A 54,245-nucleotide genomic window follows, 5' to 3' on the forward strand; every position below is an offset into this window, starting at 1 on the left:
GACGAGGTGTGCTCGGCGGTCGTCGAGTACGCGCAGGCGCTGGCGAACGTGGGGAAGTCGGACCTGGTCGTGGTGCCGTCGCTCTCGGACGGGGGGCTGATCGGGGACGGCGGGCGAGCCCGGTGGAGTCGGGCCCGCCGCCTCAGCCGGCCGAGCGGATCCCTCCGGTCGGACCCCAGGCGACTCCGGCGCCGCCCGCGTCGCCCTGGTAGTCGTCGGGCGAGAGGGCCATGCCGCTCGCGACGAAGTCCGCGGTCGCCGCGCAGTCCGTGACGACGACGTCGCCGTCGGAGCGCGCGAGCCCGTAGAGGCAGACGGACTCGTCGGCGAGCTCCGCGGCCGAGAAGGAGTCGAGGCTGAGGGTGGCGAAGTAGTCGACTCCGGCGATGCTGCCCAGGTAGCGCGTCGGCCCCCAGTGAAAGACGCGGAGGCTCGCGAGGGTCGACAGCGGGCGCGTGGCGACGTCGTCGGGGACGGCCCAGGGCTCGGTGAAGACCTCCAGCGACGGGCGAGGGGCCAGCGCGACGGAGGCGGCCGTGCCGAGGGCGGCGAGCCCGAGCACGGCGACGAGCGCGGCGATCACCCCGAGGCGGCGGCGCGGGCGGGGCGTGACGGAGGTGCGGGAGTCGGCGTCGTCGCCTCCGGTGGTCTCGCCGGTCTCGTCCCCACCGGTCCGGCCGCTCGCCGTCCCGCGGCCGATCCGGCCCTCGGCCGCTGCGGGCCCGACGGACGCGGCCAGTCCCGCGACCGCGGCGTCGAGCGCCTCCTCCCGCTCGCGGAGCTGCGCGCGCAGCAGTGCCAGCTCCTCGAGCGCCGCGGGGTCCGCCTCCGCGCTGAACGCCCGGCGCTCGAGCGCGGCCCGCTGCCTCCGCTCCTCCGGCGACGCCCCGTCGCGGCGCCGCTGCAAGGCGGCCCGGCCCCGACCGCGACCGCCCAGGGCCACGTCGAGCGCCGCCTCCGTCGCGGCATCGAGCTCGTCGAGCAGCCGCGCCGCGCGGGCCGGCGTGACCGCGGTGCCGACGGACGCCGGCACGTCAGCCCCGGTCGCGGACGGCGCGCGCCAGCGACTCGAGGCGCTCCCGGTACTCCGGCCACCACTCCTCCGGCACCGGCGGGAGGTTGTCGCCGGGCGTCCGGAGTCCGACCCGCCCGTCGATCAGCTCGCGGACGATGTCGGCGTGGCCGGCGTGCCGGTGCGTCTCCGTGGTGATGTGGACGAGGATCCGGTGCAGCGTCACGTCGCGGTTCGTCCACCAGGGGACCTGCCCGGGAGCGTCGAGCGGGAGGGCCGCGACCGTCGCGTCGGAGTGGGCCCACACGCGGCGGTACAGCGCGACGACGTCGGCCGGGGACTCGTCGGCCGTCGCCCACATGTCCGAGTTCGGCTCCGACTCGTCCTCCATCCACGGCATCGGCTCCGGGAACGGCCGCCCGAACACGGCGCCGAGGTAGCCCGCCTCGGTGCCCGCCACGTGCTTCACCAGGCCGAGCAGGTTCGTGCCCGTCGCGACCAGCGGCCGCCGCACGTCGTACTCGTCGAGCCCGTCGAGCTTCTGCAGCAGGGCGTCGCGCCCCTCCTGCAGGTAGCGGAGGAGGGTCTGCTTCGCGTCGTCGCTCATCCCCCCAGCCTGCCGCGCCCGTCCGAGCCGCGCCAGAGCGGTGCCGGAGCCGCGCCGTGCTCAGACCGCAGGAAGGATCGCCCCGCGGGCACCGGGATCCGCGGATCCACGGCCCGCCGGAGCGATCCTTCCAGCGTTGTGCACGGGTCAGGCCGGGACGCCCGCTCCCGCCCGCTGGACCCGCGTGCCGACGAGGCGCTGCGAGGAGGCGTCGACAGCGGCGGCCGGGCCGACCAGCTCGAGCGCCGTCTCCGTCTCGCGCGTCGCGCAGTCCGGGCCCACCCACAGCTCGACGCGGCCGGGCTCGACGATCCGCACGCCCTCGCGTCCGGTGAAGGCCAGGCGCGCGGCCGGGACCTCGAAGCGGACCTCCGCCTCCTCGCCGGGCTCGAGCGCGACCCGCGCGTAGCCGAGCAGCTGCGCCACCGGCCGGGTCACGCTCGCGAACACGTCGCGGGCGTACAGCTGCACCAGGTCGGTGCCCGCCCGCTCGCCCGTGTTGCGGACGCGCACGGTCGCCGTGAAGGAGCCGTCCGTCGGGGCGGACTCCTCGGCCGCCAGCTCCGTCCGGGCGAAGTGCGTGTACGAGAGCCCGTGGCCGAACGGCCGCACCGGCGTGCTGTCGGCGGAGGTCACGTCCGACGGCCCGCCGAGGATCGGGTGCAGGTACGAGAACGGCTGCGCCCCGGCCGAGCGCGGCAGCGAGACCGGCAGGTGGCCGGAGGGGTCGACCCGTCCCGAGACGACGCCCGCGATCGCGCCGGCGCCCTCCTCCCCCGGGAAGAACGCCTGCAGCACGGCGGCGGGAGCCGACGGCCCGTCGAGCGCCCAGCCCACGGCATAGGGGCGGCCGGTCAGCAGCACGAGCACGACCGGGGTCCCCGTCGCCACGACGGCCTCGACCAGCTCGCGCTGGCGGCCCGGGAGCTCGAGGCTCTCGACGTCGTTGCCCTCGCCGACCGTGCCGCGGCCGAACAGGCCCGCCCGGTCGCCGACGACCACGATCGCCACATCGGAGTCGGCGGCCGCCCGGACCGCCTCGGCGATCCCGGAGTCGTCGTCCCCCTCGACCGAGCAGCCCTCGGCGAGCAGCAGCTCGGCCGAGCCGAACTCGTCGGCCAGCGCGTCCGCGACCGTCGGGATCTCGAAGCCCAGCGGCACGCCCGGGTGGTGCGCCAGCACGTGGTTGGCGAAGGAGTAGCAGCCCATGAGCGCGGGCGCGCTGTCGGCGTTGGGGCCGATCAGCGCGAGGCGGTGCGGCGCAGCGAGCGGCAGGACGCCGTCGTTGGCGAGCAGCACCACCGACTCCTCGGCCAGGCGGCGGGCGATGTCGCGGTGGGCCGGCGAGTCGAGGTCGATCGACTCGGGGGCGTCGTCGAAGCGCGCGTCGAGCAGTCCGAGCCGCTCCTTCTGCGCGAGCACCCGCAGCACGGCCCGGTCGACGAGCGCCTCGTCGGCCTCCCCGGCCCGGATCCGCGCGGCCAGCGGCGCGAGGAACGCGTCGCCCGTGGGAAGCTCCACGTCGATCCCCGCGGCGAGCGCCAGCTCGGCCGCCTCGCCCAGATCGGCGGCGACCGCGTGCATGAGGTGGAGGAACGCGACCGAGAAGTAGTCGGCGACGACCACGCCGTCGAAGCCCCAGCGCTCGCGCAGCACGCCCGTGAGGTAGGTGGGCGTCGCTCCGACCGGGTCCCCGTCGATCTCGGCGTAGGAGTTCATCACCGAGCGGGCGCCCCCGTCGCGGATCGCCATCTCGAACGGCGGCAGCAGCACGTCCGCGATCTCGCGCGGTCCGGCGTGCACCGGCGCGTGGTTGCGGCCGCCGCGGGAGGCGGAGTAGCCGATGAAGTGCTTCAGCGTCGCGTCGACGCCGGTGGACTGCAGCCCCTGCACGTACGCGGTGCCGATCGTGCCGACCACGTACGGGTCCTCGGCGATGCACTCGTCGACCCGGCCCCAGCGGGGGTCGCGGATCACGTCGAGCACGGGCGCCAGGCCCTGGTGGATCCCGAGCTCGCGCATCGAGCCGCCGATCACGGCGCCGAGCTCGGCCACGAGCTCCGGGTCGAAGGAGGCGCCCCAGGCGAGCGGAGTCGGGAACGTCGCGGCCTGCCAGGCGGCGAGCCCGGTCAGGCACTCCTCGTGGACGATCGCCGGGATGCCCAGCCGCGTCTCCTCGACGAGCCGGCGCTGCTCCGCCCACAGCCACTGAGCGCGCTCGAGCGGATCGACGGGGCGCGTGCCGTAGACGCGGGTCAGCTGGCCGATCCCCTCGCGGGTCGCCTCGGCGTACCCGGTCGAGGTGGCCATCTCGCCGGCGAGCGGGGCGACGACCTCGCCGCCCTGGTCGACCCAGTAGCCGACCAGCTGGGAGAGCTTCTCCTCCAGCGTCATCCGGCCCAGCAGCTCGGTGGTGCGGGCGGACGGAGCCTGGGGGTCCTCTGGTGCGTGCGGTGCGGTCACGGTGCGACCCTCTCTGCGGGTGGGGCGACGGGTGCGGACGGGACGGGGGACGCGGCGGACGGGCGGAGCGATCCGCTCATCCCTTCACCGCCCCCGTCAGCCCGCCGACGATGCGGCGCTCGAAGACGCTGAAGAAGATCAGCGCCGGGATCATCGACAGCGACACGAAGGCCAGCACCTTCGCCGTGTCGACCGAGTACTGCGACGAGAACGCCTGCACTCCGAGCGGGAGCGTGAAGGTGGACTCGTTGTTGAGGATGAACAGGGGCAGCAGGTAGCTGTTCCAGCTCGCGATGAACGCGAGGATCCCCGTGGTGATCACGCCGGGCATCGCCAGGCGCACGACCATCCGGAAGAAGAAGCCGATCCGGCTGCAGCCGTCGATGAAGGCCGCCTCCTGGATCTCGTCCGGGATCGCGCGGAGGAACGGCACCAGGATGATGATCGTCGTCGGCAGGCCGAACGCGATCTGCGGCAGCACCACTCCGGCGAGCGAGTTCATCAGGCCGAGGCTCTTGATCACCAGGTAGAGAGGAGTGATCGCCACAGTCATCGGGAACATCAGGCCGGCGGCGAAGAGCGCGTAGAACACGCCGCGCCCGGTGAAGTCGTAGCGGGCCAGGACGTAGCTCGCCATCAGGCCGAGCACGACCACGCCGAGCGTCGTCGCGAGGCCGGCGATGGTGGAGTTGCCGACCTCCTGCCAGAAGACTCCGCCGGTGATCACGTCGAGGTAGTTCTGCACGTTCCACGGCGAGGGCAGGCCCGCCGGGTCGGTGGTGATCTGCGCGTTCGTGCGGAAGCCGCCGAGGATGATGTACGCCACCGGGGCGAGCATCAGCGCGATCACGACGATCGCCACGACGTAGGCGATCGTCGTGCCGCGGCCCAGGGGCTGACGACGCCGCTTCACCGCGAGAGGCCGAGGGGTCTCCGGAGTGATCGGCGGGGCCGTCATCGTCGTGCCGGTCATCGCTTGTCTCCCGTCAGTGCGCCCGCCGTGTCGCGCCGGAGCACGAAGCGCTGGTAGAGCAGCGCCACCACGAGCGAGATCAGGAACAGGACCACCGCGACGGCGTTCCCGTACCCATAGTTGCCGGCGTTGCGGCCGTTGGTGACCAGGTAGATCGCCATGGTCGAGGTGCCCGCGGTCGAGGACACGTACTGGCCCCAGATGATGTAGACGAGGTCGAACAGCTGCAGTGCGCCGATGATCGACAGGAACGCCCAGATCCGCAGGGTCGGCGCGAGCAGGGGCAGGGTGATCCGCCGCTGCACCTGCCAGTAGGAGGCGCCGTCGATGGCCGCGGCCTCGGACAGCTCCTCGGGGATGCCCTGCAGACCCGCGAGGAAGAGGATCACGGCGAAGCCGATGTACTTCCACGTGATGATCAGCATCAGCGTCCAGATCGCGATCGCCGGATCCGAGAGCCAGTCCTGCTTCAGCGCGCCGAGGCCGACCTTCTCGAGCAGGCCGTTGACCGCGCCGCTGGTCTGGAGCATCAGGCTCCAGCCGGTGCCGACGACGACCTCCGAGATCACGTACGGCACGAAGATCAGGACGCGGATGATCGACTGCCCGCGCAGCTTGCGGTTCAGCAGCAGCGCCAGGAGGATCGCGACCGGCCCCTGGAGCACGAGCGAGAGCACCACGATGATGCCGTTGTGCGCGAGGGCGTCGTGGAAGGTGGGGTCCTGCAGGATCGTCAGGTAGTTGCGGAAGCCGACGAAGTCCGTCGGCACTCCGTAGCCCTGCCAGCTGAAGAAGCCGTAGTAGGCCGCCATCACGACCGGGAAGATCACGAAGGCGAGGAAGACGATCAGCGCCGGGCCGACCAGGAGCGCGATCTCGAAGCGCCCCGCCCAGCCCACGCTGCGGCGGCGCCGGCGCACCGGAGGCGTCGAGGTGACGCCTCCGGTGCGCGCGGTCCCGCGGGGCTCATCCACTCCGAGGAGCGGGCTCTCGCGGAGTGCCATGGTGGCTAGGCCTTCGCCGCGGCGGCGTTGACGGCCTCGACCAGCTGCTCGGGGTCGCTCTTGCCTGCCAGCAGGTCGACGACTCCGACGTTCAGCGCGTTGCCGACGTTGAGGCCGTAGACGGTGTCGAGCCACTGCGAGACGTACGGGGCCGAGTTGTAGGCCTCGAGGATCTGCTGCAGGTACGGCTCGGTGACCGCCTCCTGCGCCACGGTGTTCACCGGGGGCGCGTTGAAGGCCGCGTAGTACTCCTTCTGCACGTCGGAGGTGGCCAGGTAGTTGAGGAAGTCGACGCACTCGTCGGGAGCGCCCGCGGAGCAGGAGTAGCCGTCGACACCGCCCATGATCGCGCCGGCCTCGCCGTCGCCGCCGTCGATCTCGGGGAAGGGGAACCAGCCCAGGTCGGGCAGCGGCTTCTCGTCGGGGGTGAGGGAGGCGATCACGCCCGGGTCCCACGCGCCCATGAGCTCCATCGACGCCTGGTGGTTGGCGAGGAGTCCGGCCGAGCTGCCCGCGCCCTGCTGGGCGGCGGTGGTGAGGAAGCCCTCGTTGAACGGCTCGGTCGCCGCGAAGTCCTGCAGGTCCTCGCCCGCGCGGACCCAGCAGTCGTCCGAGAAGTCCTTGGTGTCGGCCGCCTCGGCCATGGTGTCGGCGCTGCACTCGCGCAGCGCGAAGAAGTAGTACCAGTGCGCGGCGGGCCAGGCGTCCTTCGCGCCGAGCGCGACGGCCTGGGCTCCGCTGCCCTTGATCTTCGTGATCGCCGAGTCGAGCTCGTCGATGGTCTTCGGCGTCTCGGTGACTCCCGCCGCCGTGAAGACGTCCTGGCTGTAGAACAGGCCGCCCGGGAGGACGGCGACCGGCATCGCCCAGACCTTGTCGTCGAGCGTGTTCGCCGAGAACGAGCCCTCGGGGATCTCGCTGCGCGCCTGGTCCGAGATGCCGTCGGTGAGGTCCTTCAGCTGTCCGCCCGCGACCATGGCGGCGAGCTTGCCGCCTCCGCGCTGGAGGAAGACGTCGGGGGCGTCGCCCGAGTTGAGCGCCGTCTGGAGCTTGCCGTCGAGGTCCTCGTTCTGGATGGCCTGCGACTCGATGGTCACTCCGGGGTTCGCGGCCTCGAAGTCCGCGATCGTCTTGTCCCAGAACTCCTGGCCGGGGCCCGTGGTCGAGTTCTGCCAGAGGGTCATCGCGACGGTGCCGTCGCTCGATCCCGAGTCCTGAGCCGAGCAGCCGGTGAGGGCCGCGACCGTGCCGAGCAGGGCTGCTGTCGCCACTGCGATCTTCCTGAACTTCATCGTCCAACCGTTCTCTTCATCGAGGGCGCCGCCTGGTGCACCGGCGCCGTGGGGGTTCCCGCCTTCGCGGGTGGAGTCAGTGTCCGCAGTGCTTGCGAAAGTGGTCAAACGTTTTCGAAATGGTTTTCGAAGCACGGGTTACAGTCGGCCACATGACCACCCGACCGACCATCCACGACGTCGCCGCTGCCGCCGGCGTCTCGGTGGCGACGGTGTCCAAGGCCGTGAACGGCCGCTACGGCATCGCCCCCTCCACCGCCACCCGCGTGCTCGAGGTCGTGCGCGAGCTCGGCTACGAGTCGAGCCTCGTCGCGAGCAGCATGCGCTCCCGGCGCACGGGCGTGATCGGCGTGCTCGTCGCGGGGTTCGAGCCGTTCAGCGCCGAGATCCTGAAGGGCGTGGGGTCGGTGCTGGCGGAGTCGCGGTTCGACCTGCTCGCCTACTCCGGCTCCCACGAGGGCGAGCAGGAGGGCTGGGAGCGGCGCTCGCTCAGCCGGCTCAGCGGCACCCTCATCGACGGGGCGATCATGGTGACGCCGAGCGTGGTGAGCGCGCCCTCCGACATCCCGCTCGTCGCCGTGGACCCGCACACCGGCCGCGCCGACCTGCCGACCGTCGAGTCCGACAACTTCGGCGGCGCCCTGCTCGCCACCCGCCACCTCGTCGCCCTCGGGCACCGCCGCATCGGCTTCGTCGCGGGCCGCGGCGACCTGCGCTCGGCGCGGCTGCGGGAGGCCGGCTACCGGGCGGCGCTGGCGGAGGCCGGCATCGCCTTCGACGAGCGCCTGCTGCGGGTGGGCAACTACCACCGCGACACCGCCCGGCGGCCCGCCTCCTCGCTCCTGTCGCTGCCCGACCGCCCGACCGCGGTCTTCGCCGCCAACGACGTCTCGGCGCTGGCGATCATCGAGACCGCCGCGCACCTGGGCCTCGCCGTGCCGCATGACCTGTCGGTGATCGGCTTCGACGACGTGCCCGAGGCCGCCCGCTTCGATCCGCCGCTGACCACCGTCCGCCAGCCGATGCAGACGCTCGGAGCGACCGCCGCCGAGATGCTGATCGCCCTGATGGCCGGGCGCGAGCCGCGCTCGCTGCACGTGCAGCTGCCGACGCAGCTCGTCCGCCGCGCGACGACGGGACCGCCGGCATGAGCGGCGACGGGACCGCCGGCATGCGCGACGAGCTGGAGGACGACGGCCCGACCGCGGTGCACGCCGCCCTCTTCGATGCGCTGGAGCTGGTGGACCTGCCCGCGCTCGAGGCGCTGCTCGACGAGCGCTTCGTGATCGAGCACCCGACCGGCCTGGTGCAGTCGCGGGAGGAGTGGCTCGCCGACATCGACGAGGCGCGCAAGGAGTACCACGAGATCGACCACGTCGAGAGCGCCCTCTCGGGCGGCGCCGCGCACCCGGTGCTCACCTCCCGCACCATCACCGAGGCGACCATCGGCCGCCTGCACGCGACCTGGCGGCTCCAGCTGACGAGCCGCCTCGTCCGCCGCGACGAGGGGTGGGTGATCACGCGGACCGTGGTGACGAGCTGGTGAGGCGGGCGGACCGGCGCGTCCGCGGCCGGCTGCAGGCGCGGCGGGCAGGATCGACACCGTGCTCCTCCAGGTCGTGACCCGCTCCGCCCGCCCGGCCGCCGAGATGTTCGACCGGGCGCGCGACATCGACCTGCACATGCGCTCGCAGGCCGGCGCTCGCGAGCGCGCGGTGTCCGGGACGACCACCGGGCTGATCGGGCTCGGCGAGCACGTGACCTGGAGCGCCCGGCACTTCGGCGTCCCGCTCCGGCTGACCAGCACCGTCACCGCGTTCGACGCCCCGCACTCCTTCGTCGACGAGCAGACCCGCGGGCCCTTCGCGACCTTCCGGCACGAGCACCGCTTCGAGCCCGACGGCTCCGGCTCCGTGATGATCGACCGGCTGGAGTACTCCGCCCCGCTCGGCGTCCTCGGGCGGATCGCGGAGCGGCTGGTGCTCGACCGGCACCTGCGGCGGCTGCTGGAGGAGCGCGGCGCGTTCCTCGCCGGACGCGACCGGTGAGGCTCCTGATCCGGACCCTGCTGACGCTCGTCGCCGTCGCCGGCGTCCTCTCGCTCGCGACGACCTCGGTCCTGTTCGCCCTGTCCTCCCTCGACACCGGCCGGGACGCCGGCGAGCTGCTCCTCCCGCTGGCCCGAGCGCTTCTGGCGACCGCCGTGACGGCGGCCGTCGGCGGGCTCCCCTACTCCGCGGGACGGGGTCGCGCGCCCTGGCCGGTCCTCTGGACCGCTTCTACGGTCTGCATCCTCGCGATCGCCTGGATCGTGGTCTCGATCGCGGCGTGGACCGACGCGGGCGACGGGACGGACGCCGTCGTCACGCTGCTGACCGTGATGCCCGCCGCCTGCTGCTCGATCGCCGCGATGCCGGTGACCGAGCTCGTCCTCCGGGTGGGAACGCGCAGGATCGGCGCCCGCTAGCGGATCCGTCCCCGCCGCTTGACCTTGACGCTGCGTCAACCCGTACCGTCGCTTCCATCGCCGCCGAAGTCACCGGCGACGCGGAGACGGAGGGCGCTGTGGAGCAGGAGTGGACCGTGCACGAGGTGGCGCGGCTGGCCGGTACGACCAGCCGGACGCTGCGGCACTACGGGGCCGAGGGGCTGCTGCCGCCGAGCCGGGTGGGCGCGAACGGCTACCGCTACTACGACGCCGCCGCGCTCGTGACGCTGCAGCGGATCCTGCTGCTGCGCGACCTCGGTCTCGGGCTGCCCGAGATCGGGCGGATCCTGCGGCGCGACGCGGAGCCGGTGGCCGCTCTCGAGCGGCACCTCGACGTGCTCCAGGAGGAGCGCCGACGGCTCGACCGCCGCATCCGGGCGGTCACCGGGACGATCACCACGATGAGAGAAGGGAACGGGCCGATGGCCGAGGAGATGTTCGACGGGTTCGACCACGCGGAGCACCGCGAGGAAGTGGAGCGCCGCTGGGGTGCTCCGGCGTACGCCGGCGGCGACCGCTGGTGGCGCTCGATGAGCGCGGAGGAGCGCGAGCAGTGGCAGCGGCGGCAGGCGGACCTCGCCGACGCGTGGACCGCCGCGGCGGCGAGCGGGGCGGGTCCGACCGGGGAGGAGGCGCTCGCGCTGGCCGAGCGGCACCGCGCCTGGCTCGCCGAGGTGCCGGGCACGCCCCGCGACGCGACCGGCGGCCCGAGCGACGAGTACCTGCTCGGGCTCGGCGAGATGTACGTCGACGACGAGCGGTTCGCGGCGCACTACGGCGGAGTCGCCGGCGCCCGGTTCGTCCGCGATGCGCTGCGGGCGCTGGTCGAGCGGCGGGGATGACGGAGGTCTCGTCGGCCGCAACGCGACCCCGCTCCGGAACGGCATGATCGCCTGATGGGACGCATCCGATTCAGCAGTCCGGGCTGGGACGAGGACACCGATCGGGGGCCCGCGCCCGACCCCGACCGTGCCCGGTACTCCCGGGACGACGGGGCGAGGTTCACCGCGATCACGCTCACCTGCCTGTCGGTTCTCCCCGCGATCGTCCTCACGGCCGCGTTCCTCCTCGTGCGGCTCCCTCCGCTCGACCGCGACGACCAGCCCGACTGGACGGCGCCGCGCGCGGAGGTCCTGGCTCCGTGGCTGCTGCTGTTCCTGCTCCCGCCGCTGGTCACAGGGCTGCTCGCCCGTCTGGTCGGCGGGCGGGACTCCTCCCACGGGTTCGGTCGCTCCGCCGCGGTCTGCCTCGTGGTGATGGCGCCGTTCCTCGGGCTCTCGGCCCTGTCGCTCCTCGGCTAGGCGCTGCCACCGCTCACGCCTGCAGGACCACCGCGCCGTAGTGCGTGCCCGCGCCCGTGCCCACCAGCAGCACCGACTCCCCCGGCCGCACGCGCGAGCGGTGCAGGGCCAGCGGGATCGCGCTGCCGATCGTGTTGCCGACCTCGCCGAGCGTGATCGTCATCCGGTCGCGGCCCCAGAGGCGGGCCATGCCCTCGAGCCCGGCCGCGCTGGTCTGGTGCGGGACCACGCGGTCGATGCCGGGGAGCCCGGTCGAGAGGCCGGGCCGCACCTCCTCGAGGAACGCCGGGAAGTGCCGCAGCGCGTCGACGAGCAGCGCCTTGCCCTGCATGTCGAAGCGGAAGTCGGCGAGCCGGTCCTGCGCCTCCTCGATCCGGATCCGCGAGCCGAAGCCGCGCAGCTCCGCGTGGCGCACACCGCTCGGGCGGGTGCGGAAGTGCGTGGTGACCAGGCCCTGCCCCGGAGTCTCGGCGCGTCCGATCACGACGGCGGCGGCCGCGTCGCCGAAGAGCAGGGCGCTCTCGGGCTGGCCCGGGTCGATGCCGCGGCTGCCGCAGTCGGTCGAGACGATGAGCACGGTGTCGGCGCGACCCGTGGCGAGGAGGAATCCCGCCTCCTGCAGAGCGAAGAGGAACGACAGGCAGGTGGCGCCGACGCTGTACGCCGAGACGTCGTCGAGGCCGAGTCCCGCCGCGAGCAGCGCGCCTCCGTCCGGGATCGCCTGCAGCTGAGTGCCCGAGGCGTTGAGCACCACGTCGACCGTGTCGAGCCCGGCCGCCGCGAGCGCCCGACGGGCGGCGAGCAGGCCGAGCTCCAGCGGGTCCTCGTCGTCGGTGACCCAGTGGCGGGTGCGCACGCCGGAGCGGCGCTCGGCCTCGTCGGCGGGCAGGCCGCAGAGCGCGGCGACCTCGGCGGTCGTGACGATCCGCTCGGGCAGCGCTTCGCCCGTGCCGAGGACGCGGAGCGGGAGGAGGTCGGGCACGCGGGCCCCTTCCTGCCCCGGGACGTGCGGAGCGAATCCCTGTATAGCGCGCCTCTGCACCTCCGCGCGCACTGTTCGGCGCGGTTTGACGGCACGGGCCCCCGCCGACACCATGGTCCCGGAGCGGGGGACGGATGGACGCGCGCGGTTTCTGGGTGGTCGTGCCCTTCCTCGACGAGGAGAAGCTGCTCGGCGGCGCCCTCGACGCGCTCGCCCGCCAGACCGATCCGGACTTCACCCTCCTGCTCGTCGACAACGGCAGCACCGACGGCTCGCGCGCCGTGATCGAGGAGTTCCGCCGCCGGTGCCCGGAGCGGCAGGTCGCCGTGATCGACGAGGCGCAGAAGGGCACGGGAGCCGCCTCCGACACCGGCTTCCGCCACGCGATCGCCGAGGGCGCGACGGCCGTCGCCCGCACGGACGCCGACTGCCTGCCGAGCGCCGACTGGGTGGCGCGCCTCAAGGCCGACCTCCGCGGCGGCGCCCGCTTCGTCGGCGGCCGCCTGTCCCCGCGGCGGGACGAAGCCGTCTACCGCTGGTACGACGGCGTGCTCGGCACCGCGCTGATCCGCCTGATGGAGCACGCCCCGGGCGTCTTCTACCGCCGCCCCGGCCAGCGGTACCGGATGTTCATGGCCGCCGGCTGCAACCTCGCGATCGACGCCGCGCTGTACCTCCAGGTCGACGGTTTCCCGCGCTCGAGCATCGACGACACCGACGAGGACCTGGAGCTGCACCTGAAGGTCTGCCAGGTGATCGGGCGGAGCGAGGCGCTGCTCGACAAGGACGCGGTCGTGCTGATGTCGATCCGGAAGGGCAAGGCGCTCGGGTACCTGGGGATCCTGCTCTGGTACTGGGGCCGCAAGCGCGGGCTGGAGGTCGTCGATGTCCGCTGAGCGCCGGCGCCGCGTGCTGATCACCGGGGCGACGGGCTTCCTCGGCGGCTACGCGGTGCGCGAGTTCCTGGCCGCGGGCGACGACGTGCTCGCCACCGGTCGCGCCCCCGAGGCGCTGGCGCGGCTGGAGGAGGAGGGCGCCACGGTCCTCCGCGCCGACCTCGCCGAGCTGGGCGCGACGGACGTCGAGGCCGACGTGCTCGTGCACGCCGCCGCTCTGTCGAGCCCGTGGGGCACGTGGAGCGAGTTCGAGCGCGCGAACGTCGCGGGGACGGAGGCGATGATCGCGCTGGCCGAGCGCTGCGGGATCCGCCGCTTCGTCTTCGTCTCCTCGCCGAGCATCTACTCCGCCCGGCGCCACCAGTACCTGGTGCGGGAGGAGGAGGTCGACGCCGGCAGCCGGATGAGCCTCTACATCCGCAGCAAGATCGAGGCGGAGCGGCTGCTGCAGGAGGCGCACCGCGCCGGCCGGATCCCCGAGCTCGTGATCCTGCGCCCCCGCGGCCTGATCGGCGTCGGCGACCCCAGCCTCCTCCCCCGCTTCGTCGCCGCGAGCCGCCGCCGCGGCATCCCCCTCTTCGACGGCGGTCGGAACCCCGTCGACATCACCTGCGTCGAGAACGCCGCGCACGCGCTGGTGCTCGCCGCCGACGCTCCCGTGGCCGACGGCGGCGTCTACAACATCACCAACGGCGAGCCCGCTCCGCTCGGCGACCTCCTCGAGCGCTTCTTCGCCGCGATGGGCGAGGAGCCGCGCTTCATCCGGGTGGACCTGCGCGTGCTGACCGCGCTCGCCGAGATCCTGGAGCGGGTCTACCGGCTGCTGCCCGGCCGCGAGCCGCCGTTCACCCGCTACACCGTGGCGACCCTCGCCTACGCGCAGACCCTCGACATCTCGCGGGCGCGGACCGAGCTCGGCTACGAGCCGACCGTGCCGCTGGCCGAGGGCATCCGCCGGGTCGGCGAGCACCTGAGGACGACGCGTGGCTGAGTCGTCGCTGCAGGTGATGGCGTGCGGGAGCACCGTCTTCCCGCTGTCCCGGGTGTTCCGCGGGAAGGGGCTCCCCCGCCGCGTCTTCCCCTCGAACGTCTTCCTCTACACGCACGCGAGCGGCCGGCGGGTGCTCGTGGACACGGGCTACCCGCCGACGTTCCGCGGAACGGGCCTCGTCGGACGGCTGTACGAGCGCATCCTGCCCGCGACGGTGCCGGACGACGAGACCGTCGACCAGCGGCTGCTCGCCCTCGGCCTGACCCCGGCCGACGTCGAGTTCGTGGTGCTCACGCACCTGCACCCGGACCACGTGGGCGGCGTGCGCTGGTTCCCGGACGCGACGTTCGTGCTGTCGTCGGGCCAGGTCGCCTCCGTGCGGCGGAACCGCGTGCGCGAGGGGATCTTCCGCGCGCTGCTGCCGCCGTGGTTCGCGGCCGGGATCGTGGCGGACGAGCAGCCCGCGACGACGATCAAGGGGCTGACCGGATTCGACCTGTTCGGCGACGGGTCGCTGCTCGTGGTGCCGCTCCCGGGGCATGCGCGCGGGCACCTGGGGGCGCTCGTCGAGGGGCGCGTGCTGGTGGCCGGCGACGCGGCGTGGGGGCGGGAGTTCCTCGGCTGGTCCGGGCGCCTGCGCCGGCTGCCGCGGTTCATCAGCGACGACGCGCGGGCGCACGAGCGGACGTCCGAGTTGCTCGAGCGTGTGGAGGCGGAGGGCGTGCGGCTGTGCTTCTCGCACGACGCGTATCCGGAGGGGGACGTGCGGCTGGGTGGCGCGGCACCCGTCGGCAGGAAGTCGCCGACCTGACGGCGGGACGGCTCGCGTCGTACCCTCTCGTCCATGACGGACTACGCCCGACCGGCAGTCGCGGACCGCGTCTTCATCGGCGAGGACGGCCGACCCATCCCCTACGGCACTCGCTGGCAGGGTGATTCGCCTCCGGACGAGAGCTACTCCGTCACGAGAGATCTCGAGCGTTTCCAGCCGCTGCACACCGTCGCGGACGCCCTGCTCGAGCACCTCGAGCGCACCTACGACGTCACGGTCGAGGACGACCCGGCCCTGGCCTCACGAGACGAAGCGGAGATCTCCTGGGCCGCCCGCGCCGTCCGCGTGACGCCGCGGTCGGTCGACGCCGCACCTCTGACGATCGTCTGGACCGTCTTCCCCGGCGTCCTCCTCCACGCCGGAGCACTGCACCGCTTCAACTACCCCGTCTGCGGCTGCGACGCCTGCGACGACGAGTGGACCGCCCTCGCGGACGACCTCGAGCGCACCGTCTTCGACGTCGTCGCGGGCCGCTACGAGGAGAGCATCGCCGCCGGGAAGGACGGCATCATCGTCGGCTACCGCATCGGGAGCGGCAGTGAGCTCGGCTGGTCGAGCGGCTACAGCAACGACGTCGGGGGGCATCACAGGATCGGCCACGACGGGCAGCAGCTGACCGCGCCCTTCAGTCGAGTGTGGGAGGCCTGGCCGGAACGCTGACGCCGCGGCCGGCAGACTCTCGCGAGGTCATCGACCCTGTCCGAGGAGTGACGCGCCTGCCGCCTCGGGCCGCGAGATCTCGAGTTCCGATGCTCGACCAGCCTCTAGCGGTCGTCAGCGGGGCAGGTCCTCGTAGGGGACGCGGCGGCTCAGCCAGGCGAGCAGACCGGCGGCGAGCGCCGCGATCGCCGCAGGGATGAGCAGCAGCCAGAGGGCCGAGGTCACGGCGACGAGGACGAGCGCCGCCGCGGCGACGCCGGCGCCGATCGCGAAGTTCCAGCGCACGTCCGTCGCCACTCCGCCCTCCGGTCGCGCCCACAGCACGACGAGGGCCGTCGCGATCGGCCCGAGCAGCAGCCCCAGCACGAACCAGCGCCAGCGCGAGCGGCCCTTCTGCTCGGCCAGACCGGCGGTGACGATCGCGAGTCCGAACCAGATCCAACCGGAGTCCTGGGTGAGTGTCATGCGTGGAGCCTAGGGCGCGGGCAGGATCGCCCCGGAGAGGTCGCCGGTCGGGAGCGTGGGCCCGTCGCCCGCGTCTCCCGCCCAGCGGTCCACGGCTCGGCCGCCGACCTGCACCGCTACCCGGGCACCACCACGAAGGCGACCCCGACGACGAGGCCCAGCACGAGAGCCACCGAGCCGAACCCGATCAGGAGGGCGAACGTCAGCGGACGGGTCTCCTGGAAGCTCATCGTGCCGGGGATCAGCTCGTTGATCTCGGCGGGGCTGAGCGTATTCTCCAGGGCGGGCGGCGCCTCGATCTCCCGTTGGCGAGCGGCTCCGGTCAGGCGCGCCCACACGCTCCGGCCACCGGTGTGCACGCCACGCGCCGCCGGCGAGAGCGGTGTCGTCACGGCGGCGACGACGGCCCGCAGATCCTCGAGCTCCCAGTCCGCCCCGCGGAGCCGCAGCGACCGGCTTCCGTCCGACAAGAACAGGATGAGCGACGGTGGCAGATCGATCCCCTCACTGTTGGGGCCGGCGGGCACCCAGGCGAGCAGCGCCTTCACCGACGGGTCGGCCCGCTCGAAGGTCACGACCCTGCCTCGAGCGTCCGTGCACTCGATCGCCCGGTCCGAGATCCGGAGCGACGCGGTGGCGAGGAACCGCCGATTGCGGAGCGCCAGCACTCCGACGATCACCAGAGCCACCACGGTGGCGAAACCGAACAGCCCGAGGTAAACGGCCAGCGCCGCACCGCGGTCGTCGGCGACCACGACTCCCCAGACGCTCCCCGCCAGCAGGACCAGCGCGGGGAGGACGGCGACGGGCCTCAGCCGTCGCGACTCGTTCTTCTGCCGGGCCCTCGAGGGCCGGAACTCGCGAACCGGCTCCGAGCGGTCCGCCCGTCGCCGCCCCATCAGGCCGACGCGACGGACGGAGAGCCAGTGCGGACGCGGTTCCGAAGAGGGTCGTCGAGGATGCGGCGCATGGCGTCAGGGTAGCGGTGGCGTTTGGTCGTGCCGCGCGGGACGTCGGCTGACGACAGGTCGGCCCCTCCCGAGGTGCTGCCGCCGGGCACGATCATCCGAGCGAGGGCTCGTCCGGGTCGACAGACTGGGCTGGTGTCCTCACCGATGACGATCCGCGCCGTGCCGACCTCGGCCCAGCGTGAGGAGATGTACCTCAGGCTCCATCTCGCAGAGAGCAGGCGAGTGCTGCCTCTCGCGGCCGTCCCCGGCGATCGGCCTCCTCAGGACCTTCCGTACCGGACCGCGCACTCGACGCACGCGGGACGCCGGGCGCGGCGGCAGCCCGCCGGGGGCCGAGCGCCCTGACGCGACTCCCGCGCCGCCGGCCACACGACGCCCCCACCCGACGCCCACGCACCCACTCCAGACAGGACCCGCCATGACCTCCTCCCTCTCCCACCCGGCGAGCCGCTGGGCTCTCGACCACATGCCCCTCACCGCGCAGGCCGTCCGGGAGCTCGCTCCGGTGCTCTCCGGGAAGAAGCTGGCGATCTGCCTCCACGTCGAGCCCAAGACCGCCGCCCTCGTGTCGCTCCTCGTCGAGGCCGGAATGGACATCGCTCTGACGGGCTCGCCCGGAACAACGAAGGACGACGTCGCCGACGACCTCCGCGCCCTCGGCGTGCACGTGCACACGAAGCAGAGCGACGGCGAGGCGGAGCACCTCCGCAACATCGAGAAGGTGCTCGAGCACGATCCCGATCTCACCCTCGACAACGGCGCCGACCTGACTCTCCGGCTCATCAACTCGGGCGTCCCGGACCACTACCTCGGCGGCACCGAGGAGACCACCACCGGCGGCATCCGCCTGCGGGAGAACAGCGCGACCCTCCCGCGACCGGTCGTCGTCATCAACGACTCGCCCCTCAAGCTGATCGTCGAGAACGAGTACGGGGTCGGCCAGAGCGTCGTCCAGGGCTTCATGAACGCCACGAACCTCATGATCCCGGGCACCCGCGCCGCGGTCATCGGCTACGGCCCGTGCGGACGCGGAGTCGCCGACACCCTCGCGCAGCTCGGAGCGCGGGTCTCCGTCGCCGACGTCGACCCGATCCGCTCGCTGCAGGCGATCCTCCGCGGCCACCGCGTCGGACCCGTCGCCGACGTCCTCTCGGACGCGCAGTTCGTCTTCACCGCCACCGGAGCATCCGGCGTCATCGGCGCGGCGGAGATCGACGCCTTCGCCGACGGCGCTGTGATCGCGGGCGTCGGCCACTTCCCGTGGGAGATCGACGAGGAGGCCCTCGCGGCCGCCACCGAGTCGACCACCGAGTTCGCCGACGGACAGCGCCGGCAGGGCATCCGCCTGAAGAACGGCAAGCGGATCGTCCGCCTCGAGAACGGCCGGATGATCAACCTCACCGCGGCCGGCGGCAACCCGATCCAGGCGATGGACCTCGGCCTGACCCTGCAGGCACGGAGCCTCGCCGCTGTCGTCACCGCGGACCTCGACGCCGCCGTGCAGCCCGTCCCGGCCGACGTCGAGCACCGCATCGCGACCGACCTCGTCGCCCTCCTCAGCCGCTGAGGAGCGCCGGGCAGGAGGGCCTCGTCGGGCGCAGCGGGTCGGGATCACGACCCCGCTGCGCCGACGTCGGCGCGGTTGCCGGCAGCAGGAGCAGGCATCCGTGGCCGCTCCCGCGAGGCCGAATCAGCGGACCCGCCCGGCTCACGGGACCGTCACTCGCGGCCGAGCCAGTCCGTGATCGCGCTGACGACGCGGTCGAGGTGGGACTCGAGCAGGAAGTGCCCGCCGTCGACGAGCTCGATGCGCGCGTGAGGCGCGTCGCGGAGGAACGCCTGGGCGCCGGCGGGGGCGAAGATCTCGTCGTTCCGGCCCCAGACGGCGAGGACGGGGACTCCGGACTCGCGGATCCACGCCTGCACGGCCGGGTACAGGGCGCGGTTCGTGGCGTAGTCGCGGAAGAGCGCCAGCTGCACGTCATCCTGGCCGGGGCGGGCGAGGAGCGCGAGGTCGTGCTCCCAGGCGTCCGGATCGACGATGGTGGAGTCGGGGACACCGTGGGTGTACTGCCATTCGACGGCCTCCCGGCCGAGAGCCGGCCGGAGGGCGTCGCGCGTCTCGTCGGTCCGCTCGGCGGCGTCGGCCCAGATCGGGTCCCAGAAGCCGGGCACGAAGCCCTCCTCGTAGGCGTTGCCGTTCTGCGAGATCACGGCGACGACCGCGGACGGATCGGCGAGGGCGAGGCGCCAGCCGACGGGGGCGCCGTAGTCCTGGACGTAGATCGTGTACCGGGTCACCCCGATGGTCTCGAGGAAGCGGCCGGTCACCGCGGTCAGGGCGGCGAACGTGTAGTCGAAGTCCTCGACGGAGGGCGCGGACGAGCGCCCGAAGCCGATGTGGTCGGGGGCGATGACGCGGTAGTGCCCCGCGAGGGCGGGGAGGAGGTGGCGGAACATGTGCGAGCTGCTCGGGTACCCGTGCAGCAGCAGGAGGACAGGCGCGTCGACGGGCCCGGCCTCCCGCCAGAAGACGTCGAGTCCGTCGACGGACACGGTGCGGTGATGGACGACGACCATGGCTAACCCCTTAAAGTAGATTTACTGGTTAGCCGGACGCTAGCATGGATCGAACGGGCCGCACGGCGGGAGAACGGGGAACGATGGATCGGGACGAGGAGCTGCTCCTGGCGGTGCTGAACAGCGCGCCCGTGGTGGACGGACGGCCGACGGACGACCTCGGCGACGCGTCCGGTCGCGAGCTCGCCCGGCGGTGGGGCGGAGTCGGCACCGAGGACGAGCTCGAGCGGCTGCGCCGCGCCCGCGACGCACTCCAGGCCGTCGTGCGCTCGGACGCGCCCGCGGCCATCACGGAGCTCGCGGACCTGGTCGCGCACGCCGTGCGCACCCCGCGCGTCACCGGTGAGGGCGTCGTGTGGGAGCTGAGCGCTCCCGAGCCGGATCGCCTCGCGGTGCAGTCGGTCCTCGCCTGGTCCGCTGTGAACGCCCGGTTCCCCGGGCGGCTCCGCGCCTGCGCGAACGACGAGTGCAACCTCTTCCTCCTCGACCGCAGCCGCCCCGGCACCGCCAAGTGGTGCTCGATGGCGACGTGCGGCAACCGGATGAAGGCCCGCGCGCACGCGAGCCGGTCGCGGGACTGAGCGCGGCCGGGAGGCGCAGCGGCGAACGCTAGGCGCCGCGCAGCCGGGCCGTCGATGCGGACGCCTGCGCTCGAGCGCGCCGCAGGGCGTCCTCGCGTCCGGCCGCGTTGAGGCGGGCGGGACCGTAGGTGACCACCGGGGGCAGGACGTCGTACCCGACGAACTCGAGCATCCCGCGATGGATGTGGAAGAGGAACGACTGCAGGTCGCCGTAGCCGTCGGCGGCGCCGGGCGCGAAGGCCGCTTCGCCGCCGCCCGTCGTCAGCAGGAGCATCGCGCTCCTGCCACGCAGGCCGCCCTCGGCGAAGACGCCGTGCTCGCCTCCGAACGTCGCGCCCATCACGAAGACGCGGTCGATCCAGCCCTTCATGATCGCCGGCATCGAGAACCACCACAGGGGGAACGAGAGCACCAGGAGATCCGCCTGCATCAGCTCGTCGAGGTCGCTCGTGACGGGCTCCCCGAGCGTCTTCTCGAGGACCGCGGTCATCTGCTGCGCCTGCGGCTTGAAGTAGCCGGAGCCGGGCGCGAACTGGTCGCGGTGCAGCACCGGGTCCCGGCCCTCGGCGTACAGGTCGAGCCGGCGCACCTCCATGCCGTCGGCCCTCAGCTGCTCGAGGACCGCGTCCGCCTGCGCCGAGGAGAAGGACCGCTCCTCAGGATGGGCGTGGACGAGCAGAGCGCGGCGAGCGGGAGCGGCCTCGGAAGCATCGGTCATGCCGCCGATCATATCGACGATTCGCGATATGTCGCTAGATTGAGGCTCCGAGGCGCTTCAGGAGCCCGTCGACGTCGGCGTCGCTCCTCCGGTAGTGGGTGTACTTCCCGACGCGCGTCGAGCGGACGAGGCCCGCGCGCTCCAGGGATCCCATGTACGACGAGATGGTCGACTGCGCGAGACCGCTCTTCGCGGCGAGATGCGTGACGCAGACCCCGAACTCGGCGCGGTCGGCGATCGGCTCGAACTCGCTGAACGACGCCTCAGGAGAGCGGAGCCACTCCATGATCTGCAGTCGCGTGGGATTGCCCAGTGCCTTCAGCACCTCGACCAGTCCCGTGTCCACCGCGCCATTCTCCCCCGCTCGCCGCCCGGGCGCCTCCGCACCGGAATCACCCTCCGCCCGGACGCACCCCGCTCACGGCAGCAGGACCACCTTGCCGTCGAGCGTCCGGGACTCGGCGAGCTCCATCGCCTCGACGATCCCGGTGAGCGGGAAGCGGGCGGCGATGTTGGCCGTCAGCGAGCCGTCGGCGAGGAGTCCGAGCACGCGGCCGAGGTCCTCCTCGAGCCGCGCACGGAAGCGCGCGGGGCGCAGCGAGTGGCCCGCCCAGAGGTCGTAGAAGACCGCGCGCCGGCCGTTGGGGGCCAGCTGGTAGGCCTGGATCCGCGCGAGCTGGCGGAGGAACGGGGGCCAGATGCTCCCGGCGCTCGCGCTGACGATCGCGTAGGCGACGAGGGTGCCGCCGGGCGCGAGCAGCGACCACGCCAGCCGGGTCGTCGCTCCGCCGACGTTGTCGAAGACGGCCTGCACGCCGCCGGGAGCGAGCTCGCGCACGCGAGCGGCGAGGTCGGGATCGGCGTAGTCGACGGGCTCCACTCCGGCCGCTTGGAGGGCCTCGTGGTGGCGGGGCGAGGCGGCGCCGATCACGCGGATCCCCTCGAGGCGGGCGAGGCGGTGCACGAGGCCGCCGACTCCGCCGTTCGCGCCGAACAGGAGGATCGTGTCGCCGCGGGAGACCCGCGCCGAGCGGTGCAGCATCTGCCACGCCGTCACTCCGTTGACCACGACGGCCTCGGCGTCCTCCGACGCGACCGCGTCGGGGACGTGAACGCAGTCGCGGGCGGCGACACGGGCGTGCCCGGTCCAGCCGCCGGTCTTGGTGAGCGCGGCGACCCGGCGGCCCTCGAGCGACGCGTCGCCGCCGGGGCCGACCGCGAGGACCCGGCCGACGAGGTCGTAGCCGGGCGTGAAGGGGAACGGCGGCTGGGCGAAGTAGCGGCCGCGGCGCATCGACTGCTCGGCGAACGAGATGCCGGTGGCCTCGACGGCGACGAGCAGCTCGCCGGCCGCGGGCGGCTCGACCGGCGCCTGCTCGAGGAGCAGTCCGGACGGCTCGACGATCCCGGGGAGGACGACGCGGGTGGTGGTGCGGGGAAGGGTGGTGGACATGAGGGGTTCCTGGAATTTGTAGTGAGTGACTGGACAGTCACAACGGCGGGCATGAGGAAGAGGGTGGCGAAGAGGAGGAGGGGAGGAAGAAGAGGAGCAGACGGGAGGACCGCGGACTCAGTCGCGGTGCCGGATGCCGTCGGAGACGATGCGGGCCCACTCGGAGTCGACGCCGCCGAGGTCGGTCTGCACGATCAGGTGGCAGAGCTGCCCGTAGGCGACGAAGCGCTGCACGGCCGGACCGTCGGCTCCGGAGACGACGGTGACCGTTCGGACGACCGCGGAGATCCCGCGGCGCACCGCCTCGCGGATCTCGGGGACCTCGCACGCGCTCTGCGCCTGTGACTGCAGCATGATCAGGTCGCGGTCGGCGATCAGGTCGATGTAGGCGACGGTCATCGCCTCGAGCCGGTCGGCCGGGTCCGAGGAGGGCGAGGCCTCCCCCGCCGCCGCGAGCGTGGACGCCACCTGCTCGTAGCAACGGTCAACCGCGGCGACGAAGACGCCGAGCTTGCCCGGGAACAGGCGGAAGACGTAGGCGGGCGAGACACCGGCCTCGGCGGCGACCTCGGTGATCGGAGTCGCGGCGTAGCCGGTGCGCGCGAACACGTGGAGCGCCGCCGCGGTGATCCGCTCGCGCTGCGCCTCGGCGGTGGAGCGGGAGGAGGGGGAAGCCATGTGACTGATCGAACACTTACTTCGCTCGCCTGTCAAGAGCGCTGCCGGACGAGTCGACACGCGGGCCGGATCAGGAGCCCCGACGACTCCGTCAGCAGTACCGACGCAGGCCTGCCGGCCAGGAGGGGCGCGCGCCGCTCCGGAGCTCGAGCGCGCCTCCTCCGCCCTGCCGAAAATGGTTCGGCTACCGTCCGTGGCGGGCCGAGTTCCTCGGTCCGCCACCCGAGGAGGGATTGCCCATGCACGATTCGACCGAGGCTGCCGTCGTTAAGAGGGTCCTGGAGGACGAGATCCTCGAGAACTACGCCTCCGTGGTGGACGTGGTCCGGACCTGGATCGAGAGCCCGAACAGCGTCTGCATCGTCTACCGGCGCCGTCTCGACGGCGACCAGCTGATCGGTCGGCGCATCCGCTTCCCACCGCACGCCGCGGACGACGACCCCGTCTCGACGGGAGTCGACGCGGCTCTGAACACGGCCGAGCCCCTCGGCGCGCTCCTGGAGAGCGCGCGGCTCGCTGACGGGGTCCTCTGGGTCGCGATACCGCCGGCCGACGCACTGCCCTTGATCCCGGACAGGCGGTCAGCGCCGAGCCGGGACTGAGCGACGCCGGCGAGCCCGACCGAGCACCCCCTACCACGCGTCCCCACCGCACCCCTAGGTTGGGGGGACCCGCATCGCCGACCGCGCACCACTGAGTTCCGATGGAGGAACGCCATGGCCACGACACCCGTGCTCCGCAGGATCGCGATCGCGCTGGTCGCGGTCGTCTCGGTGGCGAGTGGTGGGTGCCGCCCAACAGGCGCTAACCCCGTGAAGAATAAGCGGGTTGAGTGGGCCCGGTAGCCGATGTAGAGCCCATGCGCAGGTGTGTGACGTTAGTCAGGTCGGCGCGCGTCTTCAGTATACCTGTTGCGAGCGCTTGTCCAAGAGGTGCGAGTGCAGGTCCTTCTTGGTCCAATCCGTGAACCATTGGGGACCAACCCTTTCTACAGCTGTGACGGCTGCTCTCGTCGATTTTGCGCCGTGTAGCTCCAAGATTCGACGCTTGAACGCTTCGTCGAAATAAGGTGAAGACATCACATCGAGCGCGAGCACCGCCCGCTCGGCATTGTCGTCTTCCTCTCGAAGAAGTTCTTCAAGTCGGACAAGAATCCATTTATCGACAAGCCCGCGAAGCCGCCGGTAATCAGGACCATCTTTGATATACCTGATTACTGTCATAGCCGCAGTGGCATGAAACCACTCGGGCACTTCCGCGAAGTTTGTATCAGGATGTGCAACGCCAAGAAATGACATTAAAGACGCTTCCGGCACCGCGTAACCCTCGCCAAGCTCGCCAAGCAAATCGAGAAGGTAAAGACCCTCGATCATTGCATTCTGCGCCATGGGGTATCGGACCATTTGCAACATCACCTCTGAATACAAGGTTTGCCGAAGATATTCCTGCCGATCTACAGACATCTCAATCGACCTTGCCGCCTTCAGTGTAAAAGCGGATATTCGCGCAACCTTCACCGCCGCACTAGCCAGGCCCGACCCGCTATAGATGAAAAACGCAAACTCGATCGCCGCCGAGAAGCGATCTAAGATAAAAGAATCCCGCTCGCTCCGGCCCTCCGGCGTCAATTTAGTTTCCTCCGACAAAATGAGCGGACTGGCAAAACGCTCGAGTGCCTCCTCGACTTGGACAAGCGCATAATTCGCCAGTTCACGTGGTCGAACCGCTGTCCTCGATAGGATCGACTTATAAGATGGGATAAGCTGCCGGAACGCTGTAGCCGAGCTAGGAATCAACCACCCCTGAGCGCCTTCCCCGCAACAAGCGACAGGTTGTGGATTCAGTTCTGAGCTGGACAGCAGACTTCGGACTTCGACTTTCGCAAGACTCAATGGAGTGAGATAAGGAGTCACGACGTTCTCTATCTTCGACTCTTGAATATGAAGCTTGTATCGTCTCAAGCAAGTCCGCACTGCTTCGTTGACAGAAGCCCCAGTAGACGAGTCGTTAAAAAAGAAGAAGAAATCATCGACATATCTATAACCAGAGTAGTCGCGACCCGCCAGGAGCCCTTCTGACTCGAGCTGCGCCTCAACGTCTCGATCGATGCGTTGGAGTATTAGCTCGGCAAAGATGCGTGACACTTCCGGTCCGATCAGAATGCCGTTTGTCTCGTCCTCATTCATTGCCCGCATGAGGGCATCGAAGCGGCTTGGAAAAGTCCCTTTAAAAGCGGTCCTATTGGACTTCACGTTGTCACGGCCGTAGACCGCCCACTCGAGGGAGTGAGTGTAAATAGAATCAAAACACTTCGAAACATCGAGGCGAAGGAGTTTTGAGTACTTCTTTTCCGATTCGACAAACTCAGGGGAATCATAGAAGCTGTGAATATTTGAGTACAGATCGTAGCGGAAAAATGACCGAAGCTTGCTATACTCATGTCTTTTCGACTCAACGCCAAATTTTTCCCGTTCGATCTTCTTCGCAAATAGATCGTCTCGCACTACCGTAACGCGAGCCTCTTCCACAGGTTTTCTGAGCGAATAGCTACTTAACTGACCGAAATGAGTGATCAAGCTTCTGTACTCGTCATAGAAGCGGACAAATGCAAGTTGTGTTCGCGGATGCGGAAGAGAAAGGTCGCGAAAATCTTGTTCACCGTGACGAATTCGGAACCGATAAGGAACGGTCTTCACATCTAGCATTTTGGGAGTAACTCTAAACCACTTTCCCCTTTGGTTTATTTCTGGCATCCAGCTAATTCGGGGGCCGAGAGCCAGGCGCAGCAGTTCCTCTACGCCAGGCTCATTGCGAATATACAAGTCCTTCCCGACAAACGTTGCATGGTGTTGCGTCAAGAAGGCGTAAAAACCCGCATTTGAGAAGCCAGCGGGAAGTTCGTAAGGAAGAAATTCCGAGAGCACGGCTCGCATTGGTTTATGACGGATCTTGTATCGGTTGCTATTCTTGGGCATAACGCCAAACCTTCCCCGCCTCGGCTAGTTGTCGTTGAGAAAATCTGTCGAATCGAACCGACGCAAAACCATCAGAGAACGTCAACTCCGAAAGGCGCGACTGAAGCCCTGCAGAAACGGTGGTTGATCTTGCTCTACTTAGAAGATGCTGATCTAGTAACGCCATCCTTGCACTGGGCTCGACTAGCGCTCTATTCGAAAAGGAGATGCCCATCATTGTATTTCCTGACGAACGCGAGACTCGTCGGTTACCAGTAAGCATACGAACACGAGTCACCAGTGCTGTAGCCGAACCGACGTTCTCGGGCGCCGTCCGCTCAAAACGGTCAAATGCAGCATTTATACGAGCAATATACCGTTCAAATTTGCGCTTCGAAATATCCAACTCGACCAGCCCCTCTCTAAGCCGGAGCCGGTACTCATAGCCGAGAAGATGCAGAATGCGATAGTCTGCACGATCATTCGAGGAATATGATCGAGTTTTTTTTGCGTTGAGGGAAAGCCCTCTTGTCCGAAGCAGCTTCGATAACACGGGCTTGACCGCCTCAACGGCAACAGATTGAGATTTATGTGACGAGATTACTACTATGTCGTCGACGTATCGTGAGTAGTAGATTACACCTTTTATCTTTCTGACCGTGTCGTCCACTTGTTGGAGGTAGATTTCTGAGAGAAATGAACTTAAGCCGACTCCCCTAGGCAGACCCATTTTGCGTCCAGTGAAATTTGCATAGTCAGTGAGTAGCTGACGAACGAATTGGTAGGAAGTTCTACTCACCAGGCGGTTCTGGTCTATAAGAAGCAATAGGCTATGATGAGTCACGTTATCGAAGAAGGCCGTCACGTCAGCCTTGAGAAGTGTTTTGGGGCTTCTATCAGAGAGCAGTTTAGCAACCTGAGTCACCATCAAGTGCCGATCGGTTGTTGTCAGCTTGAAAGCGTCAATGAGGTTCTGTTCAAGCTGTTTTGCGACGAAAAAGTCCGCATTTGATCGCCGCAACAACTTATACACCTCCTTACCCTTCCTTGTACCGACTTGACTTAGGTCAAGTGCATAGTTCCCGACGGCGATCCGCCGCGACGCTTCCACGCTGTACTTCTGCAAAGTGCTTGTGAGAAGTTCACGCCTTTTGACTGTGGCTTGAAGCCTCTTCTCCGCGAATTCCGTCTCATGCTCGATTCGAGATGACGAATCGGTCGGCAGAGCTGAAACCGCGATGTTTCGCATCCCCCGAAGCCGCCGCAACTCTTGACTATATGCTTCCAGCCCGGGAACGAGATCATTCATTTTTCGGCCACGTCGCGACTCGCGGTCCCAAATATCTTGAAAGTTTGAGGCCGAGAATGTCTGGTCCGACATCATCGAGCCTTGTGCTTAGCGAGTTCCATGACCTCATGGTATTGGTTCAGCTCGGTGCTGACTGAGGAAAAATTTGGCCTGAGGTTGGAAAGACCGTGGCCGCACGCATGTCATGAGAGTTCGCACGTAAGGGCCAAGTGTTTGCGAGCAGCATTTGCCCCCGGAAGAGCGATCGGTTCTTGAGCGCTGACGCCAGCAGATGCGACCGATGGCGAAGGGCCGCATTTCGCCTCCGATCAAGTGGAACTGATGCCGCGGAGCCCACGGCACACCCCCTACCCCGCACCCCCACCTCGCCCCTAGGTTGGGGGGACCCGCATCGCCGACCGCGCACCACAGAGTTCCGATGGAGGAACGCCATGGCCACGACACCCGTGCTCCGCAGGATCGCGATCGCGCTGGTCGCGGTCGTCGCAGTGGGAGTGGCGGGTGCCGCACCGGCGTCCGCTCTCGACAGGCCCGTCTCCGGATACCTGAAGGACAGCGGGCTCACGCCCGAGAAGATCCGCGACTTCCTCGGCGGACCGCTCATCTCGCCCTCGACGCAGGTGGGCTACGGCGGAGCGGTCTCGAGCGTCGACGCGAACGCGAGCCGCGTGGGCATGGAGGTGCTGAAGCGCGGCGGCAACGCAGCTGACGCCGCGGTCGCCACGGCCGCGGCCCTCGGCGTGAGCGAGCCGTACAGCGCCGGCATCGGCGGAGGCGGGTACTTCGTCTACTTCGACAAGGCCTCCGGCGAGGTCAGCACCATCGACGGACGCGAGACAGCGCCGGCCGGGATCACCTCGGACGCGTTCCTCGACCCCGCGACCGGAGCCCCGTACCCGTTCACCCCGGACCTCGTCTCCTCCGGCGTCGCGGTCGGCGTGCCCGGCACGGTGGCGACCTGGGACACCGCGGTCGACCGCTTCGGCACCCTGCCGCTCCCCGTCGTGCTGGCGCCCTCGATCGCGCTCGCGGCGAAGGGCTTCCGGGTGGACGAGACCTTCCGCAACCAGACGCTCGACAACCTCGAGCGGTTCCAGGCGTTCCCCGACACGGCCGAGCTGTTCCTCCCCGGAGGGGACGCGCCGAAGGTGGGCAGCACCTTCCGCAACCTCGACCTCGCGAAGACGCTGACCTCCATCGCCGTCCACGGGCCGGACGCGTTCTACGAGGGCGCGCTGGCCGCCGAGATCGCCGACACGGTCCAGAACCCGCGGATCGCCAAGGGGTCGGACCTCCCCGCCCCGGCCGGCACGATGACCGCCGCCGACCTCGCGGCGTACTCGGTCGCCGAGCAGGCGCCGACCCGCGTCTCCTACCGCGGACTCGACGTCTACGGGATGGCGCCCTCCTCCTCCGGCGGGATCGCGGTCGGCGAGGCCCTCAACATCCTCGAGAACCACGACCTCGCGTCCGAGGACACGGGCAGCGCCCTGCACCTCTACCTCGAGGCGTCCGCCCGCGCCTTCGCCGACCGCGGCGCCTACGTCGGCGGCCCGGCCTTCGTCGACGTGCCCACCGAGACGCTCCTCAGCCAGGAGTTCGCGGACTCGCGGGACTGCACGATCGACCCGGCGACCGCCTCCGTCCGCCCGGTCCCGCCCGGCGCGCTCGACGGCTCCGGATGCGCGACCGCCCCCGCCGCGGTGGAGTCGGACACCGAGAACATCTCCACCACCCACCTCTCGGTCGTCGACAAGTGGGGCAACGCCGCCTCCTACACGCTCACGATCGAGCAGACCGGCGGCTCGGCGATGACCGTCCCCGGCCGCGGCTTCCTCCTCAACAACGAGATGACCGACTTCTCCCCCACCTTCGTCGACGGGGACCCGAACCGGATCGAGCCGGGCAAGCGCCCGCGCTCGTCGATGTCGCCGACGATCGTGCTCGACGGCGGGGACGTGCGGTTCGTCGTCGGCTCGCCGGGCGGATCCACGATCATCACGACGGTCCTGCAGACCCTGGTCAACCGCATCGACCTCGGCATGACGCTCCCCGAGGCGGTGGCAGCGCCCCGCGCCTCCCAGCGCAACGGCGCGACGACCTCCGCCGAGCCCGAGTTCATCGAGGCGTACGCCGACGACCTCGCGCCCTTCGGCCAGCAGCTGGTCCCCTCGGGCGACACCTTCACCTCGGCCGCGCAGATCGGCGCGGTGGCCGCCATCGAGGTCGACCCCTCCGGCCGGATGACCGCGGTCGCCGAACCGGTGCGGCGCGGCGGCGGCGTCGGGCTGGTGGTCCGGCCCGAGAAGTGACGCCCCGGAGCCTCCGCGGCGCGCTGAGAGGAACCGTCGGCCGGCCGCCCCTCTCGCCCGAGAGCGGTCCTCCGCGGGAAGGAGGCGTCTGCGACACTGGGGAGATGTCGTCGTCGCGCCCGCTGCGCACCCTCCGGGGTGTCGTCGCGGCGACGGTGGCGACGCTCGTCGCGCTGTTCTCACACGTGGCCGGCGGCGGCCAGATCCCGGGTCCGCTCGGTGTCGCGATGCCGCTCGTCCTGTCGGTCCTGGTGTGCGTGGCGCTCGCCGGGCGCAGGCTCTCCCTGGTCCGCCTGGCGGTCTCGGTGGGAGTCAGCCAGTTCCTGTTCCACACGCTCTTCACGATCGGGACCTTCGCGGGGCCGGTCGATGCGCCAATGGTGCACGCGCACCACGGTGCCGTGATCGACGTCAGCGCGGCGATGACGCACAGCGGGATGACCGGCTCCTCGATGTGGGCGGCGCACCTCGTCGCCGCCGTCGCGACGACCGCGGCGCTCCACCGCGGCGAGTCCCTCCTCGTCCGAGTCGCCGCGACGACGAGCCACCTCGTCACCCGCCTGGTGCGGGTCGTGCCGGCTCCGGTGGCCGCTCCTCGACCCGCGCGACGCTCCTCCTTCGAGCTGCGCGACGTGCTCCCCCTCGCCTCGGGCGTCTTCCCCCAGGCGGCGCTGCGGCGCGGCCCCCCTCTGCAGCCCGCCTCCTGATCATCGACGCGAGCCGCGGCGAGGACCTCCCCGGAGGTCCCCGCGGCGTCTGACCGACCCGTCTCCTCCCCGGACCCTCGCGAACGGCGCGCCCCTCACCGGGACGGCGGAGGCCGACGAGCCCGACTTCGAGGCGACGACGGCAATCGGCTTCCCGGTGATCCCGGAGTTCTCGCACATGAGGCGCGCCCGCTCGGAGAACACCGCCGAGCGCTTCCACCGCCGCGCCTACAACTACGACGACACCCCGACGGGCGAGGAGATCTCGAACTCCGGGCTGATCTTCGCGGCGTACCAGGCCGACGTCACCGCGCAGTTCGTGCCGATCCAGAGGCGACTGGACGAGCTGGACCTGCTCAACGAGTGGACGACGCCGATCGGCTCCGCCGTCTTCGCGATCCCGCCGGGCTGCGTCGAGGGCGGCTACATCGGCGACACCCTCCTCTGACCCTCACCGGCACCCGCCACAGCACCGAAGGACCAGAAGCATGACCACCACCGCCACGAGACCCCGCGACTCCGCCGACACCCCGCCCCCGCCGCGCAGAAGCAGCGGAGGCTGGCTCGGACAGCTGCTGCTCCGCCTGCACTTCTCCGCCGCCCTGTTCGTCGGGCCGTTCATCCTCGTCGCCGCGACCAGCGGAGCGCTCTACGCACTCACCCCGCAGCTCGAGCAGGTCGTCTACGCGCAGGAGCTGCACGCCCCCGAAGCGGACACCTCCCTGCCCCTGGCCGACCAGATCGACGCCGCCGACGCGTACACCGGAGGCGGGCAGAGCATCGTCGCCGTCCGCCCCGCGCCGAACCCCGGCGACACCACCCGGGTGATGTACGCGGACCCGTCGCTCGGCGCCAGCGAGACCCGCGCGGTCTTCATCGACCCGGCCACCGCCGACGTCCGCGGCGACCTCACCGCCTACGGCACCAGCGGCGCCCTGCCGTTGCGGACCTGGGTCAGCGACCTGCACCGGACGCTGCACCTCGGGGACGTGGGCCGCTACTACAGCGAGCTCGCCGCCTCCTGGCTGGGGGTCGTCGCCCTCGCCGGCCTGGGCCTCTGGATCATCCGCCTCCGCCGCGCCCGCGTGAAGAGGGACCTGCTGCGCCCCGCGCCGAGGACCACCGGCTACAAGCGCCTGTTCTCCTGGCACGCCTCCACCGGCGTCTGGCTGCTCGTCGGCGCCCTGTTCCTCTCGACCACCGGCATCACCTGGTCGCTCTACGGAGGCGGGAACTTCGAGACCCTCCGCTCCGCTGTCGGCTGGACCACACCCTCGCTGGGGACGACGCTCGGCGACCGGACCGGCGAGGTGGCCGACGAGCACGCCGGACACGCCGGACACGGCGCGGCCACCGGCGACGCCGGCGAGTCGACGGCGGGCTACTCGCCGGCCGCCTACGACTCGGTGCTCTCGGTCGCCCGCGAGGTCAACGTGAACACGGGACTGGTCGAGATCCGGCCGCCCGCGGCGGAGGGCTCGGCCTGGGTCGTGCAGGAGATCCAGCGCAGCTTCCCGACCGAGGTCGACGGCGTCGCGATCGACGGGAGCACGATGCAGGTCGTCGACCGGGTCGACTTCGCCGACTTCGGCCTCGTCGCCAAGCTCTCCCGCTGGGGCATCGACACGCACATGGGCTCGATGTTCGGGCTGCCCAACCAGCTGCTGCTGTTCGTCACCGCGGCCGGCATCTCCACGATGGTCGTGCTCGGGTACCTGATGTGGTGGAAGCGCCGCCCCACCCGCGGCCCCCGACGGCTCGGCGGCACCCCGCCGGCCCGGGGAGCGCTCCGGCGCGCGCCGTGGTGGGGAGTCGCGTCCGTCCTGGTGGTCGCCGCCGCGGTCGGGCTGTTCCTCCCGCTCCTGGGGGCGAGCCTCGCGGCCTTCGTGATCATCGACACGCTGCTGGGGCTCCGACCCGCGAACCGCTGAGCGCGCGGGCGCCGACCCGGTGAGGTCCACCGGGCCGGCGTCACAGCCCCTTCGGGAAGCCGAGGGAGCGCAGCACGGGGTCGAGGCCCTCCCACTGCTGACGCCGCTCCGCGTCCCGGTCGGCGTCGCTCCCCCGGAGTCCGACCGCCTTCCTCACCGTTGTCTCCGTGGATTCGGGGCAGTTGTCGGCTCCGGAACGCGCCAGGGGTCCCGGGTACGGCTGACCGCCTTCAGCCGCCTGATGACATGCCGTGATGAGCCGCCCGGGACCCCGCAACGGCAGGACCGCTCATGGAGAGACGCGACCAGATCGCCCCGTGATGACATGCCGGCGAGGTCGTTCACGGCGCACCGCACCCGCTGAACGGAAGGACCCTGCGTGCCCCGACTCCGGGCCGGAATCGACGCCGGCAAGACCGACCACCACTGCCGGTGAGGATGCATCGATGATGCTCATCGCGCGCCTCCGAGCCAGAGTCCTGTTGCTGCGGCGATGACGCTGAGGAGGAGCGTGCCGAGGGCGTTGATGGCGGAGGCGAGTTGGCGTCCTTCGGCGAGGAGACGGACGGTTTCGAGGCTGGCGGTGGAGAAGGTGGTGTAGCCGCCGAGGAAGCCGGTGCCGAGGACGAGTCGCCACGGCTCGGGGGCGATGCCTGCGAGGGCGAGGCCGGTGATCAGGCCGAGGAGGAGTGATCCGGTGACGTTGATGACGGTGGTGCCCCAGGGGTAGGCGCCGCCGGTGCGGGCCTTGATGAGCCCATCGAGGAGGAGCCGTGTTGCGGCTCCGATTCCACCGGCGAGGGAGAGCGCGAGGAACAGTGCGGGTGTCATGCCGGCACCTTCCTCTGCGTGCGTCGCCGGTGGAGTGCTGCGGCGAGGGCGACTCCGGTCCAGGACGCGAGGGCACCGAGCAGGACGGTGCCGAGCGCGTAGAGAGCGGCGGGTGCGGGGTGTCCTGTGGTGAGCAGGTGGGCGGTGTCGGTGGCGAGGGTGCTGTAGGTGGTGAAGCCTCCGAGCGCTCCGGTACCGAGCAGCAGCCGTGCGGTGCGGCGTCGGCCCTCGTCGCTGCCGGCTCTGGCGAGGCTCTCCAGGAGTACGCCGAGCAGGAGCGCGCCGACGATGTTGATGGCGAAGACGACGGTGTCGAAGGCGGGATCGGCGGGGAACGCGAGGGTCAGGCCTTCCCGCGCCCCGGTCCCGACCGTGCCGCCGGCGGCGACGAGGAGGAGGTATCGCGGACGCAGGTGCACGGGTCGTGGCGTCCCGTCGGGGGCGTCGTCGACGTCGAGGTCGCTGTCGACCGGCAGCTCGGGGTCGGGGTCCGGGGGGCGGTGACGGTGGCGGTCATCAGTCACGGGGAGTGGGACCTTTCGGGAGGGGGCGGGTCAGTGGGTGAGACCGTAGTGCAGCGTGGGGTCGAGGTGTTCGATGTCGACGAGGCGGTTGTACTTCGCGACCCTCTCGCCGCGCGCGGGGGCGCCGGATTTGATCTGCCCGACTCCGGTTCCCACCGAGAGGTCGGCGATGAAGGTGTCGAGGGTCTCGCCGGAGCGGTGGGAGACCATGCAGCGCATGCCGGCGTCGTGCGCGGCCGCGATCGCGTCGAGGGTGCCGGTGATGGTGCCGATCTGATTGGGCTTGATGAGTGCGGCGTTGGAGTAGCCGTCGCGGGCTCCGTCGCGGATGCGGTCGGCGTCGGTGACGTAGAGGTCGTCTCCCACGAGCTGCACCCGGTCGCTGATGGCGTGGGCGAGGAGGGCCCAGCCCTCGTGGTCGTCCTCGGCGAAGCCGTCCTCGATGCTGCGGATCGGGTAGTCGGCGATCAGCTTCTCGTAGTAGCGGGCGAGTGCGTCGCGGTCGAGATCGGTGCCGGCGACGGTGTAGTGGCCGTCGCCGTGGAAGAAGCCGTTCGCGGCGGGATCCATCGCGATCGCGATGTCACCGGTGCCGGGCTGGTATCCGGCGTCGGTGATCGCTGCGACGAGGAGGTCCAGGGCGTCTTCGGGCCGGTCGATGGGGGGCGCGAAGCCGCCCTCGTCGCCGAGCCCGGAGGTGCCGTAGGCGGTGCGGACGCGGGCGGCGAGGGCGTGATAGATCTCGGCGCCGACCTGCACTGCCTCCTCCTCGGTGCCGGCGGAGACGGGGGCGATCATGAACTCTTGGAAGTCGAGGCCGTTCGCGGCGTGCGCGCCGCCGTTGATGACGTTGAAGTGCGGGACGGGCAGGGAGGCGGTCGCCCCGGTGTGATCGGCGATCCACCGGTGCAGGGGCAGGCCGGTGCGCGCGGCGAAGGCGCGGGCGGCCGCGATGGAGACGGCGACGACGGAGTTCGCTCCGAGGCGGGCGAGGTTCGCGGTTCCATCCAGCGCTCGCAGCGCTTCGTCGATCTCGCGAAGCGAAGTCCAGGAGTGATCGAGCAGGAGGGCGCGGATCTCGCCGTCGACGGCCGCGACAGCGGAGCGGACTCCGCGTCCGCCGAACGCGGGGCCGCCGTCGCGCAGCTCGACCGCTTCGAACGCGCCCGTCGAGGCGCCCGCGGGGGCGGAGGCGTCCAGGACGGTGTCGTCGTCCAGACGCAGGGTGACAGCGACGGTCGGGAAGCCGCGGGAGTCGAGGATCTGCCGTGCGGCGACGTCGGTGATGACCAGCGGGTGTCCGGCGGGGTGGGTGACGTACTCGCCCGTCCCGTGGATGCTGGTGCGGGTGTGGCTGATGTAGGCGTTCATCAGGTTCCTCCTTCGTGGGCGAGCGTGATCGCCGCCCGGTCGGCTCTTGCGGGGTCGAGGTAGCGTCCGCTCCTCGAGATCGGTGTCCCGGACGGCCCGGTGTCGTACAGGTACGGCTGACCCGTCGGGATGTTCAGATCGCGGACCGCGGCATCGCCGAGGTCCTCGAGAAGGGCGCGCAGCGCGCGCAGGGAGTTGCCGTGCCCGACGATGAGCACCGTCTCGCCCTCCTGGAGGGCGGGCAGGATTCGCTCCTCGAGGAGCGGCTGCAGTCGGTGGACGACGTCGCGCAACGACTCCGTCTCCGTCATCGCCTCGGCCGGCTGCCCACGGAACGCCGCGGACCTGTGCAGCTGCACGAAGGCGGCGGCGGACAGAGCAGGCGGGCGGACGTCCATCGACCGGCGCCACTCCAGGAAGGCGTCGGCCCCGTACCGGGCTCCGACGGCGCTTGTGGACAGGCCGGTGAGCGCTCCGTAGTTGCGCTCGTTCAGCCGCCACTGGGCCGCGACGATCCGCGGCCGCCCTGGAAGGGCGCCGGCGATGATCCGGGCCGATTCGGTGGAGCGTTGCAGGGTCGACGTGAGGATCAGATCGGGGTCGATCGATGCGTCCCTCAGTAGCGTCGCGGCCTGTCGCGCTTCGTCACGTCCGAGGTCGGTGAGGGGGACGTCGAGGACGCCGCAGAAGAGACCGTCGGCGTTGCCGGTGCTCTCACCGTGGCGCACGAGGACGAGCGGGGGATGCGCGGGCATGGGTCACCTACCTGGTCTCTGATCGAGAAGGTAGGAACCATCAGCCTCGGCGGCAGTTCGAGCTCACGCTCGGGCGGGATCCATCACCACTGCCGTCAGCCTACGCCCGCACCTCGGTCAGGACCAGGGCAGCGGCTCCGAATCATCGACCGGGGCGAGGGGGATCATGAGGGCCGGCCGGTGCTGACGGTGAGCGAGACGGGCGCCGACGGCACCGGAGAAGACCTCCTGCACGGTGCGACGCAGAGACGGCTCCTTCGTGCCGACAATGATCATGACCGCATCGACACGGTCCGCGAGCGTCGCCAGAGCGTGTGCAACGTCACCGGCCATCTGATGCGTCTGCCACGGGACACGGTCACCGACGATCCGGTCAAGCCGCTCGAGGATCGCAGGATCTGGAGCCAGTGGAGTGTCGCAGATGCACTGCGGGCGACACCGGTGCCTTCCTCCCGGGTCTGGTCCCCGCCAACTGCCCGCGCGTTCACGTGCGGACGCTGCGGCGTACCCGAATCGGCTGCTACTGACGAAGCGCGCCTCGGGAACGAACGGTGGGATCACGCTCGACCCGACGATCGGGGTGTCGTCGAGGACGGCACGCGGTCGAACCGATCACCACGGAGACCACCGCGCGCGAGGCGGTGAGAAGCAGCTCAGGCGCAAGGGGGTCGCGAATCGTCGTCGGCGCGGTTCACTCACTGCATGGATGGTCTGCCCTTCGTTGTTCTCGTCGTCATCTTTCTCGCCGCCGCCGCAGTGGTGTGGGTCGCCGGCATCCAGTTGTCGAAGGCCACGGACGTTCTGGATGCGCGTCTGCACCTGGGGAGTGCGCTGGGCGGTCTGATCGTTCTCGCCGTCGCGACGAACCTGCCGGAGATCGCGATCACCGTGTCCGCCGCGCTCTCCGGGAACCTGGACGTCGCGGTCGGCAACATCCTCGGCGGCATCGCACTGCAGACCGTGGTCCTCGTCGTCCTCGACCTGTTCGGCAAGCGCGGAAAGGGTGCGAAGCCGCTCACCTACCGTGCCGCGTCCCTCACACTCGTGCTCGAGGGGCTCGTGGTCGTCGCGGTGCTCGCCGTCGTCATCGCCGGCAGCCAGCTGCCCTCCGGACTTGAAGTGCTGCGCCTGACCCCGGACGTCGTCCTCATCGCCGGCCTCTGGGTCGTCGGGCTGCTGCTCGTGCAACGCTCCGGCAAGCACCTCCCCTGGCACGAGGACGGGCGGGCCCCCGACGCGACAGCATCCCCCTCGAAGAAGAAGACGCACCCGATGAGCACACGCAAGGCGACCATCGTGTTCACGATCTCCGCCGCGGCGACCCTCCTCGCCGGTGTCGTGCTCGAGCGCGCCGGTGACGCAGCATCCTCGCAGCTCGGTCTCTCCGGGGTGCTGTTCGGAGCCACCGTGCTCGCTCTCGCCACCTCCCTCCCCGAGATCTCGACCGGGCTGCAAGCCATCAAGCAGGGCGACGACAACCTCGCCATCAGCGACATCTTCGGCGGCAACGCCTTCCTCCCCGTCCTGTTCCTCGTCGCCACCGTCCTCTCCGGCACCGCAGTCCTCCCGCAGGCGAACTCGTCCGACATCTACCTCACCGCTCTCGCCGCCCTGCTCACCCTCGTCTACATCGTCGGACTGATCTTCCGACCCACCCGCCGCATCGCCGGCATGGGAATCGACTCGTTGATCGTGCTCGCGCTCTACACCGTCGGCATCGCCGGGCTCTTCGCCATCACCGCGACATGACGTCCGCGCCGCCGTGGGCAGATCGACCAGATCGCTGTAGCTCGAGCAGACACGGCCGCTGGCGTGATCGGCGTAGCGACGAGCCGTGCACCGGTCAGCGCAACTCGTGTGCGATCTCCAGGAACGCCGCCGCGGACGACCCGATTCGATCGGACCAGATGGCGCGGAGGGGTCGCACGAGTGCTGGTCCGCGGAGGGGCACTCGTATCAGTGAGCGCGCGGCGAGATCTGTTTCGACGGTGAGGATGCTCATGACGGCGGGCGCGATGCCGGCGCGGGCGTTCGCTCGGATGATCGCCGTCGTCTCCAGGATCGCGGCGGGAGTCGTGAGTGCGAGCCCGGCGTCGTGGAGCCATGCTTCGAGGGTCGTCCGGGTGCCGGAGCCTTCCTCTCGCGTCAGCAGTGCGGTCCCGGCCAACTCCTCGGCGCCGATACTCGCCGCGCGTGCCCAGGGGTGGTCCGGTGCCACGACGACAGCGAGTTCGTCCTCCGTGACCACGTCAGAGGAGAGCGTGGCAGTGGACGCCGGTGTCTCGACGAATCCGAGCTGCGCCGCACCGGATCGCACGAGCTCTGTGACCGTGGCTGAATTGCCGGCGATCAGCTGCACACTCACCTCGGGTGTGCGCTGTCGGAATTCGAGGAGCCAGCGTGGGAGCAGCAGTTCGGCGATGGTCTGCGACGCCGCGAGAACCAGTGAGCCGGTCGGCTGTCGCAGTGCCGCCGCGCCCGCCTCGAGGCGGCGGGACGCCTCGAGGACCGGGCCGGCCAACTCGAGCACGAGCCGGCCCGCGTCGGTCATCAGGGACCCGATCGGAGAGCGGCGCACGAGCGGCTGCCCGATGGCGCGCTCCGCTACCCGCAGACGCGCCGAGACGGCCTGCTGGGTGACACCGAGGGCTTCGGCAGCGCGGGAGAGCGAGCCCGCCTCGGCGATGCGTTCGAGCACCTCCAGCGTGTCGAGATCCAGGATCCGGTCCGTCAATCGCCGCGTCGCCACAAGCACTCATTGTGCCCCGCCAACACGATCGCTGTATCGGCTGGTGACGGCGATGCTCAGGCTGGAGTCATGACAACTTTCTCCCCCGCCCGCGCATCTTCCTCGATCGGGCATCCTCCGCGGTCGAGGCGCTTGTTCCGGGAGTTGGAGCATCCGGGACTGATCGTGTCGAACCTGACGCCGAACTGGTTCGCGTCGATCATGGGCACCGGCATCGTCGCGGTCGCCGCCGCGTCCCTGCCACTCCAGTTCCCCGGACTCCGTACCGGGGCCACCGTCATCTGGGCGATCGCCGCGCTGCTGCTCGTCGCGCTGACCGTCGCGACCGGGCTGCACTGGGTCCGCTACCGCGGTACAGCGGCGAGGCACCACCTGAATCCGGTCCTCTCGCACTTCTACGGCGCGCCGCCGATGGCGTTTCTCACCGTCGGCGCGGGAACCCTCCTCCTCGGCAAGGACTGGATCGGCCTGCCGGCCGCTGTCGCCATCGACTGGGTGCTCTGGGGTGCGGGGACTCTCGGCGGGCTGGCGACGGCGGTCCTGGTGCCCTACCTCGCGTTCACCCGGCATGAGAACAAGCCCGATTCGGCGTTCGGCGGCTGGCTGATGCCGATCGTTCCGCCGATGGTGTCCGCTTCCACCGGCGCAGTGCTGCTGCCGTACGCGCCCGCCGGGCAAGCGCGGGAGACGCTCCTGTGGTCCTGCTACGGCTTCTTCGGCCTCAGCCTGGTCGCGTCGCTGGTGGTGATCACCCTGATCTGGAACCGGCTCGCGCAGCACAAGGTAGGAGCGGCGGGGATGGTGCCGACGCTGTGGATCGTCCTCGGTCCGGTCGGACAGTCGATCACCGCTGTGAATCTGCTCGCCTCGAACGCGCCCACCGTCGTGGACGCCGGCATGGCGCGTGCGCTGCTGGTCGTGGCTCTGGTGTACGGCTTCGCGATGCTCGGCTTCGCGCTGCTCTGGACCGTCATCGCCCTCGCGATCACCCTCCGCACCGCGAAGGAGCACCTGCCGTTCAGTCTGACGTGGTGGTCGTTCACGTTCCCCGTCGGCACCTGCGTCACTGGACTGAACGGCCTCGCCCTGCACTCCGGTCTCACGGTCGTCGCCGGCCTCGCCGTGCTCTACTACGTCGGCCTGGTCGCCGCGTGGATCATCGTCGCCGCCCGCACGTTCCACGGTTCCGTGATCCGCGGCACCCTGCTCGCACCACCGCGGCCGGCCTGACCGGGATCGAGGAGCATCGTGGATGTCCGAACCCTGAACGCCCTCGCCGAGACCTGGCGGAGTACCGCGGACGCGACCGGACGCTTCGTTCCGGGCTTCGATCCCCGCTCCGGCGGCACCGCCAGTCGCGTCCTGGTGCTGATGCAGTCACCCGGCCCTCGGACGATCGCCGCGGGATCCGCTGCCGTCTGCAGCGAAGACAACCTCGGGCCCACCGCCGCCGCGTTCCGGGCGGCCCGCATCGAGTCCGGACTCTCCCGCGACCACTACGTCCGGTGGAACCTCATCCCGTGGGAGATCCCTGGCCGCGTCCGCCCCGCGGACATCGAGCAGGGCCGGCTCGCGCTCGGTGAGCTGCTGGAGCTGCTGCCCGCGCTCGAAGCCGTCGTCACCTACGGGACCGTGGCGCTCGACGGGGTCATGCGCTATCTGACCCTGCACGATGATCCCCGTGTCGTCCCCGTCCTCGCGGCACCGCACCCCTCACCGGCCAACGGGCGTCACCGCGCCGACCAGCACCTCCGCTCCGTGAACGCGCTCCGCCTCGCGAATCGTCTCGGATCCGGTCGGCGAGTCGCAGACTGACGGCACTGAAGGGAGACGTCCGCGTCTCGGTCGTCACCGGTCGCCGTGACCGATGGGGTGTTGATCTCAGACGGCCCCCGTCCTCGAACCGCTGACGGGAACGGCCTGGTCGTCCACGACGTCGACGGTGTACGCCGCGCCGTGCTCGAGCGTGTGGCCGACGGTGCACTGGCGGTCGACCGCCCGGTGGGTGCGCTCGGACAGTGAGGCGATCCGCTCGGGATCGAGCGCCGACAGGTCGGCGCGGATCACGGCGGCGATCGAGTCGTAGCGGTCCTCGCCCTCGGGCTTGGTCGCGGTGATGTCGGTGGTCGCTTCGAAGTCGGCTCCGAGCCGGCTGGCGAGGATGTGGTCCGAGGAGAGCATGCCGCAGGCGGCGAGGGCGAGGTGCAGCAGCTCGCCGGGCGAGAACACGCCGTCGGCGTCCGACCCGCCGATGCGGACCTCGGCTCCTCGCGCGTTGCGGCCGATGAAGCTTCTCGGGCCCTCGCGGGTGATGTGCAGCGGCGTGGTCTCGGTGCTCATGGTCTGCTCCTGTCCGGTGCCCGCGGCACCGCGGGCAGTGTCGGTGTCTCCTGCGGGTGGGCGGTGTCTCAGGTGTCGGTGCGGACGAGGGGGGAGTTCGTGCCGCGGACCCTGATGTCGACGCCGGTGATCTCCGACCGGGCGACGCCCGTGGACGCCGCCAGGTCGACGGCGCGCCGCCCGGCCGCCGTCCAGGTGGCGACGGTGATCGTGCTGCCGTCTGTGCGGGTGATCACGAGTTCGTACTCCGCGTCGGCGGGCGCATCACCACTGTAGGTGCAGCTCCACTCCAGCCGGGTGCCCCACGGCTTCCCCTCGACCTGGATGTCCGCAGCGAGAGCGGGATCGGCCGCGATCGGGTCCATCGGTTCGAGGGTCGCCTCGCTCGCCACGGGAGCGCCCGCGATGCCCGTGCCGAGAGCGACACCTCCGAAGACGGAGGCGGTGACGGCGGCCGCGACGGCGAGGGACGTCACCAGCCGGCGCCGACGTCGGCGCGTCCGGACACGGTGGGCGATGGCGGGCAGCGTCACCATCGACGGCGGCGCCTCCTCGCCGTCGTCCGATGCGCTGATGGCGAGAGCGTCCTCGACGGAGAGGCGGCCGACGATGCCGGGCAGTCCTGCCAGCTCTGCCACGGCCGCGCGGCAGGCCGCGCAGCCGCTGAGGTGCTGCTCGTACTCGAGTCGCTGATCCGCGGGGAGAGCGCCGAGGACGTAGGACGCGTCCCAGTCGCGGTACTCGTCCTCCGTCGCAGAGCTTCCGTGGTGGTCGTTCATCGGGTGACGCCCCTTTCCTGCAGAGCCAGTCGCAGTCCGCGCAGTCCGTAGTGCAATCGAGATTTCGCTGTTCCCTCGGGGATGGAGTGCCGGCGGGCGATCTCGGGGACGGTGTGTCCGAGGAAGTACGCGTCCACCACGATCTGACGATGCTCCACCGACAGCGATGCGAGAGCGTCGGCGACCAGGATGCTGTCCAGGACCGCGTCGGTGCGATCGGGGACGGCGCCGCCGCCGTCCTCGTCCTTCGCCGGCACCTCGCGTCGGCTCCGAGCGGATCGGGCGTCGTCGATGACGAGGTTGCGGGCGACGGTGAACAGCCACGCGCGAGCGGCGTCGGCGTCGCGTTCGAGGACCTGCGGGCGCTGCCAGGCTCGGACCATCGTCTCCTGCACGACGTCCTCCGTCAGCGCCGCGTTCCGAGTGAGGTTCTGCACGAAGCGCCGCAAGGCCGGGCCGTGACTCTCGTACAGCGCCGCCAGGAGCTCATCGACGGGGCGGGGCACAACGCTCACCGCCTCGAAGCGCCACGGTGCGCTCCCTCATCACGGTTGCTGCGATCACTACCGGTCATCCCTTCCGTCCATGCCTGTCGAGAACCGGCGACCCGGCCCGACGATGCGCTTCGCTGCGCGGGGACGGGTCGCCGTCGCATCAGGACGCCGGGGTGGCGGTGCTCATGGCCGCGGCTTCCTTGTTCATCGTGCCGTCAGGGAGGAGGACGTACCAGGCGTCCTTCACACCCTGCCCGTTGACCTGGCCCGGCGCGGTGTCCTTCGCGAACCGGTAGACCGGCCATCCGTCGACGGTCAGCTGGGTCGTCCCGTCGGTGCGCGTGATCGAGCCGACCCCTCCGGTGATCCCGTCCGCGGCGGTCGTGCTGGACGCCGACACGGCCGGCCAGGTCGTGGCGCACTCGTCGTAGCAGCTGCTGCTGCCCGAGTTCTGCGTGTCCTTGGCGAATGTGTAGACGGTGTAGCCAGCCTCGTCCGTGATGATCTCGCCCAGCGGCGAGGACGCCGTCGTGAGAGCCGCCGTCCCAGCGGAGGCGGTCGCGGTGGCGGAGGCCATCGCGGTGGCGGAGGGGCTGTCGGCCGGCGCTTCCGACGAGGCGGCCGAGCCGGCGGCCGTCGAGCATCCGGCGAGAAGGACGGCGGCGAACGCCGCAGTCGTCACAGTGGTCGCGATTCGCTTGAGCATGATGCCTCCTGTAGTGCGGGGGCCGAGGTGGTCCCACCGAGGACACGACACAGCAGTCGCGGACGTTCAACGACGCGAGAAGATCGCTGGGAGAGCATCCGCGCAGCGGGCGGATTCAGTGAGAGCGACGATCCGTTGCGCGCTCCTTCGCGTGAAGGCCCGAGGCTGCGCGCTGCTCTCCACGGCGGCGTGCGAGCAGTGATCGACCATGTGCGCGACGGCTGCGGCAGGCTCGCCCGCCTGCGTCGCGGCGCGGGCTGCGGCGTGCGCCGTGAAGGCCGCCGCGCGGCACTCGGTCATCGGAGCCTCGCCCCGCCCCCAGGCGAGGAGGACGTCGAGCGCGCGCCGGGGCCGGGCATTGTCCGGGTCCCGCTCCTCGAACGCGGGGAGGGCGCGCTCCGCGCACTCCGCCGCCCACCGCGCGAGCGCCCGGTGGACCTCCGGCTCCGGATCCGCCCAGGCCGGCTCCTCCGCTCCGCTCACGGGTCTTCCTCCGATTCCGGAGCTCAGCTGGCTCTTCCCAGATGAGGGTGTAGGTCGGCCGGGAGCGTCGGTCCGCAGATAGACGTCGAGGTCTCCCGACGACGGAGGTTCCTACGCCATCCGTCCGAAAGACCTCGACGTGACCGACGCTACCCCGCCGGCCGGCTTCGGCCGCCCTGACCTGACCGCCTTCGCGTCTCATCCCAGTCGACCCTGATCGAGTCTGCTGACCCCCTCGACGAGAACGCAGCGACATCACAGCCACCCAACCCCCGACCGTCCGGGAAGCCGGGACACGTCACATGACCTGTGCTGCGGGCGTGTCGAGTGGGTCGTCCAGGGGCGACGCAGGAGCGTCGACGCGACGTGCTGAGAGGTGGTTCCAGTCGAGCGCTAGGACACCGGCTACAGGCATGACGATAGGTCAGGAACGGCGTCGCTCCCTGCGCAGGAGGGAGCGCAGAGTCTCGGCATTCGCGTAGCCGACCCGTAGCGCGATCTCGGCGGAGGTGAAGTCCGTGGTTGCTGAGAGGTGCCGAGCTCGTTCGATGCGAAGCCGTTGGACGAAGCCGAGCGGAGTGAGGTTGAGCGCCGCACGGACTCGTCGTTCGAGGGTGCGCCGGCTGGTGCCGAGCGACTGCGCGACGAAGGCGACGTTGAACGGTTCGTCCAGGCGGGCGCGCACGAAGCGTTCGAACTCGACGACGATCGGGTCCTCGTGCCGGAGATGTTCGTAGGCGACGAAGGCCGCCTGAGACGGACGCTCGTCGATGATGAGGAGCTTGGCGACATGTTGGGCCAGGTCGGGGCTGATCGATCGCACGAGTGAGAGCGCGAGGTCGATGTGGGCGAACGCGGCGCCGGCGGTGACGAGGTTCCCGTCGACCACGACCATGGTGTCGAGATCGAGGGCGACGGTCGGATAGCGCTTCAGGAACTCCGGCCCCAGGAACCAGCTGGTCGTCGCCCTCCGATGATGCATCCGTCCGGTCTCGGCGACAGCGAACACGCCGGTGCACGCCGCGGCGATCCGGGTGGTCGCCTCGTCGAGGCGCCCGAGCGAGGCGATGACCGAACGAGCATCTCGGCTCTGGAGGACGTCGTTGGTAGCGGCGGCCGTAAGGGTTCCAAGCGCAGGGACGACGACCACGTCGAACTCTCCGGACTCCGACAGCGGGTGGTCCACCGACAGGGTCATCGATGCCGTCGTGGTCACTCGCCGTTTCGGTCCGAGGATGGCGAGTTCGATCGGGTCGATCCGCGGGTCGACATCGCCGCGGGCTCCGTCGGCCACCCGCACGATGTCGATGATCGACGCGATAGCCGAACCGAAGCAGCCGTCGATCGCGATCAGTCCGATACGCATGACGTAAACAATAGCAATACTGCCGTATACGCCACTCCCCACCGGCCCTCGCTCGTCATACGCTGAACTCGTCCCACGAAGAACCCCGACGTCAAGGAGAGTCCCTCATGTCCACACCCGCATCACTTCCGTATGCCTTCGTCGCCAAGATCGTCGCGGCCGATGGACAGCACGACGCGGTCGCCGATCTGCTCGCCGGCGCTGTCGCACTCGCCAACGAAGAAGTAGGAACGATTGTCTGGTTCGCGGTCAGGACCCACGCCGACACCTTCTGGATCTTCGATGCATTCCCCGACGAAGCCGCTCGCGACGCCCACGCCAACGGCGCCATCGTCGCAGCCCTGATGGCCAACCAGCACCTCCTCGGCGCAGCACCCGAGATCCTGGCGGCCGACGTCCTCGCGTCCAAGCTCCCGTAATCCGCCAACGCACGAGACGATCGCGCCCCGCCGAGCCGTCGCCAGGTCGCGACGCAACGCCACGCTGCGTTGCCGAGCGGTGCGAGGCCTATCGGCACACGGACAGGATGCCGGCCGCGAGCGCTCAGCCGGCGAGGGGTCCGTCGCAGAGGAGAGCGACGTCGGTGTCGGGCAGAGCCGTGAGGCCAGCGCATCGCGCGACCACCAGAACGGTTCGCCGGAGCCGCCTGTCGGAATCGAACGGACGACCTAATGACGTCGGCTTTGCGTCTATCGCTTGATGCGCCCACTGGGCGAACGAGCCGCTGACCTGCGCAAACGCCGAGCGTGGAGGACGCCGCCATCCGGTGGTGACCGACGACGACCGACCAGTACCGACCGTTTCACCGGAGCTTGCCGCGGCGTCGAAGCCGAGCAAGCTCCATTCTTTTAACTCACCGCGCCCTCCTCCTCGCCGGCCCCGTCGTCGGCGAAGACGTTTCAGGGGTCTTCTCAGATGAGGGTGTAGGTCGGCCGGGAGCGTCGGTCCGCAGATAGACGTCGAGGTCTCCCGACGACGGAGGTTCCTACGCCATCCGTCCGAAAGACCTCGACGTGACCGACGCTACCCCGCCGGCCGGCTTCGGCCGCCCTGACCTGACCGCCTTCGCTCGACTCGCCGGCCTCGGTCTGCACACCGGCGCGGACCTGCTCACCGACAAGCAGAGCGACAGGCTATGCGCGCTGTTCGTTGATGACGCTCACGTCGAGGTCGAGGCGACCTGGGGTGTCTACCAGCGCATGATCGCCGCCTATCGCCACGAGGACCGGCAACGTGGCCGCGAGCTCATGGAGAAGCTGATCACCGACCTCAGCGCCGGCGTCCCCAAGGTGCTCACCGAGCTCACCACCCTGGGCCGGACCCTGAAGAAGCGAGCCGCTGACGTGCTCGCCTACTTCGAACGACCCGGCACCAGCAACGGGCCGACCGAGGCGCTCAACGGACGGCTCGAACACCTGCGCGGCTCCGCACTCGGGTTCCGCAACCTGACCAACTGCATCGCCCGAAGCCTGCTCGAGACCGGCGGCTTCAGACCCCAACTCCTACACCCCCGATTGGGATGAGCCGCTCAGCTCCGGCGCGGCCGCCCCGTGAAGTGCTTCACCCCGTAGACCAGGAGGAGCAGGATGCCGCTCAGCTGCAGGGCGAGCGAGAAGCCGGAGGCGAATTGACCGGCCGGCCACACCAGCCTCAGCACCAGCGCGACGAACATCGCTGTGACCCCGACGACGAACAGGACTCGATTCCGCATCCGTCGAGTCGACCATCCGCACGCGGGCCCTGGCCAACCGCCAGTGCTCAGCTCAGGCGCTCGGTCAGGTGGACGGTGACGACGTCGCCGAGGTCCTTGCCGATCGTCTTCCGCAGTTTCGCGCTGATCGACAGCATGTGACCGCCGGTGCCGTTCGGCAGCAGGCCCGCGGTCACCGGCTCGCCGTCGACGGTGGCGACCACCTTCACCGACCTCCCTGTGCCGAGCAGCTCGACGGAGCCGGGCACCTCGACGCACGACCAGAGGTCGCCCTTCACGGCGACACCGATCGGGGCGGTGAAGGCGAGGTCCAGGGGGCCGGCGCTCATGCGCTCTCCTCCGCGGACGCCGCGCTCTCGCCGGAGGAGTCCTGCCCGCTGTACCGGTCGAGGATCTCGTCGTACATCGCGGCGTCGAGCAGACCATCGGACAGTGCCCGGCGGACCTCCTCGAACTCCCCCGGGTCGAGGGTCGTCCAGTCGAAGCCGTCGCTCGGCGATCCGGGCCGGTAGCGCCGGCGGCCGAGCTCGTCGACGGCCTGCTCCCGCGTCAGCTCCCCCGCGGCGAAGCGCTGCGCGATCCCGTACGGTGTCGCGCCGGAGAAGCCGGAGCGCACGTGCGGCAGCGCGGCGGCGGCCTCGATCCCGTCGGACACCTCGTCGATCGACATGCGGACCCCTCCCGTCCGAGGGTCCACCGACCCTCCCGTCGACCCTACGACGAGACGTCGCATCCCGGTCGGGCCGGGCGACGAGCACTGCCCTCGACTTGCGGCTACCGTTCCTCCATGACCGGACGCGCCGCTACGTCCCGGCACGAGTTCCGCGTCGACTCGCGCACGCTCGTCGCCCACGACTTCCTCGGCACTCGAGCCCCCCGCGCTGTCGTCGTCTGGTGCGGAGGGACACCGCACACCGGCGCACTCCTCGCTCCCCACGTCGACGCCGCTGCGGCGCGCGGCATCCGGCTCGTCTCCGTCGCCCGTCCCGGCTTCGGCGGCTCGATGCGCGCTCCCGGACGGAGCATCGCGGATGCGGCCGCCGATGTGCTCCGCGTCGCCGACCTGCTCGGGATCGAGCGCTTCGTGGTGACGGGCTACTCCGGCGGCGGCCCGCACGCACTGGCCGCCGGGGCTCTCGGAGGTGATCGCGTCCTGGGCGTCGCGACGTTCGGCAGCCCGGCGCCCTTCAGTGACGACGGAGCGTGGTTCGACGGCATGCAGGATCCGGGCGCTCTCCGCAGCGCGCGCGACGGCCGGGCTGCGCGCGAGGAGTGGGAGGAGACGGCCCGCTTCGATCCGGAGCAGTTCACCGGTGACGACTACTCGGCCCTCGACGGCCCGCTGACGGCGCTCGGCGCAGAGGCCGGACGCGCCTCGGAGCTCGAACAGGGCGGGAGCGTCGACGACGACCTCGCTCTCGACATGCCCTGGGGAGTCGACCTCTCGCGCCTGGCGGCGCCGGTCCTCCTCCTCCACGGCGCCGCGGACAGGGTGGTCCCGGTCGCGCACGCGGAGCGGATCCGCCGCCTCCACCCGGCCGCGGAGCTCACGATCCGGCCCGGTCGAGGCCACATCGGCGTCCTGCTCGACTGGCCGGACGTCCTCGACCGCCTCCTCGCGGACGGGTTCCCCGGGGACCGCTCCGGCAGCGGAGGCTGAGCGTCTCATCGCGGCCGGCAGCGGATCCGACGCGGAAGGTGGGCCTGGAAGGGCCACGCTTCGGGAGGGCTCCCTCCGCGAGGATCACGGCATGGCCCCCCACACGGATCCCCGCCGATGACTCTGCAGGACCTCGCCGACGAGCTCGCCCAGGCTCTCGACCGCCCGGTGACGATCGAGGACGCCTCGAGCCGGGTGCTGGCCGCGACGCGCGCGCGCGAGGAGGCGCCTCACGACGGCGTGTTCCCCGTCCAGGATCCGCGGGGCCGGCTCGCGACCCTCCTCCTCCCCCGGGAGCGGCCCGCGCCGCTCACTCCGGCCGAGTACTCGCTCATCGACGCGGCCGTCGGAGCGATCGGCCGCCTCCTCGGCCCCTCGACGCGGGCGGGCGGCAGCTCCCGGCGCGCGGACGTCCTCGCGGCGCTCCTGTCGGGCGACGGCGGCACCCGGCGCGCCTCCTTCGCCGAGGCGGTCGAGCGCCGCTGGCTGCGCCGGGACGCCCAGACCGTGGTCCGCGCGGTGCGGCTGACCGGCCCGACCGGCTCCCTGCAGCGGACGGCGCTGGCGCGGCGGATCGACGCGAGCGCCGCCTCCGGCCTGACGTTCCTCGGCGACCAGGAGGGTGTGCTGTTCTTCGTGAGCGTGGAGGCGCCCGAGGCCGCCGCGGAGGCGGACGACGTCCTGCGGGCGGAGGCGCGCGGCCGCTGCACGGCCGTCGACGCGATCGGCTCGGCGCGCTTCGACGTCCGCGACGACGACCTCCTGCCGACTGCCGAGCGGGCCGCCCTCGCGGCGACCATCGTCGGCTCCCTGCCCGACGGCCGTAGCCGGGCCGACATCGCCGAGCTCGGGGCCTGGGTGCTCCTCGCCTCGATCGGGGCGGACAGCTCGCAGCTCGCCATGCTCTCGCCGGCCGCGGCGACGCTGCTCGAGCGGGGCGACGAGGTGCAGCGGCGGACCGTGGAGGCCTACCTCGACGTGCGCGGCAGCGTGCGGGAGGCGTGCGGGCTCCTCCACATCCACCGCACCACGCTCTACTACCGCCTCGACAACCTGCCCGAGGCGGTCCGGGAGGCGCTCGACGACGGCCTCGCCCGCAGCACGCTGCACCTCTGCCTCAAGCTGATGAAGTTCCGCGACGGGCTCGAGCGGCGGCGGGCCTCGTGACCGTGGCCGGAGACCTCCCGCAGGTCCGCCTCTACGGGCGGCGCGAGAGCCGCGACGCGTGGGAGATCCGCGACCTCCTCTCGCGCAGCGTCGTCTCGTTCTCGTGGACGCCGATCGACACGGACGAGCAGTGCCTCGCCGTCGCCGGGCACCCGCTCGCCACCGCGTCACTCCCCCTCGTGGTGTTCCCGGACGGCAGCCGCGCCTCCGATCCGACGCTCGCCGAGGTCGCGGCCCGGCTCGGCTGGGTCGGCTCGCCGCGGCTCGCGGAGTACGACCTCTCCATCTACGGAGCCGGTCCGGCCGGGCTCTCGGCCGCCGTGTACGCCGCCTCGGAGGGGCTGAAGGTCGTGGTCCTCGAGCGCTCGGCCATCGGCGGGCAGGCCGGCTCGAGCAGCCTGATCGAGAACTACCTCGGCTTCCCGCACGGGATAGCGGGAGCCGATCTGGCCGAGCGCGCGCGGCAGCAGGCCGTCTCGTTCGGCGCCGAGCTGCTGCGGATGCGCGAGGGGATCCGCGGGCGCTTCGCCGACGACCGGATCCACGCGCTGCTCGCCGACGGGACGACCGTCGTCGCCCGCACCAACATCTGCGCCACGGGCATCCAGTGGCGCCGGCTCGGCCTCGAGCGCGAGGACGAGCTGCTCGGCGTCGGCCTCTACTACGGCGCCGGCACGAGCGAGGCGCCGCTCTGCGAGGGCGAGGACGTCGTGGTCGTCGGAGGCGGCAACTCGGCCGGGCAGGCCGTGATGAACCTCTCGGCGCACGCGCGGCACGTGACCATGCTGGTCCGCGGCCCGGATCTGGCCGACAGCCTCTCCTCCTACCTCGCGGAGCGCGTCGTCCGGCAGCCGAACGTGACGATCCTGCTCGACTCGCGCGTCACCCGCCTGCACGGCGCCGACGCCCTCGAGTCGATCGAGGTCGAGAACTCGGCGACCGGCGCGCACGGGGCGCTGGCCACCTCCCACCTCTTCGTCTGCATAGGGGGCGAGCCGGATACGACGTGGGCGGCGGAGACCGCGATCGTCCGCGACTCCGGCGGCTACCTCGTGACGGGACCGGACCTCGCCGGCGAGCACGCGGCTCGCGACTGGCCGCTCGAGCGGGCGCCGTTCTACCTCGAGACGAGCGTCCCCGGCTCCTTCGCCGCGGGGGACGTGCGCCGCAGCTCGGTCAAGCGCGTCGCCTCCGCCGTCGGCGAGGGCGCGATGGCCGTCACCTTCGCCCACCGCCACCTGCAGGAGACCTCGTGAGCCGCCGGCTGCCGACGGTGCGCCACGGCGTCGGCTTCTGGATCGTCGCCGCGACCTTCCTGCTCGTGATGGCGTACTCCACAGTGCCGACTCCGCTCTACCCGCTCTACCAGCAGCTCGACGGCTTCCCGCCGTTCGTGATCACCGTCGTCTTCGCCGCCTACGCGGTCGGAGTGATCGTGAGCCTGTACCTCGCCGGTCACGTCAGCGACTGGCTCGGCCGCCGCCGAGTGCTGCTGATCGCGGTGCTCGTCTCGGCGGTCTCGGCCGTGCTCTTCTCGCTGACGACGGAGGTGCCGGGGCTGATCGTCGCCCGCTTCGTCAACGGCGTCAGCATCGGGATGCTCACCGCCACCGCGACCGCCCATCTGGGCGAGCTGCGCGCCCGCGCCCGGCCGGACGAGAACACGATCGTCGCCGCGTCGATCTCGGGCGCGGTGAACCTCGGCGGTCTCTCGCTGGGCCCGCTGCTCGGCGGGGTCTTCGCCGAGTTCCTGCCCGATCCGCTCCTCCTGCCGCACCAGGTGTTCCTGGTCGCGCTGCTCGTGGCGGGCCTCGCGCTGCTCCTCGTGCCCGAGACGGTCGACGTGCCGGAGACGGCGCCCGCCTACCGGCCGCAGCGGCTCTCGGTGCCGGCGGATACGCGCCGGGCGTTCCTGCTCGCGGCGTTCGGAGCGTTCTCGGCCTTCTCCGTCCTCGGCCTCTTCACCTCGCTCGCACCGACGTTCCTGGTGCAGACCTTCCAGGTGCGCGACCACCTGCTGGCCGGCGCGACGTCCTTCGCCGTGTTCGCCTCCGCGGCCCTCGGCCAGCTGCTGCTCGTGAAGGTGGGGACGCGCCTGCAGCTCTCGATCGCGGTGGCGGGCTGCGCGGTCGGGCTGGCGGCGGTCGCGGCCGGAGCGATCGCTCCGCAGCTGGGAGTGTTCCTCGCCGGGGCCGTCGTCTCGGGCTTCGGGGTGGGGCTGCTCTTCAAGGGCTCGATCGGCACGGCGGTCGCCCTCGCGGATCCCGCCCGCCGGGGCGAGACCCTGGCGGTGGTGTTCCTGGTCGCGTACACGGGGCTCGCGGTGCCCGCACTGGCGGCGGGAGCGGCGCTCAACCTCGTCGCCGCGACGACGGTGCTGACGGTGTTCGCGGCGCTCGTGCTGGCGGCGACCGCGACGGCCGGCGTGCTGCTGCGCGCCCGCAGCGCGGCGGCCGGGCGATGAGCGGCGGAGCGGGGCGGCGCTGCGGGGTGCGGGCCGGCGGCCGTCCAGGTGCCGGCCGCGTGCACCCCGGACGGCCGCCCGCCGCATCAGAAGTCCTCGCGCCGCTCCTGCTCGGCCTCGGCGGCCGGCTCGAGCGCGGCGAGATCCCCGAGCGCGAGGCGCAGCTGGCGCAGCAGCCACTCCTCGGTCAGCGCACCCGCGTCGAGCGCGTCCAGCCGGCGGAGGCGCTCGGCGGCCGACCCGGTGAGGTCGGCGGGCGTCCCGGCGCTCATGCGCCGTACCCCGCTCCGCGGAGCAGGCGGCGCAGGTCGACGAGCTGCTGCTCGTCCACGTCCTTGTGGTGCGGCCGGTGGAGGGTCTCGGTCGTCGAGCCGACCGTCACCGAGAAGGCGCCGTCGTGCTTCTCGTGGACGGTGCCGACGGCCTCGAGCAGCGTCAGCACGTCCGCCCAGAGGACGTTGTGGCTCGGCGAGTCCTCGAGCAGCCGCTCGAGGGTGTCTCGCTGGTTCGAGTGGAGGTGGCGGGTGTCGGTCATGAACGGCCCTTCGGTGTCTGCGCACGCGCCCCGGTGGCGGTGCTCGGCGTCGCGTCCGACGGTAGGCGCGCGGGTGGAGCCGGTGCGCGAGTCGGATGACTCGAAGAGCGGACGCCGCGGGGCGGCCCCGCGAGAGGTACGGCCGTGAATCCGGAGCCGGGCGACCGCCTCGACGAGGAGGACTCTCCCCGCACGCCCGCGCTGCCCGAGGCCGCCGTCTCCGCCGCGTCGCTCCCGGACCGGCCGGCCGCGTTCCTCAACGCCCTGCTGACCGAGCACTTCGTGCTGGAGTCGGCGCGCGGGATCACCGTGACGGAGTCGAGCAGCCGCGCCTCGCTCTACCTGACGATGCTCTCCAGCTCGCTCGTGGCCTTCGGCTTCCTCGCCCCGACCCGGTACGCGATGGGGTTCCTCGCGGTGATCATCCCGGTCGTCGTGCTGCTGGGGGTGTTCACCTACGAGCGGCTGGTGCAGACCTCGATGGAGGACATCGCCGCGCTGACGGCCATCCAGCGCATCCGCCGCTACTACGGAACGCTGCTGCCGGGCGCGGGCGCCTACTTCGCGGTGCCGCGTGGCCGCCACGCGCCGAACGAGCTGCTCGAGATCGGCCGGCGGCAGAGCTGGCGGGGCATCTTCTTCACGATGTCCTCGGCGATCGCGGTGGTCAACTCGATCGTGGCGGGCGCCGGAGTCGCGCTCGCGCTGACGCAGAGCGGCGCGGACGAGGTCCCCGCGATCGCGTGCGGGATGGCGGCCGCGGTCGTCCTCGCGGTGCTGCACGGGGTGTACCAGTTCCACCGCTACCGGCAGATGCGGCTGCGGATCGCGGAGGCGGAAGCGCTGGACGGGGTCGAGAGGGGGTGACGGGGCGGGGCCCGGCCGGAGGGGTCCGGAGGTGACGAACGCCGATCAGGCGCGGCGTCGGCCGCCGGCTGGTCAGCTGGCTCCGACCTGCTCCCGCGACTGCTCCCGCGACTGCTCGAGAGTTGTCGCACTCGACGCCCAGTGCGACGACTCCTGGACTCTCGTGGCGATCGCTCCTCGGCGGGCCGCCGCGAACATTCAGCAGTCGCCGTGGTCGGTCGCGAGCACGGCGACTTCTGGCTGCACGCCGCCTGCGGACGTGCGCAGGGAGCCGGCGGCCGGCGACTGTCCAGGAGTTGTCGCAGTCGATGCCGAGTGCGACAACTCCTGGACTCTCGCGAAAGTCCTGCGCTCTCGCGGAGGCGCGCGGCTCAGCCGCGCTCGGCGCGCTCGGCGCGCTCGGCGAGGAGGTACTGCCAGTCGCGCGGCACGCGGTCCTTCGGCCCCGGGGTGGTCTGGCTCGCCGGGTGGCTCTGCGGGTCGGCCAGGGCGGGGCCGTCGGCGTAGTCGTCGGTCCGGTAGTCCCAGAACCAGTCCTCGCCGGGCTCGAAGCTGCGGATGACCGCGTGGCCGGTCGAGTGGTAGTGGGCCGTCGCGTGGCGGTTCAGCGAGTCGTCGCAGCAGCCGATGTGCCCGCAGAGCGCGCAGCGGCGCAGGTGCAGCCACCACGAGCCGGACTGCTCGCACTCGACGCAGCCGGGGCCGCTCGGCGGGACGGAGGGGTCGATCATCTGCTGCGACGTCATGCGCTCAGCATGCGCCTCCCGCGGCGGCAGGCACCAGGTCGGATGACTCGATCCTGCGGCTCCGTCACGCGCTCCGGGCGTCCTCGAGGCTGAGGAGCGCGTCGCGGAGCCCGGCCCGCGAGGTCACCCCGAGCTTGGGGAAGATCCGGTACAGGTGCCCGCTGACGGTGCGGGGCGAGACGAAGAGCTGCTGGGCGATCTGCTTGTTCGACAGGCCGGCGGCGGCCAGGGAGACCACGCGCCGCTCCTGCTCGCTGAGGTCGGCTGCGACTGGCGCCTCCCCCGCTCCGCCCGCCGCCCGCAGCTCGTGCTGGGCGCGGGCGAGCCAGAGCTCGGCCCCCACCGCGGCGAATCCCGCGGCGGCCTGGCGGAACCGGGTGCGCGCCTCCAGCGGGCGCATCCGGCGGCGCAGCCACTCGCCGTGGCAGAGCTGGACGCGCGCCCGCTCGAACGGCCACTCCTCGGAGGCCGGGTCGAGGGAGCGCTCGAAGAGGGCGCCCGCGCCGCCGGTCTGATCGAGGACCGCGGTCGCCGCGA

The 54,245-nt window shown here is 70.9% G+C and carries 60 protein-coding genes, 2 pseudogenes and 1 riboswitch (1 of these 63 running past the window's edge); of the genes and pseudogenes, 27 read left to right on the top strand and 35 right to left on the bottom strand.

From position 1 onward, the window contains the following. Nucleotides 1–142 precede the first annotated feature (142 nt). From C5C74_RS05030 to C5C74_RS05055, 6 genes are all read right to left on the bottom strand, one after another. Nucleotides 143–1,033 (bottom strand): hypothetical protein, encoded by an 891-nt coding sequence (locus tag C5C74_RS05030; RefSeq protein ID WP_104351096.1) that lies wholly within the window; start codon nt 1,031–1,033, stop codon nt 143–145. Nucleotide 1,034: 1 nt separating this feature from the next. After that, complete coding sequence (locus tag C5C74_RS05035; RefSeq protein WP_104273753.1) at nt 1,035–1,619, bottom strand: DinB family protein; 585 nt, start codon at nt 1,617–1,619, stop codon at nt 1,035–1,037. A gap of 147 nt (nt 1,620–1,766) precedes the next feature. Further along, nucleotides 1,767–4,013: a glycoside hydrolase family 3 N-terminal domain-containing protein gene (locus C5C74_RS05040; protein WP_104273752.1), complete on the bottom strand. Its 2,247-nt coding sequence runs from the start codon at nt 4,011–4,013 to the stop codon at nt 1,767–1,769. A gap of 145 nt (nt 4,014–4,158) precedes the next feature. Continuing rightward, on the bottom strand, nt 4,159–5,055 hold the full coding sequence (locus tag C5C74_RS05045) for a carbohydrate ABC transporter permease (protein WP_104224899.1): 897 nt from the start codon (nt 5,053–5,055) through the stop codon (nt 4,159–4,161). Then, entirely contained in the window at nt 5,052–6,059 is a 1,008-nt protein-coding gene (locus tag C5C74_RS05050; protein WP_104226347.1) for a carbohydrate ABC transporter permease, read from the bottom strand. The genes C5C74_RS05045 and C5C74_RS05050 overlap by 4 nt, the downstream gene beginning before the upstream one ends. A 5-nt stretch (nt 6,060–6,064) precedes the next feature. Continuing rightward, entirely contained in the window at nt 6,065–7,351 is a 1,287-nt protein-coding gene (locus tag C5C74_RS05055; RefSeq protein ID WP_104250419.1) for an ABC transporter substrate-binding protein, read from the bottom strand. A 152-nt stretch (nt 7,352–7,503) separates the two neighbouring features. On the opposite strand from C5C74_RS05055, the gene C5C74_RS05060 reads away from it, so the two are divergent. The 6 genes from C5C74_RS05060 to C5C74_RS05085 all read left to right on the top strand — a co-directional run bounded on the left by C5C74_RS05060 (nt 7,504) and on the right by C5C74_RS05085 (nt 11,140). Further along, nucleotides 7,504–8,502, top strand: a complete 999-nt coding sequence (locus tag C5C74_RS05060) for a LacI family DNA-binding transcriptional regulator (protein WP_104224902.1) — start codon at nt 7,504–7,506, stop codon at nt 8,500–8,502. Then, nucleotides 8,499–8,897, top strand: coding sequence for a nuclear transport factor 2 family protein (locus C5C74_RS05065; protein ID WP_104273750.1), 399 nt, complete (start codon nt 8,499–8,501; stop codon nt 8,895–8,897). Before C5C74_RS05060 ends, C5C74_RS05065 begins: the two co-directional genes overlap by 4 nt. A 58-nt stretch (nt 8,898–8,955) precedes the next feature. Then, nucleotides 8,956–9,399, top strand: coding sequence for an SRPBCC family protein (locus tag C5C74_RS05070; protein ID WP_258064099.1), 444 nt, complete (start codon nt 8,956–8,958; stop codon nt 9,397–9,399). Next, nucleotides 9,396–9,818, top strand: a complete 423-nt coding sequence (locus tag C5C74_RS05075) for a hypothetical protein (RefSeq protein WP_104288605.1) — start codon at nt 9,396–9,398, stop codon at nt 9,816–9,818. The genes C5C74_RS05070 and C5C74_RS05075 overlap by 4 nt, the downstream gene beginning before the upstream one ends. A 98-nt stretch (nt 9,819–9,916) precedes the next feature. Next, nucleotides 9,917–10,681, top strand: coding sequence for a TipAS antibiotic-recognition domain-containing protein (locus C5C74_RS05080; RefSeq protein ID WP_104288604.1), 765 nt, complete (start codon nt 9,917–9,919; stop codon nt 10,679–10,681). 54 nt (nt 10,682–10,735) lie between these two features. Beyond that, nucleotides 10,736–11,140, top strand: coding sequence for a hypothetical protein (locus C5C74_RS05085; protein WP_104288603.1), 405 nt, complete (start codon nt 10,736–10,738; stop codon nt 11,138–11,140). 13 nt (nt 11,141–11,153) lie between these two features. Here C5C74_RS05085 and C5C74_RS05090 read toward each other — a convergent pair whose 3' ends face one another. Next, complete coding sequence (locus tag C5C74_RS05090) at nt 11,154–12,122, bottom strand: 3-oxoacyl-ACP synthase III family protein (RefSeq protein ID WP_219812206.1); 969 nt, start codon at nt 12,120–12,122, stop codon at nt 11,154–11,156. Nucleotides 12,123–12,256: 134 nt separating this feature from the next. Between C5C74_RS05090 and C5C74_RS05095 the strand changes: the two genes are divergently transcribed. From C5C74_RS05095 to C5C74_RS17290, 4 genes are read left to right on the top strand one after another with little or no spacing between them, the layout of a single operon-like run. Beyond that, nucleotides 12,257–13,018 carry a glycosyltransferase gene (locus tag C5C74_RS05095; RefSeq protein WP_104261373.1) on the top strand — a complete coding sequence of 254 codons (762 nt, stop codon included), beginning with the start codon at nt 12,257–12,259 and terminating at the stop codon, nt 13,016–13,018. After that, nucleotides 13,008–14,009, top strand: a complete 1,002-nt coding sequence (locus C5C74_RS05100) for an NAD(P)-dependent oxidoreductase (RefSeq protein ID WP_104339089.1) — start codon at nt 13,008–13,010, stop codon at nt 14,007–14,009. Before C5C74_RS05095 ends, C5C74_RS05100 begins: the two co-directional genes overlap by 11 nt. After that, nucleotides 14,002–14,820, top strand: a complete 819-nt coding sequence (locus C5C74_RS05105) for an MBL fold metallo-hydrolase (RefSeq protein WP_104351097.1) — start codon at nt 14,002–14,004, stop codon at nt 14,818–14,820. The genes C5C74_RS05100 and C5C74_RS05105 overlap by 8 nt, the downstream gene beginning before the upstream one ends. A gap of 33 nt (nt 14,821–14,853) precedes the next feature. Beyond that, the gene (locus tag C5C74_RS17290) at nt 14,854–15,501 is read left to right on the top strand and encodes a DUF6226 family protein (RefSeq protein WP_181134647.1); all 648 of its coding nucleotides are present in this window, start codon (nt 14,854–14,856) and stop codon (nt 15,499–15,501) included. Nucleotides 15,502–15,615: 114 nt separating this feature from the next. Here C5C74_RS17290 and C5C74_RS05115 read toward each other — a convergent pair whose 3' ends face one another. Further along, nucleotides 15,616–15,966: a hypothetical protein gene (locus tag C5C74_RS05115; protein ID WP_104224914.1), complete on the bottom strand. Its 351-nt coding sequence runs from the start codon at nt 15,964–15,966 to the stop codon at nt 15,616–15,618. Between the two features lie 116 nt (nt 15,967–16,082). Beyond that, nucleotides 16,083–16,865, bottom strand: a complete 783-nt coding sequence (locus C5C74_RS05120; protein ID WP_104351098.1) for a hypothetical protein — start codon at nt 16,863–16,865, stop codon at nt 16,083–16,085. A gap of 490 nt (nt 16,866–17,355) precedes the next feature. Here C5C74_RS05120 and C5C74_RS05125 point away from each other — a divergent pair, with 490 nt between their 5' ends. Continuing rightward, nucleotides 17,356–18,504 carry an adenosylhomocysteinase gene (locus C5C74_RS05125; protein ID WP_104351099.1) on the top strand — a complete coding sequence of 383 codons (1,149 nt, stop codon included), beginning with the start codon at nt 17,356–17,358 and terminating at the stop codon, nt 18,502–18,504. A gap of 152 nt (nt 18,505–18,656) precedes the next feature. Here the strand turns inward: C5C74_RS05125 and C5C74_RS05130 are convergent, their stop codons facing one another. Beyond that, nucleotides 18,657–19,517, bottom strand: coding sequence for an alpha/beta fold hydrolase (locus C5C74_RS05130; RefSeq protein ID WP_104351100.1), 861 nt, complete (start codon nt 19,515–19,517; stop codon nt 18,657–18,659). 83 nt (nt 19,518–19,600) lie between these two features. Between C5C74_RS05130 and C5C74_RS05135 the strand changes: the two genes are divergently transcribed. Then, nucleotides 19,601–20,098, top strand: coding sequence for a CGNR zinc finger domain-containing protein (locus C5C74_RS05135; RefSeq protein ID WP_104351101.1), 498 nt, complete (start codon nt 19,601–19,603; stop codon nt 20,096–20,098). A 28-nt stretch (nt 20,099–20,126) separates the two neighbouring features. Here C5C74_RS05135 and C5C74_RS05140 read toward each other — a convergent pair whose 3' ends face one another. From C5C74_RS05140 to C5C74_RS05155, 4 genes are all read right to left on the bottom strand, one after another. Beyond that, a complete protein-coding gene (locus C5C74_RS05140; protein WP_104351123.1) occupies nt 20,127–20,816 on the bottom strand; it encodes an NAD(P)H-dependent oxidoreductase in 690 nt (229 codons plus the stop codon). Nucleotides 20,817–20,850: 34 nt separating this feature from the next. Next, nucleotides 20,851–21,162 (bottom strand): helix-turn-helix transcriptional regulator, encoded by a 312-nt coding sequence (locus C5C74_RS05145; RefSeq protein ID WP_244230566.1) that lies wholly within the window; start codon nt 21,160–21,162, stop codon nt 20,851–20,853. A gap of 72 nt (nt 21,163–21,234) precedes the next feature. Beyond that, nucleotides 21,235–22,269, bottom strand: a complete 1,035-nt coding sequence (locus C5C74_RS05150; RefSeq protein WP_104351102.1) for a medium chain dehydrogenase/reductase family protein — start codon at nt 22,267–22,269, stop codon at nt 21,235–21,237. 117 nt (nt 22,270–22,386) lie between these two features. Continuing rightward, on the bottom strand, nt 22,387–22,947 hold the full coding sequence (locus C5C74_RS05155) for a TetR/AcrR family transcriptional regulator (protein WP_104288592.1): 561 nt from the start codon (nt 22,945–22,947) through the stop codon (nt 22,387–22,389). Between the two features lie 239 nt (nt 22,948–23,186). Between C5C74_RS05155 and C5C74_RS05160 the strand changes: the two genes are divergently transcribed. Further along, nucleotides 23,187–23,549: a hypothetical protein gene (locus C5C74_RS05160; protein WP_104351103.1), complete on the top strand. Its 363-nt coding sequence runs from the start codon at nt 23,187–23,189 to the stop codon at nt 23,547–23,549. A 297-nt stretch (nt 23,550–23,846) separates the two neighbouring features. Here C5C74_RS05160 and drt3b read toward each other — a convergent pair whose 3' ends face one another. Together drt3b and drt3a are read right to left on the bottom strand one after the other, a co-directional pair. Next, on the bottom strand, nt 23,847–25,922 hold the full coding sequence (gene drt3b / locus C5C74_RS05165; RefSeq protein WP_104351104.1) for an antiviral reverse transcriptase Drt3b: 2,076 nt from the start codon (nt 25,920–25,922) through the stop codon (nt 23,847–23,849). Beyond that, entirely contained in the window at nt 25,909–27,282 is a 1,374-nt protein-coding gene (gene drt3a, locus C5C74_RS05170) for an antiviral reverse transcriptase Drt3a (protein ID WP_181134648.1), read from the bottom strand. Before drt3a ends, drt3b begins: the two co-directional genes overlap by 14 nt. A gap of 359 nt (nt 27,283–27,641) precedes the next feature. Here drt3a and ggt point away from each other — a divergent pair, with 359 nt between their 5' ends. From ggt to C5C74_RS05190, 4 genes and pseudogenes are all read left to right on the top strand, one after another. Next, a complete protein-coding gene (gene ggt / locus C5C74_RS05175) occupies nt 27,642–29,522 on the top strand; it encodes a gamma-glutamyltransferase (RefSeq protein ID WP_104351106.1) in 1,881 nt (626 codons plus the stop codon). A gap of 104 nt (nt 29,523–29,626) precedes the next feature. Next, nucleotides 29,627–30,229, top strand: coding sequence for a hypothetical protein (locus tag C5C74_RS05180; RefSeq protein WP_104351107.1), 603 nt, complete (start codon nt 29,627–29,629; stop codon nt 30,227–30,229). Between the two features lie 67 nt (nt 30,230–30,296). Next, nucleotides 30,297–30,677 (top strand): annotated as a pseudogene (locus tag C5C74_RS05185) (Dyp-type peroxidase); the annotation flags it as partial. A gap of 40 nt (nt 30,678–30,717) precedes the next feature. After that, nucleotides 30,718–32,160 (top strand): PepSY domain-containing protein, encoded by a 1,443-nt coding sequence (locus C5C74_RS05190; protein WP_104351108.1) that lies wholly within the window; start codon nt 30,718–30,720, stop codon nt 32,158–32,160. Nucleotides 32,161–32,613: 453 nt separating this feature from the next. On the opposite strand, the gene crcB is transcribed toward C5C74_RS05190, so the two are convergent. From crcB to C5C74_RS05215, 5 genes are all read right to left on the bottom strand, one after another. Continuing rightward, on the bottom strand, nt 32,614–32,991 hold the full coding sequence (crcB, locus tag C5C74_RS05195) for a fluoride efflux transporter CrcB (RefSeq protein WP_104224798.1): 378 nt from the start codon (nt 32,989–32,991) through the stop codon (nt 32,614–32,616). Then, the gene (locus C5C74_RS05200) at nt 32,988–33,515 is read right to left on the bottom strand and encodes a CrcB family protein (RefSeq protein ID WP_258062373.1); all 528 of its coding nucleotides are present in this window, start codon (nt 33,513–33,515) and stop codon (nt 32,988–32,990) included. Before C5C74_RS05200 ends, crcB begins: the two co-directional genes overlap by 4 nt. A gap of 30 nt (nt 33,516–33,545) precedes the next feature. Next, nucleotides 33,546–34,886, bottom strand: a complete 1,341-nt coding sequence (eno, locus tag C5C74_RS05205; protein ID WP_104234121.1) for a phosphopyruvate hydratase — start codon at nt 34,884–34,886, stop codon at nt 33,546–33,548. After that, nucleotides 34,886–35,641: a 2,3-diphosphoglycerate-dependent phosphoglycerate mutase gene (locus C5C74_RS05210; RefSeq protein WP_104273837.1), complete on the bottom strand. Its 756-nt coding sequence runs from the start codon at nt 35,639–35,641 to the stop codon at nt 34,886–34,888. Before C5C74_RS05210 ends, eno begins: the two co-directional genes overlap by 1 nt. 24 nt (nt 35,642–35,665) lie before the next feature. Continuing rightward, nucleotides 35,666–35,738: riboswitch (Fluoride riboswitch) on the bottom strand. Between the two features lie 20 nt (nt 35,739–35,758). Further along, nucleotides 35,759–35,974: a hypothetical protein gene (locus C5C74_RS05215; protein ID WP_104248139.1), complete on the bottom strand. Its 216-nt coding sequence runs from the start codon at nt 35,972–35,974 to the stop codon at nt 35,759–35,761. Nucleotides 35,975–36,343: 369 nt separating this feature from the next. Here C5C74_RS05215 and C5C74_RS05220 point away from each other — a divergent pair, with 369 nt between their 5' ends. Continuing rightward, nucleotides 36,344–37,390, top strand: coding sequence for a sodium:calcium antiporter (locus C5C74_RS05220; protein ID WP_104267626.1), 1,047 nt, complete (start codon nt 36,344–36,346; stop codon nt 37,388–37,390). Nucleotides 37,391–37,484: 94 nt separating this feature from the next. Here the strand turns inward: C5C74_RS05220 and C5C74_RS05225 are convergent, their stop codons facing one another. Further along, the gene (locus C5C74_RS05225) at nt 37,485–38,390 is read right to left on the bottom strand and encodes a LysR family transcriptional regulator (RefSeq protein WP_104351109.1); all 906 of its coding nucleotides are present in this window, start codon (nt 38,388–38,390) and stop codon (nt 37,485–37,487) included. 165 nt (nt 38,391–38,555) lie between these two features. Here C5C74_RS05225 and C5C74_RS05230 point away from each other — a divergent pair, with 165 nt between their 5' ends. Together C5C74_RS05230 and C5C74_RS05235 are read left to right on the top strand one after the other, a co-directional pair. After that, the gene (locus C5C74_RS05230; protein WP_258064100.1) at nt 38,556–39,620 is read left to right on the top strand and encodes a TDT family transporter; all 1,065 of its coding nucleotides are present in this window, start codon (nt 38,556–38,558) and stop codon (nt 39,618–39,620) included. Nucleotides 39,621–39,638: 18 nt separating this feature from the next. Next, nucleotides 39,639–40,205, top strand: coding sequence for a uracil-DNA glycosylase family protein (locus C5C74_RS05235; RefSeq protein ID WP_258062371.1), 567 nt, complete (start codon nt 39,639–39,641; stop codon nt 40,203–40,205). A gap of 66 nt (nt 40,206–40,271) precedes the next feature. Here C5C74_RS05235 and C5C74_RS05240 read toward each other — a convergent pair whose 3' ends face one another. The 6 genes from C5C74_RS05240 to C5C74_RS05265 form a co-directional block, all read right to left on the bottom strand. Continuing rightward, nucleotides 40,272–40,730 carry an OsmC family protein gene (locus C5C74_RS05240; protein WP_104263392.1) on the bottom strand — a complete coding sequence of 153 codons (459 nt, stop codon included), beginning with the start codon at nt 40,728–40,730 and terminating at the stop codon, nt 40,272–40,274. 68 nt (nt 40,731–40,798) lie between these two features. After that, nucleotides 40,799–41,509 (bottom strand): anti-sigma factor, encoded by a 711-nt coding sequence (locus tag C5C74_RS05245; RefSeq protein WP_104257433.1) that lies wholly within the window; start codon nt 41,507–41,509, stop codon nt 40,799–40,801. Then, a complete protein-coding gene (locus tag C5C74_RS05250; RefSeq protein ID WP_056865923.1) occupies nt 41,506–42,015 on the bottom strand; it encodes a sigma-70 family RNA polymerase sigma factor in 510 nt (169 codons plus the stop codon). The genes C5C74_RS05245 and C5C74_RS05250 overlap by 4 nt, the downstream gene beginning before the upstream one ends. A 148-nt stretch (nt 42,016–42,163) precedes the next feature. Then, nucleotides 42,164–42,709: a hypothetical protein gene (locus C5C74_RS05255; RefSeq protein WP_104351110.1), complete on the bottom strand. Its 546-nt coding sequence runs from the start codon at nt 42,707–42,709 to the stop codon at nt 42,164–42,166. A 66-nt stretch (nt 42,710–42,775) separates the two neighbouring features. Next, nucleotides 42,776–43,192, bottom strand: coding sequence for a putative immunity protein (locus tag C5C74_RS18035; protein ID WP_374953493.1), 417 nt, complete (start codon nt 43,190–43,192; stop codon nt 42,776–42,778). A 424-nt stretch (nt 43,193–43,616) separates the two neighbouring features. Further along, a complete protein-coding gene (locus C5C74_RS05265; protein ID WP_053548963.1) occupies nt 43,617–44,558 on the bottom strand; it encodes a GlxA family transcriptional regulator in 942 nt (313 codons plus the stop codon). 107 nt (nt 44,559–44,665) lie between these two features. On the opposite strand from C5C74_RS05265, the gene C5C74_RS05270 reads away from it, so the two are divergent. Beyond that, the gene (locus tag C5C74_RS05270; RefSeq protein WP_033107114.1) at nt 44,666–44,977 is read left to right on the top strand and encodes a putative quinol monooxygenase; all 312 of its coding nucleotides are present in this window, start codon (nt 44,666–44,668) and stop codon (nt 44,975–44,977) included. A gap of 669 nt (nt 44,978–45,646) precedes the next feature. Then, nucleotides 45,647–46,081, top strand: a pseudogene (locus C5C74_RS05280) (transposase); the annotation flags it as partial. Between the two features lie 5 nt (nt 46,082–46,086). On the opposite strand, the gene C5C74_RS05285 reads toward C5C74_RS05280, so the two are convergent. The 3 genes from C5C74_RS05285 to C5C74_RS05295 are packed head-to-tail and all read right to left on the bottom strand — an operon-like array spanning nt 46,087 to nt 46,939. Further along, the gene (locus C5C74_RS05285; RefSeq protein WP_104248148.1) at nt 46,087–46,269 is read right to left on the bottom strand and encodes a hypothetical protein; all 183 of its coding nucleotides are present in this window, start codon (nt 46,267–46,269) and stop codon (nt 46,087–46,089) included. A gap of 47 nt (nt 46,270–46,316) precedes the next feature. After that, entirely contained in the window at nt 46,317–46,598 is a 282-nt protein-coding gene (locus C5C74_RS05290) for a DUF1905 domain-containing protein (RefSeq protein ID WP_104224783.1), read from the bottom strand. After that, a complete protein-coding gene (locus C5C74_RS05295; protein WP_104224782.1) occupies nt 46,595–46,939 on the bottom strand; it encodes a hypothetical protein in 345 nt (114 codons plus the stop codon). The genes C5C74_RS05290 and C5C74_RS05295 overlap by 4 nt, the downstream gene beginning before the upstream one ends. Before the next feature lie 117 nt (nt 46,940–47,056). Between C5C74_RS05295 and C5C74_RS05300 the strand changes: the two genes are divergently transcribed. The 4 genes from C5C74_RS05300 (at nt 47,057) to C5C74_RS05315 (ending at nt 51,560) form a co-directional block, all read left to right on the top strand. Continuing rightward, the gene (locus tag C5C74_RS05300; protein ID WP_104351112.1) at nt 47,057–47,929 is read left to right on the top strand and encodes an alpha/beta fold hydrolase; all 873 of its coding nucleotides are present in this window, start codon (nt 47,057–47,059) and stop codon (nt 47,927–47,929) included. 117 nt (nt 47,930–48,046) lie between these two features. Then, nucleotides 48,047–49,096 (top strand): helix-turn-helix domain-containing protein, encoded by a 1,050-nt coding sequence (locus C5C74_RS05305; RefSeq protein WP_104309215.1) that lies wholly within the window; start codon nt 48,047–48,049, stop codon nt 49,094–49,096. 2 nt (nt 49,097–49,098) lie between these two features. Next, complete coding sequence (locus tag C5C74_RS05310; RefSeq protein ID WP_104309247.1) at nt 49,099–50,352, top strand: NAD(P)/FAD-dependent oxidoreductase; 1,254 nt, start codon at nt 49,099–49,101, stop codon at nt 50,350–50,352. Continuing rightward, nucleotides 50,349–51,560 carry an MFS transporter gene (locus C5C74_RS05315; protein WP_258064101.1) on the top strand — a complete coding sequence of 404 codons (1,212 nt, stop codon included), beginning with the start codon at nt 50,349–50,351 and terminating at the stop codon, nt 51,558–51,560. The genes C5C74_RS05310 and C5C74_RS05315 overlap by 4 nt, the downstream gene beginning before the upstream one ends. Nucleotides 51,561–51,646: 86 nt before the next feature. On the opposite strand, the gene C5C74_RS05320 is transcribed toward C5C74_RS05315, so the two are convergent. Together C5C74_RS05320 and C5C74_RS05325 are read right to left on the bottom strand one after the other, a co-directional pair. Beyond that, entirely contained in the window at nt 51,647–51,832 is a 186-nt protein-coding gene (locus C5C74_RS05320; RefSeq protein WP_104224778.1) for a hypothetical protein, read from the bottom strand. After that, complete coding sequence (locus C5C74_RS05325; RefSeq protein ID WP_104257441.1) at nt 51,829–52,095, bottom strand: hypothetical protein; 267 nt, start codon at nt 52,093–52,095, stop codon at nt 51,829–51,831. Before C5C74_RS05325 ends, C5C74_RS05320 begins: the two co-directional genes overlap by 4 nt. Nucleotides 52,096–52,239: 144 nt before the next feature. On the opposite strand from C5C74_RS05325, the gene C5C74_RS05330 reads away from it, so the two are divergent. Continuing rightward, a complete protein-coding gene (locus tag C5C74_RS05330) occupies nt 52,240–52,962 on the top strand; it encodes a hypothetical protein (RefSeq protein ID WP_104224776.1) in 723 nt (240 codons plus the stop codon). A 371-nt stretch (nt 52,963–53,333) separates the two neighbouring features. Here the strand turns inward: C5C74_RS05330 and C5C74_RS05335 are convergent, their stop codons facing one another. Beyond that, nucleotides 53,334–53,708 carry a UBP-type zinc finger domain-containing protein gene (locus tag C5C74_RS05335; protein WP_104224775.1) on the bottom strand — a complete coding sequence of 125 codons (375 nt, stop codon included), beginning with the start codon at nt 53,706–53,708 and terminating at the stop codon, nt 53,334–53,336. A gap of 64 nt (nt 53,709–53,772) precedes the next feature. Beyond that, a protein-coding gene (locus C5C74_RS05340) for a LuxR C-terminal-related transcriptional regulator (RefSeq protein WP_104351113.1) crosses the window boundary here: on the bottom strand, nt 53,773–54,245 show its 3' portion. 2,257 nt of this gene lie beyond the right edge of the window; 473 of the gene's 2,730 nt are visible here — the last part of the coding sequence; its start codon lies beyond the right edge, outside the window — the gene reads right to left on this strand; it ends in the stop codon at nt 53,773–53,775.

The sequence above is a fragment of the Rathayibacter sp. AY1E8 genome, from assembly GCF_002931415.1.
Taxonomy (GTDB): Bacteria; Actinomycetota; Actinomycetes; order Actinomycetales; family Microbacteriaceae; genus Rathayibacter.

Bases quoted from the DNA above. Each gene is read 5' to 3' on its own strand.
- C5C74_RS05150 (WP_104351102.1), bottom strand. From the start codon at position 22,269: ATGTCCACCACCCTTCCCCGCACCACCACCCGCGTCGTCCTCCCCGGG.
- C5C74_RS05055 (WP_104250419.1), bottom strand. From the start codon at position 7,351: ATGAAGTTCAGGAAGATCGCAGTGGCGACAGCAGCCCTGCTCGGCACG.
- C5C74_RS05135 (WP_104351101.1), top strand. From the start codon at position 19,601: ATGGATCGGGACGAGGAGCTGCTCCTGGCGGTGCTGAACAGCGCGCCC.
- C5C74_RS05060 (WP_104224902.1), top strand. From the start codon at position 7,504: ATGACCACCCGACCGACCATCCACGACGTCGCCGCTGCCGCCGGCGTC.
- drt3a (WP_181134648.1), bottom strand. From the start codon at position 27,282: ATGTCGGACCAGACATTCTCGGCCTCAAACTTTCAAGATATTTGGGAC.
- C5C74_RS05270 (WP_033107114.1), top strand. From the start codon at position 44,666: ATGTCCACACCCGCATCACTTCCGTATGCCTTCGTCGCCAAGATCGTC.
- C5C74_RS05095 (WP_104261373.1), top strand. From the start codon at position 12,257: ATGGACGCGCGCGGTTTCTGGGTGGTCGTGCCCTTCCTCGACGAGGAG.
- C5C74_RS05050 (WP_104226347.1), bottom strand. From the start codon at position 6,059: ATGGCACTCCGCGAGAGCCCGCTCCTCGGAGTGGATGAGCCCCGCGGG.
- crcB (WP_104224798.1), bottom strand. From the start codon at position 32,991: ATGACACCCGCACTGTTCCTCGCGCTCTCCCTCGCCGGTGGAATCGGA.
- C5C74_RS05085 (WP_104288603.1), top strand. From the start codon at position 10,736: ATGGGACGCATCCGATTCAGCAGTCCGGGCTGGGACGAGGACACCGAT.
- C5C74_RS05155 (WP_104288592.1), bottom strand. From the start codon at position 22,947: ATGGCTTCCCCCTCCTCCCGCTCCACCGCCGAGGCGCAGCGCGAGCGG.
- C5C74_RS17290 (WP_181134647.1), top strand. From the start codon at position 14,854: ATGACGGACTACGCCCGACCGGCAGTCGCGGACCGCGTCTTCATCGGC.
- C5C74_RS05320 (WP_104224778.1), bottom strand. From the start codon at position 51,832: ATGAGCGCCGGGACGCCCGCCGACCTCACCGGGTCGGCCGCCGAGCGC.
- C5C74_RS05120 (WP_104351098.1), bottom strand. From the start codon at position 16,865: ATGGGGCGGCGACGGGCGGACCGCTCGGAGCCGGTTCGCGAGTTCCGG.
- C5C74_RS05210 (WP_104273837.1), bottom strand. From the start codon at position 35,641: ATGCCCGCGCATCCCCCGCTCGTCCTCGTGCGCCACGGTGAGAGCACC.
- C5C74_RS05305 (WP_104309215.1), top strand. From the start codon at position 48,047: ATGACTCTGCAGGACCTCGCCGACGAGCTCGCCCAGGCTCTCGACCGC.
- C5C74_RS05285 (WP_104248148.1), bottom strand. From the start codon at position 46,269: ATGCGGAATCGAGTCCTGTTCGTCGTCGGGGTCACAGCGATGTTCGTC.
- C5C74_RS05295 (WP_104224782.1), bottom strand. From the start codon at position 46,939: ATGTCGATCGACGAGGTGTCCGACGGGATCGAGGCCGCCGCCGCGCTG.
- C5C74_RS05140 (WP_104351123.1), bottom strand. From the start codon at position 20,816: ATGACCGATGCTTCCGAGGCCGCTCCCGCTCGCCGCGCTCTGCTCGTC.
- C5C74_RS05220 (WP_104267626.1), top strand. From the start codon at position 36,344: ATGGATGGTCTGCCCTTCGTTGTTCTCGTCGTCATCTTTCTCGCCGCC.
- C5C74_RS05065 (WP_104273750.1), top strand. From the start codon at position 8,499: ATGAGCGGCGACGGGACCGCCGGCATGCGCGACGAGCTGGAGGACGAC.
- C5C74_RS05180 (WP_104351107.1), top strand. From the start codon at position 29,627: ATGTCGTCGTCGCGCCCGCTGCGCACCCTCCGGGGTGTCGTCGCGGCG.
- C5C74_RS05125 (WP_104351099.1), top strand. From the start codon at position 17,356: ATGACCTCCTCCCTCTCCCACCCGGCGAGCCGCTGGGCTCTCGACCAC.
- C5C74_RS05300 (WP_104351112.1), top strand. From the start codon at position 47,057: ATGACCGGACGCGCCGCTACGTCCCGGCACGAGTTCCGCGTCGACTCG.
- drt3b (WP_104351104.1), bottom strand. From the start codon at position 25,922: ATGCCCAAGAATAGCAACCGATACAAGATCCGTCATAAACCAATGCGA.
- C5C74_RS05245 (WP_104257433.1), bottom strand. From the start codon at position 41,509: ATGAACGACCACCACGGAAGCTCTGCGACGGAGGACGAGTACCGCGAC.
- eno (WP_104234121.1), bottom strand. From the start codon at position 34,886: ATGAACGCCTACATCAGCCACACCCGCACCAGCATCCACGGGACGGGC.
- C5C74_RS05160 (WP_104351103.1), top strand. From the start codon at position 23,187: ATGCACGATTCGACCGAGGCTGCCGTCGTTAAGAGGGTCCTGGAGGAC.
- C5C74_RS05100 (WP_104339089.1), top strand. From the start codon at position 13,008: ATGTCCGCTGAGCGCCGGCGCCGCGTGCTGATCACCGGGGCGACGGGC.
- C5C74_RS05115 (WP_104224914.1), bottom strand. From the start codon at position 15,966: ATGACACTCACCCAGGACTCCGGTTGGATCTGGTTCGGACTCGCGATC.
- C5C74_RS05290 (WP_104224783.1), bottom strand. From the start codon at position 46,598: ATGAGCGCCGGCCCCCTGGACCTCGCCTTCACCGCCCCGATCGGTGTC.
- ggt (WP_104351106.1), top strand. From the start codon at position 27,642: ATGGCCACGACACCCGTGCTCCGCAGGATCGCGATCGCGCTGGTCGCG.
- C5C74_RS05040 (WP_104273752.1), bottom strand. From the start codon at position 4,013: ATGACGCTGGAGGAGAAGCTCTCCCAGCTGGTCGGCTACTGGGTCGAC.
- C5C74_RS05045 (WP_104224899.1), bottom strand. From the start codon at position 5,055: ATGACCGGCACGACGATGACGGCCCCGCCGATCACTCCGGAGACCCCT.
- C5C74_RS05240 (WP_104263392.1), bottom strand. From the start codon at position 40,730: ATGAGCACCGAGACCACGCCGCTGCACATCACCCGCGAGGGCCCGAGA.
- C5C74_RS05265 (WP_053548963.1), bottom strand. From the start codon at position 44,558: ATGCGTATCGGACTGATCGCGATCGACGGCTGCTTCGGTTCGGCTATC.
- C5C74_RS05190 (WP_104351108.1), top strand. From the start codon at position 30,718: ATGACCACCACCGCCACGAGACCCCGCGACTCCGCCGACACCCCGCCC.
- C5C74_RS05215 (WP_104248139.1), bottom strand. From the start codon at position 35,974: ATGGCCGGTGACGTTGCACACGCTCTGGCGACGCTCGCGGACCGTGTC.
- C5C74_RS05130 (WP_104351100.1), bottom strand. From the start codon at position 19,517: ATGGTCGTCGTCCATCACCGCACCGTGTCCGTCGACGGACTCGACGTC.
- C5C74_RS05325 (WP_104257441.1), bottom strand. From the start codon at position 52,095: ATGACCGACACCCGCCACCTCCACTCGAACCAGCGAGACACCCTCGAG.
- C5C74_RS05035 (WP_104273753.1), bottom strand. From the start codon at position 1,619: ATGAGCGACGACGCGAAGCAGACCCTCCTCCGCTACCTGCAGGAGGGG.
- C5C74_RS05255 (WP_104351110.1), bottom strand. From the start codon at position 42,709: ATGCTCAAGCGAATCGCGACCACTGTGACGACTGCGGCGTTCGCCGCC.
- C5C74_RS05335 (WP_104224775.1), bottom strand. From the start codon at position 53,708: ATGACGTCGCAGCAGATGATCGACCCCTCCGTCCCGCCGAGCGGCCCC.